Annotated in this window: 63 protein-coding genes (2 of these 63 only partly in view); 62 read left to right on the top strand and 1 reads right to left on the bottom strand. The window is 51.3% G+C overall.

Annotated features, from left to right (window positions below; genetic code table 11):
• The 8 genes from SIC45_RS05510 to rnc form a co-directional block, all read left to right on the top strand.
• Window positions 1-1,018 carry the 3' portion of a DAK2 domain-containing protein gene (locus SIC45_RS05510; protein WP_319631351.1) on the top strand. 632 nt of this gene lie to the left of the window's left edge, so 1,018 of the gene's 1,650 nt are visible here — the last part of the coding sequence; its start codon lies off the left edge, out of view; the stop codon is at window positions 1,016-1,018.
• A gap of 132 nt (window positions 1,019-1,150) precedes the next feature.
• Complete coding sequence (recG, locus tag SIC45_RS05515) at window positions 1,151-3,196, top strand: ATP-dependent DNA helicase RecG (protein WP_319631352.1); 2,046 nt, start codon at window positions 1,151-1,153, stop codon at window positions 3,194-3,196.
• A 68-nt stretch (window positions 3,197-3,264) separates the two neighbouring features.
• Window positions 3,265-3,837, top strand: coding sequence for a transcription factor FapR (gene fapR / locus SIC45_RS05520; protein ID WP_319631353.1), 573 nt, complete (start codon window positions 3,265-3,267; stop codon window positions 3,835-3,837).
• A gap of 12 nt (window positions 3,838-3,849) precedes the next feature.
• Window positions 3,850-4,830 (top strand): phosphate acyltransferase PlsX, encoded by a 981-nt coding sequence (gene plsX, locus SIC45_RS05525; RefSeq protein ID WP_298784269.1) that lies wholly within the window; start codon window positions 3,850-3,852, stop codon window positions 4,828-4,830.
• Between the two features lie 11 nt (window positions 4,831-4,841).
• On the top strand, window positions 4,842-5,789 hold the full coding sequence (fabD, locus tag SIC45_RS05530; RefSeq protein WP_298784270.1) for an ACP S-malonyltransferase: 948 nt from the start codon (window positions 4,842-4,844) through the stop codon (window positions 5,787-5,789).
• Window positions 5,786-6,532 carry a 3-oxoacyl-[acyl-carrier-protein] reductase gene (gene fabG, locus SIC45_RS05535; protein WP_298784272.1) on the top strand — a complete coding sequence of 249 codons (747 nt, stop codon included), beginning with the start codon at window positions 5,786-5,788 and terminating at the stop codon, window positions 6,530-6,532. The genes fabD and fabG overlap by 4 nt, the downstream gene beginning before the upstream one ends.
• Before the next feature lie 88 nt (window positions 6,533-6,620).
• Window positions 6,621-6,851 carry an acyl carrier protein gene (gene acpP / locus SIC45_RS05540; protein ID WP_027847178.1) on the top strand — a complete coding sequence of 77 codons (231 nt, stop codon included), beginning with the start codon at window positions 6,621-6,623 and terminating at the stop codon, window positions 6,849-6,851.
• A 154-nt stretch (window positions 6,852-7,005) separates the two neighbouring features.
• Window positions 7,006-7,689 (top strand): ribonuclease III, encoded by a 684-nt coding sequence (gene rnc, locus SIC45_RS05545; RefSeq protein ID WP_319632933.1) that lies wholly within the window; start codon window positions 7,006-7,008, stop codon window positions 7,687-7,689.
• A gap of 52 nt (window positions 7,690-7,741) precedes the next feature.
• Here the strand turns inward: rnc and SIC45_RS05550 are convergent, their stop codons facing one another.
• Window positions 7,742-7,966: a DUF1128 domain-containing protein gene (locus tag SIC45_RS05550; protein WP_298784279.1), complete on the bottom strand. Its 225-nt coding sequence runs from the start codon at window positions 7,964-7,966 to the stop codon at window positions 7,742-7,744.
• A 234-nt stretch (window positions 7,967-8,200) separates the two neighbouring features.
• On the opposite strand from SIC45_RS05550, the gene smc reads away from it, so the two are divergent.
• From smc to SIC45_RS05820, 54 genes are all read left to right on the top strand, one after another.
• A complete protein-coding gene (smc, locus tag SIC45_RS05555; protein ID WP_319631354.1) occupies window positions 8,201-11,764 on the top strand; it encodes a chromosome segregation protein SMC in 3,564 nt (1,187 codons plus the stop codon).
• 12 nt (window positions 11,765-11,776) lie between these two features.
• On the top strand, window positions 11,777-12,853 hold the full coding sequence (gene ftsY, locus SIC45_RS05560) for a signal recognition particle-docking protein FtsY (protein WP_319631355.1): 1,077 nt from the start codon (window positions 11,777-11,779) through the stop codon (window positions 12,851-12,853).
• An 89-nt stretch (window positions 12,854-12,942) separates the two neighbouring features.
• The gene (locus SIC45_RS05565; RefSeq protein WP_319631356.1) at window positions 12,943-13,290 is read left to right on the top strand and encodes a putative DNA-binding protein; all 348 of its coding nucleotides are present in this window, start codon (window positions 12,943-12,945) and stop codon (window positions 13,288-13,290) included.
• A complete protein-coding gene (ffh, locus tag SIC45_RS05570; protein ID WP_298784287.1) occupies window positions 13,290-14,633 on the top strand; it encodes a signal recognition particle protein in 1,344 nt (447 codons plus the stop codon). Before SIC45_RS05565 ends, ffh begins: the two co-directional genes overlap by 1 nt.
• A gap of 90 nt (window positions 14,634-14,723) precedes the next feature.
• The gene (gene rpsP / locus SIC45_RS05575) at window positions 14,724-14,996 is read left to right on the top strand and encodes a 30S ribosomal protein S16 (RefSeq protein ID WP_298784289.1); all 273 of its coding nucleotides are present in this window, start codon (window positions 14,724-14,726) and stop codon (window positions 14,994-14,996) included.
• A 164-nt stretch (window positions 14,997-15,160) separates the two neighbouring features.
• Window positions 15,161-15,400 carry a KH domain-containing protein gene (locus SIC45_RS05580; RefSeq protein ID WP_319631357.1) on the top strand — a complete coding sequence of 80 codons (240 nt, stop codon included), beginning with the start codon at window positions 15,161-15,163 and terminating at the stop codon, window positions 15,398-15,400.
• A gap of 54 nt (window positions 15,401-15,454) precedes the next feature.
• Entirely contained in the window at window positions 15,455-15,874 is a 420-nt protein-coding gene (locus SIC45_RS05585) for a YlqD family protein (protein WP_298784512.1), read from the top strand.
• Complete coding sequence (gene rimM / locus SIC45_RS05590; protein ID WP_319631358.1) at window positions 15,861-16,385, top strand: ribosome maturation factor RimM; 525 nt, start codon at window positions 15,861-15,863, stop codon at window positions 16,383-16,385. Before SIC45_RS05585 ends, rimM begins: the two co-directional genes overlap by 14 nt.
• Window positions 16,382-17,080, top strand: a complete 699-nt coding sequence (gene trmD, locus SIC45_RS05595) for a tRNA (guanosine(37)-N1)-methyltransferase TrmD (protein WP_319631359.1) — start codon at window positions 16,382-16,384, stop codon at window positions 17,078-17,080. The genes rimM and trmD overlap by 4 nt, the downstream gene beginning before the upstream one ends.
• Window positions 17,081-17,205: 125 nt before the next feature.
• The gene (gene rplS, locus SIC45_RS05600) at window positions 17,206-17,550 is read left to right on the top strand and encodes a 50S ribosomal protein L19 (protein WP_022792749.1); all 345 of its coding nucleotides are present in this window, start codon (window positions 17,206-17,208) and stop codon (window positions 17,548-17,550) included.
• An 85-nt stretch (window positions 17,551-17,635) separates the two neighbouring features.
• The gene (lepB, locus tag SIC45_RS05605; RefSeq protein ID WP_319631360.1) at window positions 17,636-18,196 is read left to right on the top strand and encodes a signal peptidase I; all 561 of its coding nucleotides are present in this window, start codon (window positions 17,636-17,638) and stop codon (window positions 18,194-18,196) included.
• 19 nt (window positions 18,197-18,215) lie between these two features.
• Window positions 18,216-19,079 carry a ribosome biogenesis GTPase YlqF gene (gene ylqF, locus SIC45_RS05610; protein WP_298784298.1) on the top strand — a complete coding sequence of 288 codons (864 nt, stop codon included), beginning with the start codon at window positions 18,216-18,218 and terminating at the stop codon, window positions 19,077-19,079.
• Window positions 19,080-19,092: 13 nt separating this feature from the next.
• Complete coding sequence (locus tag SIC45_RS05615; protein ID WP_413645500.1) at window positions 19,093-19,875, top strand: ribonuclease HII; 783 nt, start codon at window positions 19,093-19,095, stop codon at window positions 19,873-19,875.
• Between the two features lie 15 nt (window positions 19,876-19,890).
• Window positions 19,891-21,435 (top strand): hypothetical protein, encoded by a 1,545-nt coding sequence (locus SIC45_RS05620; RefSeq protein WP_319631362.1) that lies wholly within the window; start codon window positions 19,891-19,893, stop codon window positions 21,433-21,435.
• Complete coding sequence (locus tag SIC45_RS05625; protein WP_298784304.1) at window positions 21,432-21,725, top strand: EscU/YscU/HrcU family type III secretion system export apparatus switch protein; 294 nt, start codon at window positions 21,432-21,434, stop codon at window positions 21,723-21,725. The genes SIC45_RS05620 and SIC45_RS05625 overlap by 4 nt, the downstream gene beginning before the upstream one ends.
• Before the next feature lie 178 nt (window positions 21,726-21,903).
• A complete protein-coding gene (gene sucC, locus SIC45_RS05630; RefSeq protein WP_079476151.1) occupies window positions 21,904-23,064 on the top strand; it encodes an ADP-forming succinate--CoA ligase subunit beta in 1,161 nt (386 codons plus the stop codon).
• 21 nt (window positions 23,065-23,085) lie between these two features.
• Window positions 23,086-24,000: a succinate--CoA ligase subunit alpha gene (gene sucD / locus SIC45_RS05635; protein WP_319631363.1), complete on the top strand. Its 915-nt coding sequence runs from the start codon at window positions 23,086-23,088 to the stop codon at window positions 23,998-24,000.
• Between the two features lie 103 nt (window positions 24,001-24,103).
• On the top strand, window positions 24,104-24,973 hold the full coding sequence (dprA, locus tag SIC45_RS05640; protein WP_319631364.1) for a DNA-processing protein DprA: 870 nt from the start codon (window positions 24,104-24,106) through the stop codon (window positions 24,971-24,973).
• A 200-nt stretch (window positions 24,974-25,173) separates the two neighbouring features.
• Window positions 25,174-27,249 (top strand): type I DNA topoisomerase, encoded by a 2,076-nt coding sequence (gene topA, locus SIC45_RS05645; RefSeq protein ID WP_298784313.1) that lies wholly within the window; start codon window positions 25,174-25,176, stop codon window positions 27,247-27,249.
• Window positions 27,250-27,332: 83 nt separating this feature from the next.
• On the top strand, window positions 27,333-28,646 hold the full coding sequence (trmFO, locus tag SIC45_RS05650) for an FADH(2)-oxidizing methylenetetrahydrofolate--tRNA-(uracil(54)-C(5))-methyltransferase TrmFO (RefSeq protein WP_319631365.1): 1,314 nt from the start codon (window positions 27,333-27,335) through the stop codon (window positions 28,644-28,646).
• 103 nt (window positions 28,647-28,749) lie between these two features.
• On the top strand, window positions 28,750-29,667 hold the full coding sequence (gene xerC / locus SIC45_RS05655) for a tyrosine recombinase XerC (protein ID WP_319631366.1): 918 nt from the start codon (window positions 28,750-28,752) through the stop codon (window positions 29,665-29,667).
• A 3-nt stretch (window positions 29,668-29,670) separates the two neighbouring features.
• Entirely contained in the window at window positions 29,671-30,219 is a 549-nt protein-coding gene (gene hslV / locus SIC45_RS05660) for an ATP-dependent protease subunit HslV (RefSeq protein ID WP_298784317.1), read from the top strand.
• Window positions 30,220-30,246: 27 nt separating this feature from the next.
• The gene (gene hslU / locus SIC45_RS05665) at window positions 30,247-31,659 is read left to right on the top strand and encodes an ATP-dependent protease ATPase subunit HslU (RefSeq protein ID WP_319631367.1); all 1,413 of its coding nucleotides are present in this window, start codon (window positions 30,247-30,249) and stop codon (window positions 31,657-31,659) included.
• Window positions 31,660-31,682: 23 nt separating this feature from the next.
• On the top strand, window positions 31,683-32,465 hold the full coding sequence (codY, locus tag SIC45_RS05670) for a GTP-sensing pleiotropic transcriptional regulator CodY (RefSeq protein WP_298784321.1): 783 nt from the start codon (window positions 31,683-31,685) through the stop codon (window positions 32,463-32,465).
• 297 nt (window positions 32,466-32,762) lie between these two features.
• Window positions 32,763-33,158, top strand: a complete 396-nt coding sequence (gene flgB / locus SIC45_RS05675) for a flagellar basal body rod protein FlgB (RefSeq protein WP_319631368.1) — start codon at window positions 32,763-32,765, stop codon at window positions 33,156-33,158.
• A 2-nt stretch (window positions 33,159-33,160) separates the two neighbouring features.
• Window positions 33,161-33,607 carry a flagellar basal body rod protein FlgC gene (gene flgC / locus SIC45_RS05680; RefSeq protein WP_319631369.1) on the top strand — a complete coding sequence of 149 codons (447 nt, stop codon included), beginning with the start codon at window positions 33,161-33,163 and terminating at the stop codon, window positions 33,605-33,607.
• A gap of 20 nt (window positions 33,608-33,627) precedes the next feature.
• Window positions 33,628-33,924 carry a flagellar hook-basal body complex protein FliE gene (fliE, locus tag SIC45_RS05685; protein WP_319631370.1) on the top strand — a complete coding sequence of 99 codons (297 nt, stop codon included), beginning with the start codon at window positions 33,628-33,630 and terminating at the stop codon, window positions 33,922-33,924.
• Between the two features lie 29 nt (window positions 33,925-33,953).
• Entirely contained in the window at window positions 33,954-35,546 is a 1,593-nt protein-coding gene (gene fliF, locus SIC45_RS05690; protein WP_319631371.1) for a flagellar basal-body MS-ring/collar protein FliF, read from the top strand.
• A gap of 15 nt (window positions 35,547-35,561) precedes the next feature.
• Window positions 35,562-36,575 (top strand): flagellar motor switch protein FliG, encoded by a 1,014-nt coding sequence (fliG, locus tag SIC45_RS05695; protein ID WP_022792768.1) that lies wholly within the window; start codon window positions 35,562-35,564, stop codon window positions 36,573-36,575.
• Window positions 36,568-37,311 (top strand): flagellar assembly protein FliH, encoded by a 744-nt coding sequence (gene fliH / locus SIC45_RS05700; protein ID WP_319631372.1) that lies wholly within the window; start codon window positions 36,568-36,570, stop codon window positions 37,309-37,311. The genes fliG and fliH overlap by 8 nt, the downstream gene beginning before the upstream one ends.
• On the top strand, window positions 37,308-38,624 hold the full coding sequence (fliI, locus tag SIC45_RS05705; RefSeq protein ID WP_319631373.1) for a flagellar protein export ATPase FliI: 1,317 nt from the start codon (window positions 37,308-37,310) through the stop codon (window positions 38,622-38,624). The genes fliH and fliI overlap by 4 nt, the downstream gene beginning before the upstream one ends.
• The gene (fliJ, locus tag SIC45_RS05710) at window positions 38,624-39,082 is read left to right on the top strand and encodes a flagellar export protein FliJ (RefSeq protein WP_319631374.1); all 459 of its coding nucleotides are present in this window, start codon (window positions 38,624-38,626) and stop codon (window positions 39,080-39,082) included. Before fliI ends, fliJ begins: the two co-directional genes overlap by 1 nt.
• On the top strand, window positions 39,075-39,629 hold the full coding sequence (locus tag SIC45_RS05715; RefSeq protein ID WP_298784339.1) for a hypothetical protein: 555 nt from the start codon (window positions 39,075-39,077) through the stop codon (window positions 39,627-39,629). Before fliJ ends, SIC45_RS05715 begins: the two co-directional genes overlap by 8 nt.
• Before the next feature lie 16 nt (window positions 39,630-39,645).
• Window positions 39,646-41,439, top strand: a complete 1,794-nt coding sequence (locus SIC45_RS05720; RefSeq protein WP_319631375.1) for a flagellar hook-length control protein FliK — start codon at window positions 39,646-39,648, stop codon at window positions 41,437-41,439.
• A 16-nt stretch (window positions 41,440-41,455) separates the two neighbouring features.
• On the top strand, window positions 41,456-41,938 hold the full coding sequence (locus SIC45_RS05725) for a flagellar hook capping FlgD N-terminal domain-containing protein (protein ID WP_298784343.1): 483 nt from the start codon (window positions 41,456-41,458) through the stop codon (window positions 41,936-41,938).
• A gap of 18 nt (window positions 41,939-41,956) precedes the next feature.
• Window positions 41,957-42,337: a TIGR02530 family flagellar biosynthesis protein gene (locus SIC45_RS05730; RefSeq protein ID WP_319631376.1), complete on the top strand. Its 381-nt coding sequence runs from the start codon at window positions 41,957-41,959 to the stop codon at window positions 42,335-42,337.
• 72 nt (window positions 42,338-42,409) lie between these two features.
• Window positions 42,410-43,207, top strand: a complete 798-nt coding sequence (flgG, locus tag SIC45_RS05735) for a flagellar basal body rod protein FlgG (RefSeq protein WP_319631377.1) — start codon at window positions 42,410-42,412, stop codon at window positions 43,205-43,207.
• A 56-nt stretch (window positions 43,208-43,263) separates the two neighbouring features.
• The gene (locus SIC45_RS05740) at window positions 43,264-43,470 is read left to right on the top strand and encodes a flagellar FlbD family protein (RefSeq protein WP_413645501.1); all 207 of its coding nucleotides are present in this window, start codon (window positions 43,264-43,266) and stop codon (window positions 43,468-43,470) included.
• A gap of 3 nt (window positions 43,471-43,473) precedes the next feature.
• The gene (locus SIC45_RS05745; protein WP_319631378.1) at window positions 43,474-43,929 is read left to right on the top strand and encodes a flagellar basal body-associated FliL family protein; all 456 of its coding nucleotides are present in this window, start codon (window positions 43,474-43,476) and stop codon (window positions 43,927-43,929) included.
• A 43-nt stretch (window positions 43,930-43,972) separates the two neighbouring features.
• Window positions 43,973-44,971, top strand: coding sequence for a flagellar motor switch protein FliM (gene fliM, locus SIC45_RS05750; protein ID WP_298784353.1), 999 nt, complete (start codon window positions 43,973-43,975; stop codon window positions 44,969-44,971).
• On the top strand, window positions 44,961-46,124 hold the full coding sequence (gene fliY, locus SIC45_RS05755; RefSeq protein WP_319631379.1) for a flagellar motor switch phosphatase FliY: 1,164 nt from the start codon (window positions 44,961-44,963) through the stop codon (window positions 46,122-46,124). The genes fliM and fliY overlap by 11 nt, the downstream gene beginning before the upstream one ends.
• Before the next feature lie 22 nt (window positions 46,125-46,146).
• Window positions 46,147-46,509 carry a response regulator gene (locus SIC45_RS05760; RefSeq protein ID WP_298784357.1) on the top strand — a complete coding sequence of 121 codons (363 nt, stop codon included), beginning with the start codon at window positions 46,147-46,149 and terminating at the stop codon, window positions 46,507-46,509.
• 22 nt (window positions 46,510-46,531) lie between these two features.
• Window positions 46,532-47,176: a flagellar biosynthetic protein FliO gene (locus tag SIC45_RS05765; RefSeq protein WP_298784359.1), complete on the top strand. Its 645-nt coding sequence runs from the start codon at window positions 46,532-46,534 to the stop codon at window positions 47,174-47,176.
• On the top strand, window positions 47,173-47,859 hold the full coding sequence (gene fliP / locus SIC45_RS05770; protein WP_298784361.1) for a flagellar type III secretion system pore protein FliP: 687 nt from the start codon (window positions 47,173-47,175) through the stop codon (window positions 47,857-47,859). Before SIC45_RS05765 ends, fliP begins: the two co-directional genes overlap by 4 nt.
• A 25-nt stretch (window positions 47,860-47,884) precedes the next feature.
• Window positions 47,885-48,154, top strand: coding sequence for a flagellar biosynthesis protein FliQ (gene fliQ / locus SIC45_RS05775; protein ID WP_022792784.1), 270 nt, complete (start codon window positions 47,885-47,887; stop codon window positions 48,152-48,154).
• Window positions 48,155-48,161: 7 nt separating this feature from the next.
• Window positions 48,162-48,944, top strand: a complete 783-nt coding sequence (gene fliR, locus SIC45_RS05780) for a flagellar biosynthetic protein FliR (RefSeq protein WP_298784364.1) — start codon at window positions 48,162-48,164, stop codon at window positions 48,942-48,944.
• Window positions 48,941-50,023 (top strand): flagellar biosynthesis protein FlhB, encoded by a 1,083-nt coding sequence (flhB, locus tag SIC45_RS05785; protein ID WP_319631380.1) that lies wholly within the window; start codon window positions 48,941-48,943, stop codon window positions 50,021-50,023. Before fliR ends, flhB begins: the two co-directional genes overlap by 4 nt.
• 15 nt (window positions 50,024-50,038) lie before the next feature.
• Window positions 50,039-52,072, top strand: a complete 2,034-nt coding sequence (flhA, locus tag SIC45_RS05790) for a flagellar biosynthesis protein FlhA (RefSeq protein WP_319631381.1) — start codon at window positions 50,039-50,041, stop codon at window positions 52,070-52,072.
• Window positions 52,069-53,145, top strand: coding sequence for a hypothetical protein (locus SIC45_RS05795; protein ID WP_319631382.1), 1,077 nt, complete (start codon window positions 52,069-52,071; stop codon window positions 53,143-53,145). Before flhA ends, SIC45_RS05795 begins: the two co-directional genes overlap by 4 nt.
• On the top strand, window positions 53,135-54,013 hold the full coding sequence (locus SIC45_RS05800) for a MinD/ParA family protein (RefSeq protein ID WP_319631383.1): 879 nt from the start codon (window positions 53,135-53,137) through the stop codon (window positions 54,011-54,013). The genes SIC45_RS05795 and SIC45_RS05800 overlap by 11 nt, the downstream gene beginning before the upstream one ends.
• 16 nt (window positions 54,014-54,029) lie before the next feature.
• Window positions 54,030-54,659 carry a CheB methylesterase domain-containing protein gene (locus SIC45_RS05805; RefSeq protein ID WP_319631384.1) on the top strand — a complete coding sequence of 210 codons (630 nt, stop codon included), beginning with the start codon at window positions 54,030-54,032 and terminating at the stop codon, window positions 54,657-54,659.
• Complete coding sequence (locus tag SIC45_RS05810; protein WP_319631385.1) at window positions 54,656-55,285, top strand: chemotaxis protein CheC; 630 nt, start codon at window positions 54,656-54,658, stop codon at window positions 55,283-55,285. The genes SIC45_RS05805 and SIC45_RS05810 overlap by 4 nt, the downstream gene beginning before the upstream one ends.
• A complete protein-coding gene (locus SIC45_RS05815; protein ID WP_319631386.1) occupies window positions 55,282-55,785 on the top strand; it encodes a chemotaxis protein CheD in 504 nt (167 codons plus the stop codon). The genes SIC45_RS05810 and SIC45_RS05815 overlap by 4 nt, the downstream gene beginning before the upstream one ends.
• Before the next feature lie 16 nt (window positions 55,786-55,801).
• Window positions 55,802-56,299, top strand: partial view of a FliA/WhiG family RNA polymerase sigma factor gene (locus tag SIC45_RS05820; RefSeq protein WP_319631387.1) — the 5' portion only. 276 nt of this gene lie beyond the right edge of the window; the window shows 498 of its 774 coding nt (coding positions 1-498); the start codon lies at window positions 55,802-55,804; its stop codon lies beyond the right edge, outside the window.

Below are 56,299 nucleotides of genomic sequence, written 5' to 3' on the forward strand. Positions count from 1 at the left end.
CGCGCCTTCGCTCGACCAGCTTGTAAAGCTTGAGCACCATAAAGATCCGGCCGCCCATGGCGGAGCCGAAGCTATTACGTACGGCTACTGTACCGAAGTGATGGTCCGCTTTGCAGGCAGTGAACCCTCCTTTCAGGAAGAAGCCTTCCGGGAGGAGCTTTCGGCCCACGGGGATTCCCTTTTGGTGGTCTGCGATGAAGAGCTGCTGAAGGTTCATATTCACGCCGAAGAACCAGGGAAAATTCTGGAAAAATCCCAGCGTTACGGGGAACTGATTCATATAAAAATCGAAAATATGCGCGAACAGAACCGTGCCCTGCAGCAGCAGGGCCCCTCGGCCGGGGAAGAGGCCGTGTCCTTAGTGCCATACGGCTTTGTGACTGTGACAACCGGCGACGGGATAGCTGCGCTTTTTGAAAGCCTCGGAGTGCAGGAGGTCGTCCACGGCGGGCAGTCGATGAACCCGAGCACCGAAGACCTTCTCGAGGCAGTCAGCCGGGTTCAGGCGGAGCATGTGTTTTTACTGCCGAATAACGGCAACATTGTGATGGCTGCCGAGCAGGCAGCAGACATCAGCGACAAGCAGGTAACGGTTATTCCAACCAAAACGGTTCCACAGGGGCTTGCCGGGATGCTTGCATTTGATGACACAAAAGACGCTGAGGCAAATAAAGAAGCAATGAAAGAAGCCACCCGGTACGTTAAATCCGGCCAGATCACCCACGCCGTCAGGGAAACAAGTATTGACGGAAAGAAGATTCAGGAAGGCGATTTTATGGGCATCTGGGAAAAGGACATTGTTACTGTCCACCAGGAGATGAAACAGGCCTTTCAGGAGCTGCTTGCACAGATGGTGGACAGCGATAGTGAAATTATTACGCTGATCAGTGGAGAAGATGTGAGCGAAAAGCAGGCGGATGAACTTGCCGCAGAGATTGAGCAGGCGTACCCTGATGTGGAAATAGAAACACATACAGGCGGACAGCCGCTGTACCAGTATATTGTTTCCGTAGAATAAGCTGCCCCGGGCGGCTTATTTTTTTGTATAACGCGCAGCAGTACCTCTTTCGCGCGAAAAAGGAAACGTATATAATGAAAGGTGAACAACCGTTCGTATAATACAGCAAAAGCAGGAAGGAAGGGACGGTTTATGACTTCGACGCTTCAATCACCGGTCTCTGACTTAAAAGGTGTAGGAGAAGAAAAACAGCGGGAGCTCGAACAGCTTGGTATTACAACGATTGACCACCTGCTGCATCATTTCCCTTATCGGTATGAAAACCACGAAGTGGTTCCTATAGAAGAATTGAAGCATCAGGAAAAAGTAACGATTACCGGCGAAGTGCAGTCGGAGCCGTCCGTGCGGTATTTCGGCAAAAAAAAGTCCCGGATGACCGTAAGGATATTAATTGATCATTTACTGGTGACGGCCGTGTTTTTTAACCGGGCGTTTTTAAAAAAGCAGATAGAAGTCGGCAGACAGGTGACTATCACCGGGAAATGGGACAAGCACCGCCTCACCATCTCGGTGCAGGATTTTCGGGCCGGCGCCCCCGACCCGGCAAAGCAGCTCGAGCCAATCTACAGCGTGGCCGGGAGCCTGACGGTGAAACAGATGCAGCGCATTCAGGCAGAGGCCGTGAAACACGTCTTGCAGGTAGTCCCTGAAAACCTGCCCGAAGAAATCCGCGAACGATACCGTCTGCCGGGCAAGCCCGAAACATTTCAGGCGCTTCACCAGCCGGAGAGCCGGGAACAGCTGAAGCATGCAAGAAGGCGCTACGTCTATGAAGAACTGCTGTTTTTTCAGCTTAAAATGCAGATGTTTAAACGGATGGAACGGCAGTCAGCCTCGGCGCAGCCGTTTGTGTATGAGAAGGAAGCAACAGCGGATTTTGAAAAGCAGCTGCCGTTTCCGCTCACGAATGCACAAAAAAGAGTGGTGCAGGAAATCCTTGAGGATATTGAGGCCCCCATCCGGATGAACCGGCTTTTGCAGGGGGATGTGGGCTCCGGAAAAACAGTGGTGGCCTCTATTGCCATGCACGCCGTATTTACCGGAAAGGCCCAGTCGGCGCTGATGGTGCCTACAGAAATTCTTGCCGAGCAGCACTATGACTCTCTTCAGGAGCTGTTTGCCGGGACGGATGTGACCGTGGGGTTGCTGACTGGTTCCATGCGGCAGAAGGAAAAGCGGAACGCCTATGAGCGCATCTCCGACGGCACCATCGATATTATCATCGGCACCCATGCCCTCATCCAGGAGCCGGTGCAGTTTCACAACCTGAAGCTTGTTATTACCGATGAGCAGCACCGGTTCGGGGTCGGCCAGCGCCGGATCCTGAAAGAAAAGGGGGAGGACCCCGATGTATTGTTTATGACCGCCACCCCGATTCCCCGGACGCTTGCTATCAGCGTCTACGGGGATATGGACGTGTCGGTGATTGACGAAATGCCCCCGGGCCGGAAGCCGATTGAAACTTACTGGGCAAAGCCGCAGATGCTTGAGCGGGTACTTCGTTTTGTGCAGAAAGAAATCGACCAGGGGCGGCAGGCCTATGTCATCTGCCCGCTCATTGAAGAGTCAGAGGCACTCGACGTACAGAACGCGATAGATGTACATGCCCAGCTGATGCAATTTTTCCCGCAGTACCGTGTCGGCCTGATGCACGGGCGGCTCCCGGCGGAGGAAAAGGAGGACGTCATGCAGCGGTTTGCCAGCCATGAACTTGATATTCTCGTTTCGACGACGGTCGTGGAGGTCGGCGTGAACGTGCAGAACGCCACGATGATGGTTATTTACGATGCAGAGCGCTTCGGGCTCTCCCAGCTGCATCAGCTGCGGGGCCGGGTTGGCCGTGGAGAGCACCAGTCCTACTGCGTTCTGTTAGCCGACCCAAAATCAGAAACCGGCCAGGAGCGGATGAATATCATGCAGGAGACAGAGGATGGATTTGTTCTTTCGGAAAAAGACTTGGAGCTGCGCGGACCGGGAGACTTTTTCGGGAAAAAGCAGAGTGGACTGCCTGAATTTAAAATTGCGGACGTGGTGCATGACTTTAAAGCGCTCGAAACCGCCCGGGACGACGCGGCGAAGCTGATCCGCAGCGAGGTGTTCTGGAAGGATGAAAAATACCGGGCTCTCCGGGAATATCTTGAAGAGGCCGGAGCCTTTCAAAAAGATAAACTGGATTAGTGGTTGAAATGAAGGAAATCGGTCTATATACTACTATTAGTACCTACTCATAGAAGTGGATGATTATTATGGCCCGAAAAAACAAAAAGGCAAGACAGGAAGAGCTTCAGAGTGTCATTGCCTCTAATCCCTTTATTACCGATGAAGCACTTGCCCGGTCGTTTCAGGTGAGCGTTCAGACAGTCCGTCTGGACCGTCTGGAGCTCTCGATCCCGGAGCACCGGGAGAGGATCAAGCACGTAGCCAAGGAAAGGCTTGACGAAGTCAAGGCGCTGCCGATCGAAGAAGTGATCGGAGAGGTTATCGATCTCCATCTGGACCACGAGGCGATCAGCATGCTTGAAATTACGGAGGACCACGTATTCTCAAGGAACGGCATTGCCCGTGGGCATTACCTGTTTGCGCAGGCGAATTCCCTGGCTGTAGCCGTGATCAACGATGAACTGGCGCTTACGATGCGCTCGTCCCTTGAATTTAACCGGCAGGTGCTTCTGGGAGAACGAATTATTGCCAAAGCGGTCGTTACAAAAAAGACCGAAAGAAAAACATATGTTACGGTAACAAGCCGCGTGCAGGGGGAAGAAGTGTTTCAGGGCGAATTTGTCATGTACCGTTCCCACGCTGCTTCGGTGAGCGAATAAGGAGACTAAAAAATGAGAATTGTAGTCGATGCAATGGGCGGCGATCATTCTCCAAAAGCCCAGGTGGCTGGAGCGATGGCTGCTGTCCAAGCTTTTAAAGATATTGAGATTACACTGGTGGGCTCTGAGCCTCAAATAAAAAAACATTTATCCAAAACAGAACGTATTGATATTTTGCATACTGATGAAGTGATTGACGGAGACGAGTCCCCGACTAAAGCCATTCGTCGCAAAAAGCAGTCCTCGATGGTTCTTTCCGTACAGGAAGTGAAAGAAGGACGGGCAGCGGCAGGTATTTCGTGCGGCAACACCGGAGCTTTTATGACAGCGGGTCTTCTGCATATTGGCAGAATACAAGGCGTGGAGCGGCCGGCGCTTGCTCCGACGCTCCCGACGGTCGACGGCACGGGCTTTCTGCTGCTTGATGCGGGCGCCAATATGGATGCAAAAGCAACTCATCTGTACCAGCACGCGATTTTAGGCAGTACATATATGCAGCTGGTACGGGGGATTGAAAACCCTCGGGTGGGTCTTGTTAATATTGGCACGGAAAAGGGCAAGGGCAATAATTTAATGAAGGAAACGTACGAGATGCTCGAGCATGCTCCGGTTAATTTCGTCGGAAATGTGGAATCGAGGGATCTGCTGGACGGCGTCTGTGACGTAGCGGTCTGCGACGGTTTTTCCGGGAACCTCGTGCTGAAATCCATCGAAGGCACCGCGTCCACACTGTTTTCCCTGTTGAAAAAAGAATTTATGGCAAGCCTGCGGACAAAGCTTGCTGCTGCCATGATGAAAACAGGGCTGATGCATTTGCGCGAGAAAATGAATTACTCCCATCACGGCGGCGCTACGCTCGTGGGACTTCAGGCACCGCTGATTAAGTGCCACGGCTCGTCCGACCATGTATCCGTCTATCACTCGATCCGCCAGGCCCGGCAGATGGCCGAGGAAAACGTGACACACCTCATGCAGCAGCATTTAGAAGAGTAGGAGGCATCGCAATGGGAAAAACGGCTTTTATCTTTCCCGGACAGGGATCCCAGTTTGTTGGAATGGGAAAAGAGTTATATGACAACGCTCCAACGGCCCGTACGGTATTTCAGCAAGCGGATGAAGCGCTTGGATACAGTTTGACCGACATTATGTTTAACGGCCCGGAAGAAACATTAACCCAGACGGAGTACACCCAGCCGGCGCTGCTCACGATGAGCTCCGCCCTTCATGCGCTTGTGGAGGAACGCGGCGTGCAGGCTGATTATACCGCCGGCCACAGCCTCGGGGAATATTCGGCGCTTGTGGCTAATGGCGCACTCAAATTCGCAGACGCTGCTTCAATTGTGGCCAAACGCGGAAAATGGATGGCTGAGGCAGACCCCGACGGTAAAGGGACCATGGCTGCCGTCATGGGCATGGAGCGTGAAGATCTGCAGGAGCTTGCGGATGAAGCGACAGAAGCAGCGGATAAAGTACAGCTGGCCAACCTGAATGCTCCCGGGCAGATTGTTATCTCCGGGAGCCGGGAAGGCGTGCGTTATGTGGAGGAGCACGCCCCGGACCGCGGAGCGAAAAAAGTAGTGCCGCTGCAGGTTAGCGGTCCGTTTCACTCATCATTTATGAAGCCGGCGGAGGAAAAGCTGGCAGAGGCGCTGCAAAACGTTGAGATCCGCGGACCGCGCCGCCCGCTCATAGCGAATGTGGATGCCAAGGAAACCTCGGACCCATCCGCCATCCGTCAGCAGCTGATTGCCCAGGTCACCTCTCCGGTTCACTGGGAAGACTCGGTGCGCCGCCTGATTGACCTTGGAGTAACAGAATTTGTGGAAATTGGTCCTGGCAACGTCCTGAGCGGAATGATCCGGAGAATTCAGCGCCGCGGCCTGGATGTACATGCCGTACAGGACGAAGCATCGCTGGATAAATGGCTTGAAAAAAGGAGTGCATCGTCATGAATTTCGAAGGACAAAGCGTGCTTGTAACCGGAGCATCAAGAGGAATCGGCAAAGCCATTGCCCTCGGCTTTGCCGCTCAGGGAGCAAACGTTGCGATCAACTACGCCGGCAGCCGGGAGAAAGCGGAGGAAACGGCTTCGCAGTGCGGGGAACATGGCGTAAAGACGCTTGTGATTCAGGCTGACGTTTCAAGTGAATCGGATGTCAAAGAGATGCTCAAGCAGGTAACAGAGGAATTCGGCGGTATTGACGTGCTTATAAATAATGCCGGTATCACGAAGGATAATCTGTTAATGCGCATGAAAGAAGACGAGTGGGATGACGTCATTGATACGAATTTAAAAAGTGTGTTCTTAACATCCCGGGCAGCCGCCCGTCCGATGATGAAGAAACGGGGCGGAACGATCATCAATATGGCTTCTGTCGTCGGCACAACTGGCAACCCCGGGCAGGCGAACTACACGGCATCAAAAGCCGGAGTTGTCGGGCTGACAAAAACACTCGCCCGCGAGCTTGCTTCGAGAAATATCCGGGTAAATGCTGTCGCACCAGGATTTATCTCCACGGAAATGACCGACGAACTCGAGGAAGGCACCAAGGAACAGATGATGCAGCAGATTCCTCTGCAAAAGCTCGGGGAGACGGAGGATGTGGCCAATACGGTGTTATTTCTCGCTTCAGACAGCGCCAAATATATGACCGGACAGACGCTTCATGTTGACGGCGGCATGGTAATGCCATAAAATATCGGTGACACAGCGGTTTCATTCGAACTCAGAAGTGGAATGAGCGAAGTGAAGCCGAAACGATTCTTTAAAGGAGGTGAAAGGAATGGCAGACACGTTGGAACGTGTGAAAAAAATCGTTGCAGACCACCTCGGAGTGGATGAGGCGAACGTCAATAAAGACGCGACCTTTAAGGAAGATCTCGGCGCGGATTCTCTGGATGTAGTAGAATTAGTCATGGAGCTGGAAGATGAATTTGATCTGGAAATTTCTGATGAAGAAGCAGAAAAAATTCAGACAGTCGGTGATGTAATCAATTACATAGAGAAGCAGTAATAGAAAGCAAGCCCACGTCCTGTGCAAGCGGGCTGGGCTTTTCTATGTAATACCCCGAAATTATTTTAAGGGAGGTTCATTTGTGCCAAAATCCACATCATCCAAAAGCCAGTCCAGGGAGAAAGCAGTATTTACGACCAGACAGCATGAACTTATGCAGTCGATACTCGGGGAGCTGCAGGTTTCATTTGCAGACGAGCAGCTGCTGCGGCAGGCTTTTACCCACTCTTCCTATGTAAACGAGCATCGTATGAAGCACGTAAGGGATAACGAACGCTTGGAATTTCTCGGCGATGCTGTATTGGAGCTGGCGGTTTCCAATCATTTGTTTCGCGAATTCCCTTCCATGACGGAAGGCGATATGACAAAGCTCCGCGCTGCAATGGTATGTGAAGCATCGCTAGCTAGCTTGGCCGAGGAATTGCAATTTGGAGACGTTGTCCTGATGGGCAAGGGCGAAGAAATGACTGGCGGACGCACCCGGCCGGCCCTGCTCGCAGATGTATTCGAATCATTCGTCGGAGCAATGTATCTTGATCAGGGGCTTTCAAACGTCGAACAGTTTCTGGAGCGCTTCGTCTTTCCTAAGCTCGACGAAGGGGCATTTTCCGTAACAGCTGATTATAAAAGCCAGCTGCAGGAATTCGTCCAAAAGGAAAATCTGGGCGTTATTTCCTATGAAATCACCGATGAGCAGGGGCCGGCCCACAACAGGGAATTTCATTCTGCGGTCTCTTTAAACGAGGAGCGCGCCGGTACCGGACGTGGACGCTCAAAAAAAGAAGCGGAGCAGCGGGCAGCCCAGGCTACCCTCGAACAGCTGCAGCGCCGCGAATAAAAGAAATCAAAAAAACAACCGCCAGTCGCTGGCGGTTGTTTAAATGTGCGGATCAGCCTTTGCGCAGATGACCAAGCTCGGAAACGATGGCCTGCATCTCGCTGACGCTGATATTATTTTTGGAGTCCACCATGTCGTAGATTTCTTTAATTTCATGGTATTGATCGACATCATAATGCTCCGGCTGCATAACCGAAACATTGACGATCTGTAATTTTTTCTGCAGTTCGGTAATCATGTAATCCAGGTTATCACGACTTGCTTGTTCTAAACTCATGCGAATTTCTTCTCCTCCACTCCGTCCAGTTTAAAAACCCATGGGCCATCTGTTTATAAGGACCATACGGTGTTTTATGACAACGTTAATATTATTGTAGTGGTTTTTCCTGCGTTTGACAAAGGGGGATTTAGGTCGAGTTCTGCCGGCGTGCTTGTTGTGATAAAATATAAACAGCGGAGGACAGCGCTTGGAGCTGTCAGCACATACTATAAAATAAGAGGGGGCATACCTTTGTTCCTGAAACGAATAGAAATTAAGGGGTTTAAATCGTTTGCCGATCGTTTACATATTGATTTTAACCCCGGCATTACGACCGTCGTCGGCCCGAACGGCAGTGGCAAAAGCAATATTTCCGACAGCATCCGCTGGGTGCTCGGAGAACAGTCGGCCCGGTCGCTGCGCGGTTCCCGCATGGAAGATGTGATATTTTCCGGAAGTGACACCCGCCGGGGGCTGAATATTGCAGAAGTAACGCTTGTGCTCGATAATGAAGACGAAAGCCTTCCGTATGAATACAGTGAGATAAGCGTGACACGCCGCCTTTACCGCTCCGGGGAAAGCGAGTATCTGCTCAACCGGACCAAATGCCGCCGCCGGGATATTATTGATCTGTTTATGGATTCCGGCATGGGAAAAGAATCTTTTTCGATTATTGGCCAGGGCCGGGTCGAAGAGGTGTTAAACAGCCGCCCGGAAGAACGGAGGGCGATGTTTGAAGAAGCCGCCGGGGTATTGAAATACAAGCAGCGCAAGCAGGAGGCGGAAAGAAAATTTGAGTCAACTGAGGCGAATCTGCATCGCGTGAAAGACATTCTGCATGAATTGAACGGGCAGATGGAGCCGCTGCAGATGCAGGCTTCGGCCGCGAAGGATTACCTGGCCAAGCGCGAGGAGCTTGAAGCACTGGAATCGGCTCTGCTCGTGCATGAAATTGAAGAGCTGCATTCCGATTGGAAAGCAGCCCAGAATCAGGAGAAAAAAGAAGAGCAGTACAACAGGCGCTGGAAGCAGAAAAAAGAACAGACGGAAGCGGGGGCCCGCAAAGCCCGGGCTTTCGAAGCACTGCTTGCCCGGTTCCACCAGCAGATGCAAAGCGGTTACGTGGAAGCGGCCAGAAATCTCGAAAAACGTGAAGGGGACCGTAACCTTTCAAATGAACAGGGAAAACACGCAGCCGAAAAGCTTGAAGCAGAAAAAAAGGCTCTCGAAAAAGACGAGGCAAAGCTGAGCGAAATAACAAATGCTTACCGGGAGCAAAAAGAGCGGTATGAAAAAGAAAACGAAGCGCTCACGAATGGAATGAATGAGCTGCGCTCGGTTCAAAAGCAGCTGCGCTCCTACCAGGAAATGAACGGAAAAGACATTGAAAATGAAAAAAGCGAATACATTGAAAGACTCAATGAAGAGGCGTCTGTAGGAAACGAGACCCGTTACGTAACAGATCAGAAGGCTTCTCTCGAACGGCGAATGCAAGCACTGAAAAAGGATAATCAATCGTTTCTTGAAGAGCGCAAGAGCTCCTCGAAGCTCGTTGAGAAGCAGAAAAAAGAAGAAGAAGTGCTTTCCCGTCAAACAGATAGCGCACACGCAGAGGCAGAAGCAGCCGGGAGAGAAGAAGAGCGCCTGAAGGAAAAATTAAAGGAGCAGGAAGATAAGCTGTATAAAGCGTACAGGTACGTCGACGAAAAAAAATCAAAAATCCGTATGCTTGAGGAAATGCAGGAGGAATATGCCGGCTATTACCAGGGGGCCAAGGAAATTTTAAAAGCCCGGGAACAGAAGCTTTCGGGAATTATCGGCTCGGTGGCGGAGCTGATGGATGTGCCGGGAGAATATGTGGAGGCGATGGAAACGGCACTCGGTGCTTCGCTGCAGCATATTGTGACCCGTACCGAAAAAGATGCACGCGAGGCGATTGCGTATTTGCGCAAGCATCAGAAGGGCAGGGCGACACTGCTGCCTTCCGAAACGGTGCGGCCGAGACAGGCCGACCGGACGAGCTATGAAAAAGCCCGGACGTTTACCGGTTTTATCGGAACGGCTGGAGAGCTTGTGCATATCCGCCCGGGATATGAGCATGTCCGCGATCAGCTGCTCGGCCATATTTTTGTAGTGGACCAGCTGGAAACGGCGAACCGCCTGGCAGCAGCATGCAGCTATAAAATCCGTATCGTCACCCTTGAAGGAGACGTCGTAAACCCCGGGGGTTCGATGAGCGGTGGAAAAATGCAGAACCAGAAGGGCACGCTTCTCGAAAAACAGCGTGAGCTTCGGGAGCTAAAAAACAATTTATCGGAAATGGAAGAAAAAACCACAGCGTGGGAGAAGACCGTGGAGAATACGAAAGAGGCTGTAAGGAAGCAGAAAGTGGCTGCCGGCGACAAACAGCAGAAGGCCCGGGAGTGCTCCAGCCAGCTCGAGGAGAAAAAAGAAGCGCGCCGTAAAAGTGAGCAGGAGCATGACCGTCTTGATTCCCGTCTTGGTATGTTTGACCGGGAATATTCCTCACTTGAGGAAGAGAAAAAACGTCTTGATGAACGCCTTCAGGTGCTTGAAGACAACCGGATAAGAGTGGAAAAAACGATTACAGAGCTGAAAGCATCGATTGACGAGCTCGAGCAGGAACATTCCAGGCGCGGTGAGGAAGAAGCGGTGCTCCGGGAGCAGGAGACAGAAGGAAAAGTACAGACGGCAGCGCTCCGGGAAAACGTTTCTGCCCAGAATAAAGAAAAAGAGCGGCTGCACAGGGAAAAAGAGGAGCTTGAACAGGCGGTGGCCGGGCGTAAAGAGCGGGCGGCTGCCTGGGAGGAGCATTTAAATAACGACCACAGCGGCCAGAATTGGGATCAGCTAGTCGGGGAGGCGGAGGCAGCCAAGAAGGAAATTGAACGGCTGCAGGCACAGCTGAATGAACAAAAGGCTCGTGCAGCCCACGCTGCAGAACAGATCGAAGCAACAGCATCGGTTCAAAATGACCGCTTCCAGGAGAGCCGGGACCGTCTTCATGAAACAACGGTGCGCATAAACCGTCTCGATGTGGCGCTTGAAAATAAAATCACCTACCTGCAGTCGGAATATGAACTGTCGTTTGAACGGGCGAAGGAGAAGCATACGCTGCCGGTAAGTCCGGAGCAGGCAAAGGATGACGTGCATCTGCTTCAGATGGGCATCGAAGAGCTCGGTCCAGTGAACCTCGGGGCAATTGAAGAGTGCGAGCGGGTTACGGAGCGTTACCGCTTTTTAAGCAGCCAGCAGGAGGATCTGATGGAGGCGAGACAGTCGCTGCAGGATGTGATCGATGAAATGGACAAAGAGGTCACGGAGCGTTTTGCTGCTGCGTACCATGCCATACGCGAAGAATTTCAGCACGTTTTTGCGAAGCTGTTTGGAGGCGGGGAAGCGGATCTGGTGCTTACAGAACCGGAGAATCTGCTTCATACGGGAGTGGATATATCCGCCCGGCCGCCCGGTAAAAAAAGACAGCACCTGTCTCTGCTCTCCGGCGGGGAGAAGGCTTTAACAGCCATTGCGCTGCTGTTTGCCATTATTAAAGTAAAGCCGGCTCCGTTCTGCGTGCTGGACGAAGTGGAGGCCGCTCTTGATGAAGCGAACCTTGTACGCTTTGCGAAATACCTGCGCTCGTTCAGTGAAACGACCCAGTTTATTGTGATCAGCCACCGCAAGGCGACCATGGAGGAAGCCGACGTGCTATACGGAATCACGATGGAGGAATCAGGCGTATCAAAAATGGTATCTGTCCGCCTGGAAGAAGCGGATGAACTATTGGAAGTCTAAGGAGTGAAAAGTATGAGTCTTTTTCAGCGACTGAAAAAACGAATGGCCGGAGAAGCGGCAGAAGAAGAAGCCAGGGAAGAAGCGAAGCAGGAAGCGCAGGAAGCAGGCAAACAAGAGCCGGAAGAAGGGCGCGTCTCGCTTTCCAGCCGTTTCCGTGAAGGACTGGCAAAAACAAGATCGTCGTTTTCCGAAGCGATGAATGAACTGTTCGCCCAGTACCGTGAAGTAAATGAAGACTTTTTTGAGGAACTTGAAGAAATCCTGATCAGCTCAGACGTCGGAGTCGAGACCGTAATGGAAATCATCGACGAGCTGCGAAACGAATCGCTCCTGAAAAATATTCGGACGACGGAAAAGCTCACCCCGCTGATTACAGAAAAAATGGCAGAAAAGCTGGACCGTACCGGAGAAGATTCCAAGCTGAACATAAATCCGGATGGAATGACTGTCATGCTTTTTGTCGGCGTAAACGGCGTCGGGAAAACGACAACGATTGGGAAAATGGCCCACCAGATGAAAGCAGAAGGAAAAAAGGTAGTTCTCGCAGCCGGGGACACGTTCCGGGCCGGGGCGATTGAGCAGCTTGAAGGCTGGGGAGAGCGTGCCGGAGTGGATGTTATCAAGCAGCAGGCCGGCAGTGATCCGGCGGCGGTCATTTACGATGCGATCAAGTCAGCCAAATCGAGACAGGCAGATGTGCTTCTCTGCGATACGGCGGGCCGTCTGCAGAATAAAGTCAATTTAATGAATGAGCTTGCGAAAGTAAAGCGTGTAATCACGCGCGAAATTCCTGAAGCGCCTCACGAAGTGCTCCTCGTCCTTGATGCCACCACCGGCCAGAATGCTATGAGTCAGGCAAAAACCTTCCGGGAGGCAACGGAGGTTTCCGGCATCATATTAACGAAGCTTGACGGGACCGCGAAGGGCGGTATCGTAATGGCGATCCGTAACGAATTGAACATTCCGGTAAAAATGGTCGGACTCGGGGAAAAGCTGGATGATCTTCAGCCTTTTGAAGCGGAGGATTTCGTCTACGGGCTGTTTAAGGATATGATTGAACAGACACCGGCCGATGCAGAGGAGCGCTAGCAACCGGCCATGCAATTTCTTGACAAGAGCCGCTGTGGTTCGTAAGATGAACTGTAAAGTAATTGCACTTAACGCCAGAGGTGGTCTGCATGCTCGAAAAAACAGTTCGTATGAATTCACTGTTTGATTTTTACCAGCCGCTGCTGACAAACAAGCAGCGGCTCTATTTGGAAAGGTATTATTTAGACGACTTTTCGCTGGGTGAAATTTCGGAGGAATTTAACGTCAGCCGCCAGGCTGTCTACGACAATATCCGCCGCACGGAAACGATGCTTGAGGAATATGAGGAAAAGCTTGGCTTATATAAAAAATACCAGGAGCGCCTGGCGCTGTATGAGCAGTTAAAAGCGCTGGCTCCGGGCGATTTCGCGGGGAAGGCGCAGCTGCTTGAAGCGGTAGAAACGCTGGAAAAATTAGAAGAGGAAGGGGTTTCGTAATGGCATTTGAAGGATTAGGCGAACGTCTGCAGTCCACGTTTGACCATATGAAGAGCCGTGGGAAAGTCACGGATGAAGACGTTAAAGCAATGATGCGCGAAGTACGGCTTGCGCTGCTTGAAGCAGACGTTAACTACAAGGTCGTAAAGCAGTTCGTCAACAGCGTGAAAGACCGTGCCACCGGCCAGGAAGTGATGAAAAGCTTAACGCCCGGCCAGCAGGTGGTCAAGGTGGTCAGCGAAGAGCTGACACAGCTTATGGGCGGCGAACAGGCTGAAATCGCAAAAGCGACTAAAGGGCCGACGGTAGTAATGATGGTCGGTCTGCAGGGTGCCGGGAAAACGACGACATCTGCGAAAATTGCGAATTATTTACGGAAAAATAAAAACCGCCAGCCACTGATGGCTGCAGCCGACGTCTACCGGCCGGCAGCGATTGATCAGCTCGAGACGCTCGGCCGGCAGCTGAACATGCCTGTCTTCTCTCTTGGAACCGAAGCTGATCCGGTTGATATCGCCAGACAGTCGCTTGCCAAAGCAAAAGAAGAGCATTACGACTATCTATTTATTGATACGGCCGGCCGTCTGCACGTGGATGATTCTTTGATGGATGAGCTGCAGCGCATGAAAGAAGCAGTCAATCCCGATGAAATCATGCTCGTGGTTGACTCAATGACCGGACAGGACGCAGTTAACGTGGCAGAAAGCTTTAACGAACAGCTCGGCATCACGGGTGTAACGCTGACGAAGCTTGACGGCGATACCCGGGGCGGGGCGGCGCTGTCGGTAAAATCGGTGACAGATAAACCGATCAAATTTGCCGGTACCGGAGAAAAGATTGACGCAATTGAACCGTTTCACCCGGAACGGATGGCTTCAAGAATTCTCGGCATGGGCGATATGCTCTCCCTGATTGAAAAAGCACAAACCAATGTGGATGAAGACAAAGCCAAAGAGCTTGAAAAGAAAATGCGGTCGCAGGAGCTGACATTTGACGACTTTCTGGAACAGCTCGGACAGGTGCGCAACATGGGATCGATGGAAGACATTATGAGCATGATCCCGGGCGCCGGTAAAATGAAAGGCCTCAAAAATGTGCAGATGGACGACAACCAGATTACGCGGGTCGAAGCAATCGTTCGTTCCATGACCAAACAGGAGCGTCAGCATCCGTCGTTGATGAACGCCAGCCGCAAGCGCCGGATTGCCAAAGGAAGCGGCACGACGATCCAGGATGTAAACCGTCTGCTGAAGCAGTTTGAAGACATGAAAAAAATGATGAAGCAGATGACTTCGCAGCAAAAAGGTAAGAAAAAAGGCAATTTCTCGATGCCATTCATGTAAAATTTTTATATGGCAAGGAAAAACACTTTACAGCATGCAAAGAAGCTATTATAATAAGCAAATGTGAGAAAAAAATGGAGGTGTTTGCATATGGCAACGCGCATTAGATTGAAGCGCATGGGCTCGAACAAGCGTCCTTTCTACCGTTTGGTAGTAGCGGATTCCCGGGCTCCACGTGATGGACGTTTTATCGAAGAAATCGGTACGTACAATCCGTTGACGAATCCTGCCGAGTTCCACGTGAACGAAGAGAAAGCTCTTAAGTGGATGCTCGACGGTGCTAAACCATCGGATACTGTTCGTAACCTGTTTTCGAAGGAAGGTCTTATGACCCGTCTTCACAACGAAAAGAACGCGAAGTAATAAGGTGAAAGATCGTCTGTGCCCCTCATTTCCTTTCGGAATGAGCAGGGAGAGGCGGTCTTTTTTTATGCATCCGTCAGGCCCGTATGCCTTCTGCCTGCAGAGAAAGCCCCGGGGAGCACTTGTTTGTGATAAAATAATACATATCAGGAAAGGATGAGTGGATGAAGTCTTTTGCCTACATAATACTCGAACGGATTGTGGATTATCCGGATGATATAGACATGACAGAATCGGAGGAAAACGGCCGGGTGCTGATTGAAGTGAGGGTTCATCCGGAGGATGCAGGCAAAGTGATCGGCAGGCAGGGCAAAACAATTCAGGCGGTAAGGACGCTCCTGCAGGCGAAAGCTTCGGCGGAAGGGAAAAACGTTCGTCTTAGGCTGTTGAACGATCAAAAATAGCTCCCTGTTTAGCTGCCGCTTCGGGGCCCTTGAAGAGGTGATATAGTGCGTGTAATGAAAAAAATGAACGTTCACCATATTCTGACGGAAACATTAAAAGAGGAGCTGCAGGAAAAGTACGAGCAGCAGAAGTCCCGGCTGCTGGAGGAGACAGAACAGCTTCGTTTTCAAAAACAAAAGCAGAACAAGGAACGCGAAACCGAGAACGGCCGCTGGTCTGCCATGGATAAATTCAACAAAGAAATTGAAAAACGAAAAGAGGAGCTGCAGCAGCTCTATTTTCTGCAGAATCAGCTCGAGCATCTCCCGGTCGGCTCAGAGCTTTCATTTGGCACGACGGAAGTGATGTTTGATATCGAGGTGGGAAGCCCGTGGCATGAAGGCGAGCACTGGGGCACCATTGTTGTGGAAGAGGGCATTGTAAAAGAAATCAGATCAAAACACAAAGCGAGTGACGAAGATGGAATGGTTTAATGTAGGCACGATTGTAAACACGCATGGCGTACGCGGGGAAGTCAGGGTAAAATCCGTCAGCGACTTTGAGGAGGACCGTTTTCAGCCGGGGCAGCAGGTCTACGTGGAGAAGCCGGAGACAGAAACCGGCTTTGAACCGCTGGTCATTAAAAGCTCCCGGCCGCATAAGCAGTTTATTCTGCTCACGTTCGAAGGGTTTCACTCGATTGATGACGTGGACTGGATGAAAAATGCGGTGCTTTCCGTGCCGGAAACGGCGCTTGCGCCGCTTGAGGAAACGGAATATTATTTTCACGAAATCATTGATGCAGACGTCTACACGGAAGAAGGCACCCGCCTCGGTTACGTAAAGGAGATCCTGACCCCAGGGGCCAACGATGTGTGGGTGGTGGAGCCGGCAGAAGGGCGGCAGGACATTCTGCTTCCTTATATCGAAGAAGTCGTCCAGCATGTGGATGTGGTTGAAAAGCGTATTACTGTAAGGATAATGAAGGGAATGCTGCCGGAATGAGAATGGATTTTTTAACCCTTTTTCCAGGGATGTTTGAAAGTGTGTTCAGCCACTCCATTCTTGCCCGGGCCGCTGAAAGAGGACAAGTCTCCTTTCATACCCATGACATCAGGGACTACACAGAAGACAAGCATAACAAGGTGGATGACTACCCGTACGGCGGGGGTGCTGGTCTGGTATTGAAGCCGCAGCCGGTGTTTGACGCCGCCGCACAGGTGAAAAGTGCAGCCGATACTCCGCCGGACCGCGTCATTCTTCTCTGCCCGCAGGGAAAGCCTTTTAAGCAGGAGGACGCCCGTGAGCTCGCCGGCGAGGAGAGGCTGATGTTCATCTGTGGACATTACGAGGGCTATGATGAACGTATCCGCGAGCATTTAATTACGGATGAATACTCGATCGGCGATTTTGTACTGACCGGCGGGGAACTCGGCGCCATGGTCATGGCAGACAGCATTACACGCCTTTTGCCCGGAGTTCTCGGCAATGAACAGTCTGCCCATACGGACTCGTTTGAAGACGGGCTGCTGGAGTACCCGCAGTACACCCGTCCGGCGGACTTCCGCGGCATGACGGTGCCAGACATTCTGCTGTCCGGCGATCACGGAAAAATCGCTGAATGGCGGCAAAATCAGGCAATCAAAAGAACAAAAGAACGCCGGCCGGATCTTTGGGAAAAATACACCGATCAGACGTAAATCCGGCGGTTGATTCCGCCAGTGGAATATGCTATGATTCATTTTGTGACTAAATAGTCATCAATTACGGTGCTCCGCTGTTTTCATCGTGGACAAGAGCATGCGAGAGAAGGAGGCGAATACAAATGCAACAACTTATTCGCGACATAACGAAGGAACAGTTAAAATCGGATCTCCCGGACTTTCGTCCAGGTGACACTGTAGCAGTGCACTTGAAAGTTGTCGAGGGCTCCCGTGAACGTGTACAGGTCTTTCAGGGCGTCGTTATTAAACGTCGCGGCGGTGGCATCAGCGAGTCTTTCACCGTGCGTAAAGTTTCCTACGGAATTGGTGTGGAGAGAACTCTTCCGCTTCATTCCCCAAGAATCGACAAGATTGAAGTGAAACGCCGCGGTAAAGTACGTCAAGCTAGATTGTACTATCTCCGTAACCTGCGTGGAAAAGCTGCGCGTATCAAAGAACTTCGATAAGACACAGGAAAAAAAGCTGCAGCGGAGTATTCCGTCTGCAGCTTTTTTCATACGAATAAATTATGTAAAGAAAGGAATCGACCACATGAATGAACGCCGCTTTCCCATCAATTGGCTGCATCTTCTGAGAGTAATTATGATTGCATTACTTATTGCGCTGGCAGCACGCTGGCTGTTTATAGCTCCAGTCGTTGTGAAAGGCGAATCGATGGAGCCGACCATTCATGATGAGGACCGGATGCTGTTGAATAAAACAAGCAAATGGCTGCACGAATGGGACCGTTTTGATGTGGTCGTTTTCCACGCCAACGATAAAGATGATTATATTAAACGAATCATTGGACTGCCGGGTGATACGCTTGAATACAGAAATGATAAGCTTTTTATTAACGGGGAGCAGGTGGATGAACCGTTTCTCGATAAACAGACCCTGGCAGCGGGGCCGCTCCCGGCGACCACCGATTTTACGCTGGAGGAGAAAACAGGCCGCAGCCGTATTCCCGAAGGAGAAGTGTTTGTCATGGGGGATAACCGGCCGAACAGCTATGACTCCCGGGCTATCGGACTCGTAGAGGAAGAGGAGATTGTCGGGGAGGCGGTCATAACATTCTGGCCGCTCAATCACATGTGGCCATCGCCATTTTAATTTGAAAGGAGGCAGAGGTATGGACATTCAATGGTATCCGGGGCATATGGATAAAGCCCAAAAAGAAGTGCAGAGCAAGCTAAAGCAGGTGGACGTGGTCATCGAGCTCGCAGATGCAAGAATCCCCCGGTCCTCGCGGAATCCGCTGCTTGAGACGATCATTCAGGATAAGCCCTCGGTCATCGTACTTACCAAGGCCGATCTGGCCGATCCGAAGGTAACCGAGGAATGGAAGCAGTATTACCGTGATCAGGGAATCGAGGCAGTCGATGTGGATTCCAAGCATAAGAAGGGTCTGCATGTGATCAAGGAAGCGGCGCTTAAGCAGACGGAACGTCTCCAGGCCAGATGGAAAAGAAAAGGCATTAAGCCGCGGGCTATACGGGCGATGATTATCGGTATCCCGAACGTCGGCAAATCGACGCTCATCAATCAGTGGATCGGCAAAAAAACGGCTAAAATCGGTGACCGTCCTGGAATTACAAAAAATCAGCAGTGGCTGAAAATGGGTAAAGAAATGGACCTGCTCGACACCCCGGGCATTCTCTGGCCGAAGTTTGAAGACCCTTACGTTGGTGAACGTCTCGCAGCGACTGGCGCTATCAAGGATGAGCTTTTGGATCTGCAGGATATTGCTTATTTTATTATCGGTATCTGCCAGGAGTATTATCCAGAAAAGCTGCTTCAGCGCTTTGGGCTTGAGGATAAGCCGAGGGAAACTTCGCTGGAATGGTTTGAAGACATTGGACGTAAGCGGGGGGCACTGCTTGCGGGAGCGGAAATCGATTATGAAAAAGCAGGTGAAATGGTGGTACGCGAGTTCCGTGGAGGGCTGCTCGGCCGCATCAGTCTCGAACGGCCGGACGACGAAGCGGGCGAATAATTGAGCAGCAGAGGTGAAAATATTGGAGAAATGGACGATAACAGCTGTAAAGGAGTATTTAAAGACCCATGAGGAGCCGGATGCGGGACTTCTAAATGCCTGGGCAGAGGACTCCCGGACCGGCGTCCAGAAGGAGCTGCAGCGGTATGCCAAACGACAGAAGCAGAAGCAGGAAAAGTATGAAGACTTTTGCCGGCGGCTTTCATTTGAACAGGACTATTGGAGCCGCGGCTTCCAGGCGGTGGCTGGAGTGGATGAGGTCGGGCGCGGGCCGCTTGCCGGGCCGGTGACTACCGCTGCTGTGGTGCTGCCAAAGGACATCAGTCTGGTGGAAGTAAATGACTCCAAAATGCTTTCCGCTAAAAAACGTGAAGAGCTCGAAGCAAAAATCAAAGAGGCGGCGGTCGCCTGGAGCGTCGTTCATATCGAGGCGGACGAAATCGACCGCCTGAATATATATCAGGCAACTAAAAAAGCTATGCGGATGGCAGTTGCGAACCTTGAGCCTGCTCCGGACGCTCTTCTCGTAGATGCGATGACCCTTCCATTACATATTGAGCAGCAGTCGCTGGTGCAGGGAGACAGCCGGAGCGTATCGATTGCGGCTGCTTCTATTCTGGCGAAGGTGGAGCGGGACCGTTACATGCAGTATTATCATACGCTCTACCCGGATTACGATTTTGCCAGCAACAAGGGATACGGTACCCAGAATCATCTGGACGGCTTAAAGCGTCTCGGCGGGTGTGCCATCCACCGGTATTCGTTTCAGCCGGTAGCCGGGTACCGGCTTTCGTAAAAGGAGAGAAAACTTATGAAGCTGTCACTGCCGTCCACGTACACCGGAAACCGTACAGGACAAACCGGAAATGAAGAAATTAAAGCCGGCCAGATTATTAAAGGCACCGTCAGGCAGCTGTATCCTGGCCAGCAGGCGGCGGTTACTGTGCACGGGAGTGTGTATCATGCTTCCCTCGAAGCACCGGTGGAAACCGGCAAATCATATTATTTTCAGGTGAAAAATGAGAACGGGCGGCAGGTATGGCAGGTGACAGCAAACGGAGCTGCTGCAGACAAAAGCCAGGAGCTCCTGAAGCAGCTCGGATTGCTGCCGGGAAAGCAGGAGCAGTACATAGTCCGCATGTTCGAACAGATGCAGCTGCCGGTAACGAGGGAGACGCTCCAGAAAAGCGTGCAGCTGCTTAAAGGAGAAGGCGCCGTCAACAAGCAGGGAATGCAGACAATTCAGTGGATGCTTGCCGCAGGCGCTCCCTTAAAAACATCTATCTTTCAAAGCGTTCATCAGGTGCTGCACGGTCCGTCGATGGCGCAGGATTTAACAGCGCTGCTTGCTCAGCATAAAACGTCTGACCCCGTTCATCAGTCTATAAGCAGTGCAGTGCTCACCCCGGGGAGCTTTAAAGAAAACATCGAGGCTCCGACAAAGCCGATGCAGCTGTACGCTGCGGTGGCAGCAGCGGCTGCGAGTGATAACCACGGACAGGCCGCCCAGCTGATCCATCGGTTATTTTCCAGCCTGCAGCCTCCGTTGAACGCTGAAGCATTTCTACAGCATATCGGCCAGGCTGCCATAAGCAGCGGTTCCGTGGAAAAATGGCTTCAGTCCCAGGTTGGGGACGCCCAGACGCTGCATCAAACGGTCCAGCAGCCGCTTGGCAGTGCGCCCCAGCGGAGCACGGCGGCTCTGATGAAGGCCTGGCACGCGATGATCCCGGAAGCAGTAACGGTGCTTGCGAATACGCCGCAGATGGTGGAATGGCTGAAGAGGCACGCCGGAAGTGCCAGCTGGTCCTCCTGGGCAGAAAGCGGGAGCAAAGAGGCGATGCAGACGTCTTACAGGCATTTAGAGCAGGCACAGGCGCATATTATGTCGAGAAATGAATTTTCACCCCAGCACGAACGGACCGTCGCTCATGTGGCCGGTCAGCAGCTTATGCAGCAGGCCGATCAGGAGGCCTGGCTGCAGCAGCTCTCCCATCTTCCGGCGAAGTGGGGGGAAATGCTTTCGGATGCTGTCGTTCACTGGGAGGGAAAACGGACGGCGGACGGGAAGCTCGACCCGGACACTTGCCATATTTTATTTCAGCTTGAAATGGACCGGCTCGGCGTTTTAATCGCCGACGTGCAGATTTATAAACGAAACGTGACGGTAAACATCAGCAGTGAAAATCCGCGCCCGGAGCAGCCGCTGCATCTTTTTCAGCCCATGCTGAAAACGGCGATGGCTTCGTTAAATTACCAGCTGGTGTCGCTTCAGTGGCATGAGGAAGAAGCGCCTGCGGAAAGGCCGAAGAGCCGGGAAGCCGGACTGAAAGGAGCATTTGATATTCGAATATGACCTCCAACCAGAACTGGACAACGAAAAAAGCAGTGGCACTGAATTACAGGCAGAATATTTCGCAGGCGCCGGCAGTCAAAGCGAAGGGGCGGGGATGGACCGCAGAACGAATTATCGAAGCGGCTGCTGAACATAATGTTCCGGTGCATAAGGATGCCGGTCTTGTACATATGCTTCATGAGCTGGAATGGAACGAAGAAATTCCGGAAGAGCTGTACGAAGTGGTGGCAGAAATCTTCGCCTTTATCTACCGGATGGATAAAAAAACAGCCGGGCAAAATGAAAACTAAACCGCGCGACAGAAACTTTCACGGAAATGTTGAATTTTTTTCTGAATTTCTATACGATAAAGGATGTGTGGGAAGCAGCGAGGCCGCTTGCAGGCTTTCGCTCTGCCCAGATTCGATTTTGTAATCACTTACACAGTCGATAGAAGGATTCGTATTGTAACGGTGAGGGGGAAAAAGCATGAATATTCATGAGTACCAGGGAAAAGAGCTCCTTCGTAAATATGGAGTAGCAGTCCCTAACGGAAAAGTTGCATTTACGGTAGATGAAGCAGAAGCAGCCGCAAAAGAACTGGGTTCTGACGTAACAGTGGTAAAAGCCCAGATTCACGCAGGTGGAAGAGGGAAAGCCGGCGGGGTGAAGCTCGCTAAAAACCTCGATGACGTCCGCAAATATGCTGACGAAATCCTCGGCAAAACACTGGTTACTCACCAGACCGGCCCGGAAGGTAAAGAAGTGAAGCGTCTTTACATCGAAGAGGGGAGCGACATCAAGAAGGAATACTACTTAGGTGTTGTGCTCGACCGGGTATCGTCCCGTATTGTGATGATGGGATCTGAAGAAGGCGGAACAGAAATCGAAGAAGTAGCTGAAGAAAATCCGGAAAAGATCTTCCGTGAATACATTGATCCAGCTATCGGTATGCAGCCTTACCAGGCCCGTCGTATGGCATTTAACATGAATATACCGACAGACCTTCTAAAGGAAGCAGTGAAATTTATGCTTGGCCTGTCCAAAGTATTTATCGACAATGACTGCTCAATCGCGGAAATTAACCCGCTTGTAACGACCGGGGACGGGAAAGTAATGGCGCTCGATGCGAAATTCAATTTCGATTCCAACGCACTTTACCGTCAAAAAGAAGTGCTCGATTACCGTGACCTTGATGAAGAGGATCCAAAAGAGATCGAAGCTTCCAAATACGACTTAAGCTACATTGCCCTCGACGGCAATATCGGCTGCATGGTCAATGGTGCCGGTCTTGCGATGGCTACGATGGACATCATCAAGCACTACAGCGGCGACCCGGCGAACTTCCTGGATGTCGGCGGCGGTGCGACGGCTGAGAAAGTAACGGAAGCATTTAAAATTATCCTTGAAGATGATGCGGTTAAAGGCATTTACGTGAACATCTTCGGTGGAATCATGAAATGCGACGTCATCGCTGACGGGGTAGTGGAAGCTACGAAGCAGACTGGATTAGAGATTCCGCTTGTTGTACGTTTGGAAGGCACAAACGTAGAAAAAGGCAAAGAAATTCTGGAAAAATCCGGATTGAATATTACAGCAGCGGACTCTATGGCAGACGGTGCGCAAAAAATTGTTTCGTTAGTTCAATAGAAAGGCAGGGACCATCGACCTATGAGCATTTATATTAATCAGGACACAAAAGTAGTTGTTCAAGGAATTACAGGATCTACCGGCCTCTTTCACACTCAGCAGGCGTTAGAGTACGGTACGAAAATCGTCGGCGGCGTGACGCCGGGTAAAGGCGGCACGGAAGTTGAAGGCGTACCGGTCTTCAACACGCTTGATGATGCAGTGGAAGCAACCGGTGCTACGGTTTCGGTTATTTACGTTCCGCCTGCTTTTGCAGCGGACGCGATCATTGAAGCAGTGGACGCAGATCTAGATCTTGCCATCTGCATCACTGAAGGCATCCCGGTTCTTGATATGATTAAAGTGAAACGCTTTATGGAAGGCAAGCGCACCCGCCTTGTCGGTCCAAACTGCCCGGGCGTTATTACCCCGGACGAATGCAAAATCGGCATTATGCCGGGCTACATTCATAAAAAAGGACACGTAGGTGTTGTTTCCCGTTCGGGTACCCTGACGTATGAAGCCGTAGACCAGCTTACTAAAGCAGGCATCGGCCAGTCGACAGCTGTCGGTATCGGCGGCGACCCTGTAAACGGCACAAGCTTTACCGACGTGCTTCAGGCCTTTAATGACGATCCGGACACAGAAGCCGTGATCATGATCGGTGAAATCGGCGGTACAGCCGAGGAAGAAGCAGCCGAATGGGTCAAGCAGAACATGACCAAGCCAGTAGTCGGCTTTATCGGCGGTGCCACAGCGCCTCCAGGAAAACGGATGGGTCACGCCGGCGCGATTATTTCCGGCGGTAAAGGTACCGCAGAGGAAAAAATCAAAACGTTAAACGAAAGCGGCGTGCAGGTAGCAGCGACACCGGCAGAAATCGGTGATACGATGATCAACGTTCTGAAAGAACGCGGCCTGTACGAAAAATGCCTCACCCACGAACCACAAGTATAAATCAACCGCCCTCCGCTGCCTCTTTCGGGCATGCGGAGGTTTTCTTTTACTCCCCGTATTTCCCCGAGGAACCATCACCCCCCCCAGGAAAGGACTATCCCTCATGCAAAATCTCTCCTTTAATGAACGACTTCTGGCTGTCCACGAATTTCCCCATTTTCAATGGAAGCACGTCACAGAGCTGCTCCGCCGCGACCGCGAATTGCTTCTCCCTTTTACGCACCCTCATCTTCTGCCCGTAAGCAGCGCCCATCGGACTGCCTGGCGGAAATATATGTCCCAGCTTAACTTCCAGCAGCGGCTCACGTGGTACCGTGAGCAGGGCACCGGGTGGATTACATATTTTGACGACTGCTATCCGTCGTCCTTAAAATCAATTTACGATGCGCCGTGGGTGTTATACACGAAGGGAAACACAGAGCTGCTGCAGGACAATCCCCGGCTTGCGGTAGTCGGCTCCCGGAGCATGACTTCTTACGGCAGAGCAGCGGTGGAAGCATTTCTTCCCCACAGCCAGGTGCAGATTGTCAGCGGGCTCGCGAGAGGCGTAGACGGACATGCCCACCGTCAGGCATTAAAAACAGGAGCGCCGGCTATTGCGGTGCTTGGCTCCGGGTTTGGCCGTATTTATCCAAAGGAGCATCTCGCTCTGGCGAAAAATATTGCTGCCGCGGGGCTGCTTTTGAGCGAATATCCCCCGGACAGATCGCCGAGAAAGTGGCACTTTCCGGCCAGAAACCGTATTATCAGTGGTCTGTCTGATAAAATATTTGTGGTGGAAGCAGATGTGAACAGCGGTTCCCTTATCACAGCATCGCTTGCACTTGAGCAGGGCAGGGAGGTCTGCGCGCTGCCGGGTCCGGTGTTTTCCAGGCAGAGCGCGGGCACGAATAAGCTGATTTACGATGGCGCCCTCCCGGTCCTTCAGCCGGAGGATTTACATATCAGCCGCCGGCCGCACAGTGCTTCATAACAGTTGACCGAATTGAAACGTAATTTTAAATTTTCCGTATGTTATGCTAGACACGTCCGGGAAACTGTGAAAGAATAATTGTGATTTCAAGCACAAAACGCACTGAAACAAGTCAGATCATAAAAGCATCACTATTTGACAGAGCAATTTATTCACGTTAATAATGGTAATATTTCATTGAGACAAAGGGGAGAAGAGGAATGGCCGACTATTTAGTCATCGTGGAGTCTCCCGCAAAAGCAAAAACAATCGAAAAGTATTTAGGGAAAAAATATGCAGTGAAAGCTTCAATGGGGCACGTAAGAGACCTGCCAAAAAGCCAGATGGGAGTCGACACTGAAAACAATTATGACCCGAAATATATAACGATACGCGGGAAAGGTCCAGTTTTAAAAGAATTAAAAACGGCTGCAAAGAAAGCGAAAAAAGTATATCTCGCAGCCGACCCTGACAGAGAGGGTGAAGCTATCGCCTGGCATCTGGCGCATAGCTTAAACATTGATGAGGATTCGGAATGCCGCGTCGTTTTTAACGAAATTACAAAAACGGCGGTGAAGGATGCGTTTAAGCATCCCCGCTCCATCAATATGGACCTGGTGGACGCCCAGCAGGCCCGCCGGATACTTGACCGGCTCGTTGGCTATAACATCAGCCCATTACTATGGAAGAAAGTGAAAAAAGGGCTGAGTGCCGGACGGGTACAGTCGATTGCCGTGAAGATGATCATTGACCGGGAAAAAGAGATTAAGGCGTTTATACCGGAAGAATACTGGAGTATTAATGGAACGTTTTCGGACGGGGACGCGGAATTTGAAGCGAAATTTCACGGCACAGCCAAAGAAAAGCAGGCGCTTGCCTCCCGGGAGGACGTCGATGGCGTGCTTCAAAAGATGAAGGGCGACCAGTTTGAAGTAACAAAGGTTACGAGAAAAGAACGCAAACGAAACCCGGTACAGCCGTTCACCACCTCGTCCCTGCAGCAGGAAGCTGCGAGAAAGCTTAATTTCCGGGCGAAAAAGACGATGATGGTCGCCCAGCAGCTGTATGAAGGTATTGATTTAGGCAAACCGGCTGGCACCGTCGGTTTGATCACGTACATGCGTACCGACTCCACCAGGGTTTCCCAGACCGCCAAGGAAGAAGCCCGGACGTTTATTACAGAGAAATACGGCGAGGAATACGTCCGCCAGGGAGAGCGCAAGAATGCCAAAAGCACCAACAGCCAGGACGCCCACGAGGCGATCCGGCCGACGTCCATCATGTATGAACCAAAACAGGTAAAAAGCTCGCTTTCAAGAGACCAGTACCGGCTGTATAAGCTTGTCTGGGAACGTCTGGTGGCAAGTGAAATGGCTCCGGCCGTGATGGACACAATGTCGGTGGACCTTGATAATGAAGGCGTGCTTTTCCGGGCGACCGGCTCGAAAGTGAAATTCCCCGGCTTTATGAAGGTGTACGTGGAAGGTCAGGATGACGGGAAAAAAGAAGAGGATAAAATGCTTCCGGACCTCCAGGAGGGCCAGATGGTCACCCGGACGGATATGGAAGAAAATCAGCACTTTACCCAGCCGCCGCCGCGTTATACAGAAGCACGGCTCGTGCGGACGATGGAGGAAATGGGGATCGGCCGGCCGTCAACGTACGCTCCGACACTCGATACAGTGCAGCGCCGGAACTACGTAGCGCTTGAAGAAAAGCGTTTCGTGCCGACCGAGCTCGGCGAAATTGTCATGGATCTGGTCGTAGAATTCTTCCCGGAAATTCTCGATGTGGAATTCACCGCAAAGATGGAAAACGATCTTGACTATATTGAAGAAGGAAAACAAAATTGGATTGAAATCATCGACGAATTTTACCAGGGATTTGAGCCGAGGCTGAAAAAAGCTGAGGAAGAAATGGAAGAAGTCGAAATCAAAGATGAGCCGGCAGGCGAAGACTGTGAACAGTGCGGCCATCCCATGGTTTATAAAATGGGCCGGTACGGAAAGTTTATGGCCTGCTCCAATTTCCCGGAATGCCGTAATACAAAAGCGATTGTTAAAGATATCGGCGTGAAATGCCCGAAATGTAAAGAGGGAAATGTCGTTGAACGCCGAAGTAAGAAAAAGCGGATCTTTTACGGGTGTGACCGGTATCCGGACTGCGAATTCGTGTCCTGGGATAAACCGATTGCCCGGCCGTGTCCGAAATGTGAAAATATGCTCGTAGAGAAAAAGACGAAAAAAGGCGTACACGTCCAGTGCTCTGAATGTGATTATAAGGAAGAACCAAATTAAAAAATGACTGGTTACAGCGCAGGTCTGACTCCTTCCGAAAGGAATAGTTGCCTGCGCTTTCAAAAGGGAAAGGAGTTTTTATCATGAAAAGTACATCTGTTCATATCGTCGGTGCAGGACTTGCTGGAAGCGAAGCGGCATGGCAGCTTGCTAAACAGGGCGTGCCGGTCGTACTTCACGAGATGCGTCCGAACAAACAGACGGCCGCCCATCATACTGATAAATTTGCGGAGCTGGTCTGCAGCAATTCGCTGCGCGCCAATAATCTTACAAATGCCGTCGGCGTATTAAAGGAAGAAATGAGACATCTCGACAGCGTGATTATCGAGGCAGCAGACGCGGCTTCGGTACCGGCAGGCGGCGCCCTTGCCGTTGACCGGCATGAATTTGCCGCTAACGTCACGGAAAAAGTCAAAAATCATCCGCTCGTGGAAGTCGTATCGGAAGAAGTGACCCATATCCCGGATGAACCGGCGATTATTGCCACGGGACCGCTGACCGCCGAGTCGCTATCCGAGGATATTTTTAAGCTGACCGGCGAAGAGCATTTGTACTTTTACGACGCAGCCGCGCCCATTGTGGAAACAGACAGCATCGATATGGATAAAGCGTACGTGAAATCCCGGTATGATAAAGGGGAGGCTGCGTACATCAACTGTCCGATGACCGAAGAAGAATTTGACCGCTTTTACGATGCGCTGGTGGAAGCAGAGGTTGTGCCGCTGCGCGAATTTGAGAAAAACATCTTCTTTGAAGGCTGCATGCCGGTTGAGGAAATTGCCCGCAGAGGCAAAAAGACCCTCCTGTTCGGCCCGATGAAGCCGGTCGGACTGGAGCATCCGGAAACAGGGGAGCTCCCGCACGCTGTTGTGCAGCTGCGCCAGGACAACCAGGAAGGCACGCTTTTTAATATTGTCGGCTTCCAGACTCACCTTAAATGGGGACCGCAGAAAGAAGTAATCCGCTTAATTCCGGGACTTGAAAATGCCGACATCGTCCGCTACGGCGTGATGCACCGTAATACGTTTTTAAATTCCCCGAATTTCCTGAATCCGACCTACCAGACGAAGGCCCGCAGTGATTTGTTCTTTGCCGGACAGATTACCGGGGTGGAAGGCTATGTGGAATCAGCTGCTTCCGGTCTGGTCGCCGGATGGAACGCGGCTAAACAATATTTGCAGGAGGACACGGATACCTTCCCGACGGAAACGGTGATTGGTGCCATGAGCCACTATATTACGTCAGCCGGCGCCAAAAACTTCCAGCCGATGAACGCGAACTTCGGCCTGCTGCCGGCCCCGGAGCAAAAAATCAAAAACAAGCGGGAGCGCAACGAATACTACGCAGAACGGGCTCTGGATGCCATTCAGAATTTTAAGAAAAAAGTCCAAATATGATTGCTAGGCTCCATGGTTTATGATACGATTTACTAGCTTTTGTCTTCATAAGGCGTAACAGACGCGCAGAAGGAAGCAGAAAGCGTAAAGGAGCAAAAAGCTGATGAACCCGTTATTAACCTGGAGGGAGGAATTTTTCCGCTACCTGGAACTGGAAAAAAACATTTCCTCCTATACGAAAACAGCTTATGAACAGGATTTGATGGAATTTGAAGCATTTATGCAGCAGGAAGGCTGGAAGCACGTGGAGGAGGTAGATCCAACCCTCGTCCGTCTCTACTACAGCAGCATGTACGACCGCTCGTATGCAAGAGCGACGGTAGCGCGGAAAATCTCCGCGCTGCGTGCGTATTTCCGCTATCTGCAGCGCGAGGATTATATTGAACAAAATCCGTTTATCGGTGCGAGCCACCCTAAAAAAGAGCGGCCGCTGCCTCATTTTTTATATGAAGAAGAAATCGAATCGCTGTTTGCATCATTTGATATGAGCAAGCCGCTGGATATCAGGGATAAAGCCATTATGGAGCTGCTCTATGCGACAGGGATGCGTATCAGTGAATGCCAGCAGCTGCAGGCAGGTGACCTCGATGATTACCTTGGCACCATTCTGGTAAAGGGTAAAGGCCGGAAGGAGAGGTACGTGCCGGTAGGCAGCTTTGCCCAGGAAGCCGTCGAGTTGTACAAAACGAACGTGCGGCCGGAGCTGGCAGCCAAAAGCAAAGTGCCGGCCGGCCAGCTGTTTTTAAACGCCCGTGGCGGCCCGCTGACCGACCGCGGGTTCCGCCATGTTATTAACGAACGGGTGAAAAAGGTTTCGAGCACGCTTCGTATTTCTCCTCATGACCTGAGGCACACGTTTGCGACACATCTGCTCAATCACGGGGCGGACCTCCGGGTCGTGCAGGATCTGCTTGGCCATGCCAATTTATCCACGACCCAGATTTACACCCACGTAACTAAAGAACGGCTCCAGGATGTGTACCGACAATCACATCCAAGAGCAGAAAGGAAGCGTGAATAACTAATGGAACCATCCTTTCACGCCACAACGATATACGCTGTTCACCACGACGGCAAAGGAGCAATGGCCGGCGACGGCCAGGTAACGCTCGGCCAGCAGGTGGTCATGAAGCATACCGCACGAAAAGTGAGAAGGCTGTACAACGGGAAGGTACTCGCCGGATTTGCCGGCTCGGTGGCTGATGCGTTCACCCTGTTTGACTTGTTTGAAGAAAAACTGGAGCAGTGGAGCGGTAATCTGCAGCGGGCGGCCGTCGAGCTTGCCAAGGACTGGCGCAGCGATAAAACGCTGCGGCGGCTTGAAGCGATGCTCATTGTCATGGATAAATCCACGATGCTTTTGGTCGCGGGCACAGGAGAAGTGATCGAGCCTGATGATAACATGCTTGCGATCGGCTCCGGAGGCAATTATGCGCTCAGCGCCGGACGTGCACTCAAAAAGCATGCCACGCATCTGAGCGCCCGGGAAATGGCCGAAGCTTCGCTTGAGACAGCAGCAGACATCTGTGTTTTCACCAACCATGAAATCATTATTGAAGATTTGGAATCTTAAAACATAGTCCGCTAAGGGGGCTTATTAATGGAAATTTCGATGACACCCAAACAGATTGTAGAACGGCTCGACCAATATATTATTGGCCAGAATGAAGCGAAGCGTTCAGTCGCGGTCGCTCTTCGCAACCGGTACCGAAGGAGCAAGCTGCCAGAACAGCTCCAGGAGGAAGTAACACCGAAAAATATTCTGATGATCGGGCCGACGGGCGTAGGGAAAACAGAAATCGCCCGCCGGATTGCAAAGCTTGTCGGCGCCCCGTTTTCGAAGGTCGAAGCCACTAAGTTCACGGAAGTCGGCTATGTCGGCCGCGACGTGGAATCGATGATCCGGGATCTGGTGGAGGTTGCCGTACGTATTGTAAAGGAAGAAAAAACAGCCTCCGTGCAGGAGAAGGCGGAAAAAGCTGCGAATAAAAAAATCGTCCGGCTGCTCGCACCGAGAAAACGCAAAAATCGTCAGGCGGACAGCAGCTCCGGCAACCCGTTCGGCATGCTTTTTCAGCAGAATGATGACAATGAGGAAGAAGAAGAAACGGACACGCCGGACAACAGTGATCTTCGTGAGCAGCGCCGCCAACTGCAGAATCAGCTGGAAATGGGCGAGCTTGAAGACCGCAAAGTAACCATTGAGGTCGAGCAGCAGTCCGGCTCGATGGGCGACATGTTTCAGGGCGGCGGCATGGAGCAGATGGGCATGAACATGCAGGAGATGCTCGGAAACATGATGCCAAAGAAAACGAGCAGCCGCACGCTCCCCGTGCGCGAAGCACGCAAGGTGCTGACCGAGCAGGAAGCCCAGAAAATGATCGATATGGACGAAGTGAGCACGGAAGCTGTTTACCGCGCGGAGCAGCTGGGAATTGTGTTCCTGGACGAGATTGATAAAGTGACCGGCAAAAAGGAAAGCAGCAGTGCGGATGTGTCGCGTGAAGGCGTACAGCGGGACATTCTGCCGATTGTGGAAGGCTCCACGGTCAATACCAAATACGGCCCGGTGCGTACCGATCATATGCTGTTTATCGCCGCCGGTGCTTTTCATACAGCCAAGCCTTCCGATTTAATTCCTGAGCTGCAAGGAAGATTTCCGGTGCGTGTCGAATTAGATAACTTAGGAGCAGCAGATTTTGCCCGGATTCTGCGGGAGCCGGATCAGGCTCTGACCAAGCAGTACCAGGCACTCATCCGCACCGAAGGCATTGAAGTAACATTTACAGACGAAGCTGTCGAAACCATTGCAGAATTAGCGGAAGCAGTCAATCAGCAGACAGAGAACATCGGCGCGAGACGGCTGCATACACTGCTTGAAAGACTGCTCGAAGATCTGTCCTTTGAGGCTCCGGAAATTACTATGGACGCTATCACCATCACGCCGGAGTACGTCAATGACAAACTGGCAACGATCGCCAGGGACCGGGACGTCAGCCGGTACATTTTGTAGCATAAATCAGGAGGAGAATCAGCATGGATTTGTTAACGAGAAGCAGAAGAATTAATGAAATGTTACAGAAAACACAGGGGGACCACGTCAATTTTAAGGACATGGCCGAAACTCTTCAGGAAATTATCGGGGCCAATGTGTTTGTGGTCAGCCGCCGCGGAAAGCTGCTCGGATACTCGATCGAGCAGGAAATCGAGCACGAAAAAATGCAGCGGATTTTAGAGGAGCGTCAGTTTCCGCAGGAATACACCTCCGGCCTGTTCGGCATCAATGAAACCTCGCCGAACCTGGATGTACAGAGCGAATATACGGCATTTCCGCAGGAAAGCGCCGAATTATTTGCCTCCGGACTGACTACGATTGTACCGATAGTTGGTGGCGGCCAGCGTCTTGGCACACTCGTACTGGCCCGGTTGAGCGAAACATTTGATGATGATGACCTGATCCTTGCCGAGTACGGGGCGACTGTGGTCGGAATGGAAATTCTTCATGAAAAGACACAGGAGATTGAAGAGGAAGCAAGAAGCAAAGCGGTCGTTCAGATGGCCATCAGCTCCCTGTCCTACAGCGAACTTGAAGCCGTTGAGCATATTTTCGAAGAACTCGACGGCAAGGAAGGGCTGCTTGTAGCGAGTAAAATCGCCGATCGTGTCGGCATCACCCGTTCTGTGATCGTCAACGCTCTGCGCAAGCTTGAAAGCGCGGGTGTCATCGAATCGAGATCCCTCGGCATGAAAGGGACCTATATTAAAGTATTAAACAACAAGTTTTTATATGAACTCGAGAAAATTAAAAGTAACGATTAACGGCTTAAGAGCGATCCTTTCATGGGTCGCTTTTTTTATGTCTCTGAAAAAGAAAAAATTCGTGCTGTAACATTTTCTGCAGGGAAAAACTGAATATTATACAAGCAAATAAGCACGATAAGGATAAAAGAACTACAAAAAAGTAGTTTAACCACTTAGACGGAAGTTACTGAAATGCAAAAACGGCAATATTGGTTAGACAAATGTACATTTTTTCTATACAATTTAGGAAGTAATGCTCATATAAAAATATTTAAATGAACCTTTAGTATTAATAAAAAAGCCAGAGGTGAGAAAATGGAACTGTTCCAGTCCGGGACTTGGCAGAAATTGCAGGCAGGTGTCGAAGGGGCTTCGCTCAGACAAAAAGCAATTACGGATAATATTGCTAATATTGACACACCGAACTACAAAGCAAAGGAAGTCTCCTTTCAGGATGTGTTAAAGGAGGAAAGCAGCAGTCAAATGGAAGCCATGCGAACAAATGAAAAACATTTCCCTTTTCAGAATAATCATAATACTCCGAGCGTATACGAGCAGCGGGGCAATACATACAACAATAACGGAAACAACGTAGACATTGATAAAGAAATGACTGAGCTTTCGGAGAATCAGCTGCATTATAACGCCATTATCGATCGTATTAACGGAAAATTCGGCGGTATTAAATCAGCTATCCGGGGAGGGTCATAAGCATGTCTATTTTTAATGGAATTCAGGCTTCCGGTTCAGCCTTGACGGCCCAGCGCCTGCGGATGGATGTTGTAAGCTCCAACCTTGCAAATGCGGATTCCACGAGGGGTCGTCTCGTCGATGGGGAATGGCAGCCATACCAGCGCAAAACCGTCTCTATGAGTCCGAAGCAGGACAATTCTTTTCAGTCAAATTTAACGAAGGCATTGAATGATCAGGGCGGCGTGCGCGTGTCGGAAATAGGAGTGGATGATGCCCCCTTCGATGAGGTCTATCAGCCTGAGCATCCCGATGCCAATGAAGATGGCTACGTACAGATGCCGAACGTGGACCCCTTAAAAGAAATGACGGACCTGACCTCGGCCTCGCGTTCGTACGAAGCAAACGTCACGGCGCTCAATGCCAATAAAAACATGATGATGAAAGCACTCGAGATCGGTAAAAACTAACGACGGAAGGAGGAGTACGGATGGAAATCAATAATATTCAGGCTCCCGCCATGAAAACAGCGAATGAGGCGGGCGGGGCCACCGTAAAGGAAACCGGCGACTCGTTTCAAAAAGCGATGAGCGAGGCGATGAGTAAAGTCAATGAGGCCCAGCTGGAGTCGGACCGGATGACAGAAAAACTGGTAACCGGGGAAGCGGACAATCTGCATGACGTAATGATTGCTGCGGAAAAAGGAAGTATCTACATGCAGACGGCCACCGAGGTGAGAAACAAGGCAGTGGAAGCTTACAAAGAAATGATGCGGATGCAGGTGTAATCGTAAAGAGGAAGGTATGAAGCGGAGTTATGAAAGAAAAATGGAAAGAGTACAGCCAAAAGGCAAAAACGTATTGGGGCAGCCGCAGTAAAAAACAAAAAAGAATATATATTTTTGGCACGACGGCGATCTTTCTTTTTCTCCTCATCAGCATACTGCTGTTTTCACGGACAAACTTTGAGCCTCTTTACACCGACCTGGCACCGGAAACAGCAGGAAGCATCAAAGAGACACTGGACACCCGCGGGGTGAAATATGAAATATCAAATGAAGGGACCACCATCAGTGTGCCAAAGGAGCAGGTGGACGCATTAAAGGTGGATCTGGCGGCTGAGGGACTTCCGCAGGACGGGGCGATTGACTACAGCTTTATTGAAGATCAGACCGGCTTCGGAATGACGGACAACGAATTTTCTGTCATGGAGCGGGCGGCGCTCCAGACCGAGCTTGAGGCGCTGATTTCCAACATGGACGCGGTGGAAAGCACTGATGTAATGATCAATATGCCGGAGGAAGCCACATGGGTGGCCGAGGAGGCCGAAGCAGCTACTGCATCGGTGACCGTTGATTTGAGCGGTACCGGGGAGCTGGATCAGGAGCAGGTGAAAACACTGTACAACCTGGTATCCAAAAGCGTACCTGATCTGCCGGTGGAAAACATTGATATCAGTGATACGAGCATGAACTATTATACATATGAAGAAAACGGGGCGTCCGGCTCAGCGATGGATCAATATGAAGACCAGCGTGCGGTTCAGCAGGACATCGAAAAGGATATCCGCCGGGAAGTCCAGCAAATGCTTGGTACCGTGGCCGGGCAAAATAAAGTGATGGTATCGGTAACGACAGATATCGACTTTACGAAGGAAAACCGGGAAGAAGACCTGGTGGAACCGGTGGATGAAGAGACAATGGAAGGCATTGCCGTTAGTGCCGAAGAAGTGGCTGAAGCCTATGAGGGCGTGGATCCAGTCGAAGAAGGTGAAGCAGGAGCCGGGGAGGAGGACGTAGCCAACTACCCGGCCGGTACTGAAGCAGCCGGTGACTCCGAGCGGACCGAGGAGCGAATCAACTACGAAGTGAATCGTATACATAAAGAGATTCAGGAAAGTCCGTACAAGCTGCGCGACCTCGGTATTCAGGTGATGGTGGAGCCACCGGATCCGGAAGATCCAAATTCTTTAGAACCGGAAACGATGGATAATATGCAGGCGATGCTTGAGACAGTCATCAGTACGAGCATTGATAAGGAATATCTTGAAGTGGAAGGCGAAGAAATGGATGTGGAAGAAAAAGTCTCTATTTCCTCCCAGACCTTCCTCGGCGCAGAAGAGATCGATCAGGAAGCGGGCGGTCTGCCGTGGTGGGCGTATGCGTTAATGGCGGTCGGAGCTGTTGGCCTTATCCTGTTAGTGGTATGGCTCGTCCGGCGGAAAAAGCCGGCAGAAGCCAAGGAAGAAGCCTTTCAGGCTGCAGAATTTGAACAGCGTGATATCCCGGACCTGGAAAGCAGCCGGGAAATGACCGAGGAAGAAATGAAACGAAACCAGCTCGAGAAGCTAGCAAAAGAAAAGCCGGAGGAATTTTCAAAGCTGCTTCGTTCCTGGCTGTCCGATGATTAAAAGGGGGAGCAGCAATTGCAGAAAAGAAAAGAAACGCTGACTGGTAAACAAAAAGCAGCTGTACTGCTGATTTCATTGGGCCCGGACGTTTCAGCCGAAGTATATAAACATCTCCGGGAAGAAGAAATTGAAAAGCTGACGCTTGAAATTGCCAACGTCCGAAAAGTAGAAAGCTCAAAAAAAGAAGAAGTGATGAATGAATTTCATCAAATAGCGATTGCCCAGGATTACATTTCCCAGGGAGGCATCGGATACGCTAAAAGCGTGCTTGAAAAAGCGCTTGGAGAAGAGGAAGCGATGCATATGATCAATCGTCTTACGTCATCTCTGCAGGTAAAGCCGTTTGATTTTGCCCGTAAAGCTGAGCCTTCCCAGGTGCTGAACTTCATTCAAAATGAGCATCCACAGACCATCGCTCTTGTGCTTTCCTACTTAGAGCCGGGGCAGGCCGGTCAGATTTTATCGGAGCTGCCTGAGACCCAGCAGACCGATGTGGCCCGGCGTATTGCGAAAATGGACCGGACCTCGCCCGAGATCGTAAGCGAGGTGGAGGCAGTGCTCGAGCAAAAGCTTTCCACCTCCGTCACCCAGGACTACACCGAAGCAGGGGGTATTGAATCCGTCGTGGAGGTGCTGAACGGCGTGGACCGGAGCACGGAAAAAATTATCCTTGAATCTCTGGAACAGGAGGACCCGGAGCTGGCCGAGGAAATCAAAAAGCGCATGTTTGTATTTGAAGACGTTGTGGCGCTTGATAACCGCTCGATTCAGCGGGTGGTGCGCGATGTCAATAACGATGACCTTCAGCTTGCGCTGAAGGTGGCCAGTGAGCAGGTGAAAGAAGTCGTTTTCCAGAACATGTCCCAGCGGATGGCCGAAACATTCCAGGAAGAAATGGAATTCATGGGCCCGGTACGGCTGCGTGATGTCGAAGAAGCCCAGTCGAGAATTGTCGGTATTATCCGCAGACTCGAAGAAACGGGGGAAATTGTAATTGCCCGCGGCGGAGGAGATGATGTCATTGTCTAACGTATTTCGCACGCACCTCAGCGCAGAGCATCGAACCATAGCGCCGAGAAAAATCGTTTATGAAGAAACCCCCCCTCAGGCAGACGAGCATTTTCTCAAGCAGCGCCGGGCCGAACAGTTAAAGGAACAGGCCGCTCGGCTGAACGAGCAGGCCGAACAGGCCTGGAAGGAAACCCAGGAAAAAATCAGACAGGAAGAAATTGAGGCTCAAAACCGTATCGCTGCATGGGCTGAGGAAGCCAAACAACAAGGATACGAAGAAGGTTTTAAGAGCGGGGAGGAGAAAGGATTCGAAGCGTGGCAGGAACAGATTGGCCACGCCGGGCGGATCATAGAGTCTGCGGAACAGGCTTTTCACGAACGCCTGAATGAAGCCGAACCGATGGTGGTCGATATCGCGGTGCAGGCACTTGAAAAAATGCTTGGCCCGGAATGGCTGCCGGACGAACACTGGCGGATGCAGCTCTCGACTGCAGTCAGCTCCCTGCGCGAGCAGGGCAATATCCGTGTGCTCGTCAGCGCCGGTGACTATGAAGATGTGCGAATGTACAAAGAAGAGCTGCAGAGTGCGGCGGGAAGCGACCAGAAGGTGACCATTTATCCGGATACACAGATGAAAGAGCGGCAGTGCGTGCTCGAAACGGATTTTGGAAAACTCGACGTTTCCCTGGATACCCAGCTCCAGGAATTGAAAAAACAGCTGCAGGCTGTCGTGAAAGAAGGCATGCCGGTATGAGAGCAGAGCATGCAGCAAAACAAATGAAACAGATGTCTCTGTATCGTTCTTACGGAAGTGTGGAGCGGGTGATTGGATTAATGGTGGAGTCGCGCGGCCCGAAAACAAACGTCGGTGATATCTGCTACATATACGGTGTCGGAACCGACGCCTCCACGGCCGCTGAAGTAGTTGGTTTCCGACAGGAATACGTGCTGCTTATGCCGCTTGAGTCATTAAAAAATATCAGCCCGGGGTGCACAGTCGAAGCCACCGGAAAACCACTGAAAATCAAGGCAGGGGCTGGCCTTATCGGACGTGTGTTAAACGGTATGGGAGAACCGATTGATCATCAAAAGCTTCCGGAAGGGCTGGTCAGCGTTTCTTCGGATGCAGCCCCGCCGGCGCCGCTTGATCGGCCGAGAATTACAAACGTTATGCCAACGGGTGTGAGAGTGATTGATAGTCTGCTCACAATGGGCGAGGGCCAGCGTATAGGTATCTTTGCCGGAAGCGGTGTCGGAAAAAGCACCCTGCTTTCGATGATCACACGCTACACAGAAGCCGATATTAACATTATCGCTCTTATCGGGGAGCGAGGGCGTGAGGTGCGTGACTTTATCGAACGCGACCTCGGGGAAGAAGGCATGGCCAAGTCGGTGCTTGTGGTAGCAACCTCGGATCAGCCGGCCTCGATGCGGATCCAGGGTGCCTACACGGCGACTGCCATTGCCGAATATTTTCGCTCCAAAGGAAAAAAGGTCAATTTCATGATGGATTCCATCACCCGGTTTGCGATGGCTAGAAGAGAAATTGGCCTTGCGATCGGCGAACCCCCGACAACCAAGGGCTATCCGCCCTCAGTTTTTGCCATACTGCCGGGACTGCTTGAGCGGACGGGGACAAGTAAAGAAGGTTCAATTACTGCTTTTTATACCGTGCTTGTTGACGGGGATGACATGAATGAGCCGATTGCCGATGCCGTACGCGGTATTCTTGACGGCCACTTTGTTCTTGAACGGTCACTTGCCAATAAAAATCATTTTCCGGCCATTGACGTGCTTCAAAGCGTCAGCCGGGTAATGTCAGAAATTACGAATGAAGCCCATCAGGAGGCGGCTTCAAAGGTGAAGGGCTGGCTTGCAGCTTACCGGGAAGCGGAGGACCTTATACGAATCGGTGCCTACCGCAAAGGCAGCTCCCGGGAAACCGATGAGGCACTGGAAAAATTAGCTGCTGTTGAAGCGCTTATCCAGCAGCGGCCGATGGAAGCATCCACGATGGAACAGACGCTGCAAAAGCTGCAAAACGTTATGGAGAAAGGAGCATCCTGATGTCCTACCAATTTTCTTTAGAACAGCTGCTGCAGCTGAGGGACCGCGAAAAAGACCAAAAAGTAAAATCCTATAATGAAGCAGTGGACCAGTTTGAACAGAAAGCCGGCGCCCTGTATGAAATGCTTCGTTCCAAAGAGCACGCAGAGGATATAAACCGGGAGAAAATGACCCGGGGAGTGACAGTCCGGGAGCTTCGCCAGCAGGAAAAAATGCTGCATATGTATGAGCGGGAAGCAGTCGTTCTCGAAGAAGCGGTGAGTAAGGCCAGATGGATGATGCAGCGTGAAGAGAAAGCGATGCAGGAAGCATGGCGCGAAAACCGGAAGCTTGAACTGATGAAGGAAAAAGAAGAAGCAAAACATGTGGAAAAAATAAAGCGGAGCGAGCGTATGGCCATGGATGACACGGCCGTACAGATGTATCTTCAGAAGCAGACGGTGCAGCATTATGGCTAAAAAAGAAAAGAAAAAAGGCGGTTTTTTTCAATGGTTTTTCATGCTGTTTCTTATTCCGCTTCTTTTCGCCGTCGTGCTTTCGGTGGCTGTTATGTCCTTTATGGGCATAAACGTCACTCAGCTCGGCCAGGACGTAGTGAAGTCGGTCATTGGCAGCGAGGAAAGTGCAGATGACGCCGGGGCCTCCGGTGAAGAGCTTGAAGCCAAGGAAGAAGAAATCGTCGAACTGCAGCAGCGGCTTGATGAACGGGAGCAGGAGCTGCGCAGCGTGGAAGAAGAGCTTGAGGAGCTGACGCTTGAAACAGAATCAGAAGAGAATAGTGAAGAAGAAGAAAGTAGCGGGAATACCGGTTCAGTCCAGAAAATATACGGGGAAATGAAACCGGCGACTGCGGCAGCGGTGCTCGGACAGCAGGAAACAGAAGTCATTGTTCAGCAGCTGTATTCACTGCAGCCGGAGGAACAGGCCGCCATACTCGAAGAAATGGATGAGGAGCTTGCTGCTTCCGTTGTTTCGGGAATTGAAGGTCTTGACCTGGAGCAGTAGAAGAGAGGAGGAGGCTATGGAAACAGTAATCACCGGCCGGTCACCGGCCCAGTTGACCGGCGCGCCTTTGTCCGGGCAGGCAGGAAGCAGTTCATCAGCTTTTGCAGCGTTATTCGCAGGAGCAGCTGCGCTTGCGGAAAGACAGCCGGCAGAGGAAAAAGGGCCGGGAAACGCCCTGCCTTCAGCTGAACAAATAATGGAAGCGATCGACTCGCATCCCGAAGCAATCAACGCCCTGATGAAGCAGTATCCGGAGCTTGAAGAAGCAGTGATGTATATTGCAGAGCTCATACTTGAGGAGAAGGGCGGCAGGACAGCAGTACCGGGAGATACGCTCGAAGAAATGCCCAAGGAAAAGGATAATGTGTTCACGAAGCTTGCCGCTGCCCTGCATCCCCCAAATGCAGAAGTATCGGCAGACATACATGCCGGACCGGGTGAAGTGAAGCCTGAATCCCTGGGGAGCATCAATGAAGAGCGGGAAGTGAAATCAGAACTGCCTGTGCCTGAGCAGCTGGCGGCCCGGTTTAATGACCTTGCTCCCAGCGAACAGCAGGCGATACAGATGGCAGCAGTAAAGCTGCAGAAGGCCGCTGGGCCGCTGCTTTCTAAAGCTCTGGCGGGAGAGGAGAAGGAAAAGGCGGCAGAACTTTTTACGAACCAATTGAGTGAGCTGACTGAACTGCTTTCAAAAGTTTTACCAGAAAGCTCAGGAAAAGCACGCCCGGAAGCTGCTCTTATCGCTGCAGCTGTAGCTGCCGAAGCTGTGGTGCAGGGAAATGGAATGAAGGAAAAAACGGGAGATGTTCAGCCGGAGCGGAACGCATCTCAAAAAGCAATATCCCGAATTGAAAAGCTGGAGATTTTGTTTCCAGAAAAACCTCCGCAAGTGCGGCAGCTTATTTCATACCTGAAGCAGCATCAAGAAGCCGAACGCAGTGCAGATCCGCGTCCCCAGTGGCAGCCGCAGATGCCTGCCGGGTGGATGACCCCTGCAGTCGGGAAGGAACCGTCTGCAGATGACGCCGCCCAGGCGGTAAAACACGACCTGCAGCAGTGGCAGAAATACCTCAGTGGACGGGAACAGGCAGGCAACTGGGTACCTAAAGCGCTTCAGTCGTCCGCTGGAGAACAGCCGGAAAAGCAGCTGACGGCGTTTATCCAAAACCTTTCAGCTCTGGTGAAAAAGCAGCTGCCATTGTCTTTAACAGCAAAGGACAGTAAGAGCGAAGCTTTTGCTGAGCAGCTTGAGCAGATTCTTCAGAGCATCCGCGGCGAAGGAGGGAATGCTTCAGCTTCCCCAGCGCCAGCAGCTGGCTCGGGAGAGGCGAGAACGCTTCAGCCGGACACGCCGCTTGTGATCCGGATCCCGCCGGCATCTGAAGGAAATCAGCGACAGGCCGAATTTTTAAAGCAGTTTCAGCAGACGCTTGGCACGATGAACGCCGCCCAGCTGAAAAACGGGGCCTCCTATACGATTCGTCTTCACCCTGAACATCTGGGCAGGCTCGATGTGAAGCTTACGAAAATCGAAGGACAATGGACCGCCCAGCTGATTACAACCTCCAAAGGGGCGCAGGAGCTTGTGGAAGGCAGCATTCATCAGCTGAGACATTCCTTCCTGCAGCAGAACCTTCAGGTGGAACGCATCGAGGTAGCCGAGCACCCGGACTTCTATAAAGAAGAGGAACAGAAAGAAGATCCTGAAGAACAGCGGGAAACGTTAAATGTCCAGGAGGATTCTTCAGAAGAGGAAGAACGCTCGTTTGAAGATATTTTACAGCAGCTTTCGGTCAACGAACGAATTTAAAGGAGGTGAACATACGGTGAGTACGATCACAGATAATATGCAGCTGAACAGCGCTTCGAACACCAAAACGCCCTTTGCCGCTGAAAATAGTAACGGCAATATGGATAAAGATGATTTTTTAAAGCTGCTCATTACCCAGCTGCAAAACCAGAATCCGCTTGAGCCGATGAATGATACCGAATACGTCTCACAGATTGCCAACTTCAGTACGCTTGAACAGATGAACAATATGAATAAATCGATGGAGCAGTCGACACAATTTATGGCGCAGGACGCCCTGATGCAGCTGAGCGGTTTGATCGGCCAGGATGTAACATGGCAGACGCTCGTAAACGCGAATACTCCAAATGAAGATGTGCAGACAGGCCGCAACGAAATTATGTCGGTGAAAAAAGACACGCAGGGAAACATAATGGTTGAGCTTGACTCCGGCCGCTGGATTGATGGCAGGCAGGTGGTGAACATCGGGGAGGACGAGGCGACATCAGAGGAAAGCTGATACGGAGGAAGGAACAGCATGGATTATTCAAAGGTGCACAACTATGCCAGAATGCCGGTTCCGTCTAGTACAGCCAACACCCCGCGACTGGAAAAACAGCAGGACGGCTCATTTGCCACGCTGCTGCAGAACGAGCTGAAAGTCCCGGATGTCAAAATCAGCAAGCACGCTGCCAAACGAATGGAAGAAAGAAATGTTCATATTAAAAGCGCGGACTGGGAGCAGATGCAGGTGAAGCTAGGTGAGGCAGCGGAAAAAGGCGTCAAAGAATCCGTCGTGGTATTCCCGGAAGCGGCACTGGTGGTAAACGCAGAGAACCGGACTATTATTACAGCAATGTCAAAGCAGGAAGCAGCAAACCATACATTCACTAATATTGACGGCGTTATATTTATGTAAAAGGCTTGACCGCAAGGAGGCCTGGGCCCCCGACAGACAGACGGGACCCGCTTAAACCAAAGGAGGAATACGATGCTACGCTCTATGTATTCAGGAATCGCAGGAATGAAGAACTTTCAGCAGAAACTGGACGTTATCAGCAATAATATCGCAAACGTCAATACCCAGGGGTTCAAAAAAGGACGCCCGACATTTCAGGATATGATGAGCCAGCAGACCGGATCAGCTGCAGCAGCTGAAGGTGGACGTGGCGGCGTGAACGCAAAACAAGTGGGAATCGGAAGCGAAATGGGCAGTATTGATACGGTTGATACGCAGGGCAGTCTGCAAAATACCGGCCGTGAACTCGATCTGGCTATTTCCGGATCCGGGTATTTCCGCCTGCAGAATCCTACCGAAGAGGGAGAGAGCTACACAAGAGCTGGTAACTTCTATCTTGATGATAATGGAGACATGGTGAACGCTGAAGGGCTATATGTGTTAAACACAGATGGAGGCATTATTAATATTGATCAGGAAGCGCGAAGCTTCAGTATCGATGATGTGGGCAACGTTAATATTGTCGATGAGAACAATGTAACAGAAACAGTGGCTCAAATCGGTATGGCTACATTTGCAAACCCGGGAGGACTTGAAAAATCAGGCGGCAACGTTTACCGGCCGTCATTAAATTCGGGCGATGCTAATAATATCGTTCCAGGTGAAAACGGAGCTGGGGAAATTGTAGCTGGTGCCCTTGAAATGTCCAACGTTGACCTTTCCGAGGAGTTTACGGAAATGATCACCGCCCAGCGCGGGTTCCAGGCGAATACGCGTGGTATTACGACAGCAGATGAAGTGCTGCAGGAGCTGCTCAACATCAAACGGTAACTAATGAATGAAATCGGGGGAGACAGGGGCGCAGCGCTGCCCCTCAATTAATTATGATGGAATTAACAAAATTAAACGGACGCCCGTTCGTGCTGAACACTACACTGATCGAGCAGGTCGAAGCAGCGCCAGACACTACGATTACGCTGTTAAACGGCAATAAGATTGTGGTGAGGGAAAACATCAGTGAAGTGATGGAGCTTGCCGAACGGTTTTACCGTCGGTCTTGGATGCCGGCCGGTCGAAAGGGGGAGGACGCTTAAGCTATGTTAAAAAGCAAAGCAGGAAAAGTGATGATGGTTATGCTTTTGACCCTTGTACTTATTGCCGGTGCGGCGGCGGCTGTGTATCAGTTTCTCGGCTCCTCATCTGAACAGGCAGAAGGCAGTGAAGAAAAGGCAGAGGAATTAAGCGCCGAAGAACTGCGGGAGCTTACGTGGGATATGGATGAAATGACGACCAACCTTAAAGGCAACGATCGCTATATTAAAACGATGTTCAGTCTGCAGGCCGATAATGAAAAAGCCCGGGAAGAACTGGAGCAGCGGGACTATCAGATCAACAATATTATCATCCATGAGCTGGCCCAGCTCGAACCCGGAGACATTGAAGGCTCGGAAGGCACTACCAGAATGGAAGAACGAATCAAGGAAAAAGTGAATGAGGTTATGACTGAAGGGAAAGTCCAGCGGGTCTACACGACCGAACGCGTCATTCAATAATCCAGGAGCCGCCAGAGAGAAGAGAAAGGGAGGTGAAAACCTCTTGTCAGATGTACTATCCCAGCATGAAATAGATGCCCTTTTGTCCGGTTTGTCTACCGGAGAAATGGACGGTGAGCAGTTAAAAAAGGAAGAAAATGAACGCAAGGTCCGGTCGTACGATTTTAAACGCGCACTGCGTTTTTCCAAAGAACAGATCCGGGGCCTGTCGAGAATTCATGAAAATTTTGCCAGGATTCTTACCACGGCACTTTCAGGACAGCTGCGCTCCTTTGTGGATATCAGCGTAGCCTCCGTGGATCAGGTGCCCTACGATGAATTTATACGCTCGATTCCTAAAATGACACTGCTGAATGTATTCGAAGCGCCGCCGCTTGAAGGGCGGATGCTTATGGAGGTTAATCCGCACGTCGGATACGCCATGCTTGACCGGCTGCTCGGAGGCCAGGGCCAGAGCATGAACAAGGTGGAAAAGCTGACGGAAATTGAAACAAAGCTTTTAAGCTCATTTATGCAGATGATTCTCGAATCCTTTCAGAGCGCCTGGGAATCGGTGCTCAGCATTGAAACGATAGGCTCCGAAATTGAAGTCAATCCGCAGTTTCTCCAGATGGTTTCTCCAAACGAAACTGTAGTGGTTATTTCTTTGACCACAACAATTGGAGAGACGTCCGGGATGATTAATCTGTGCCTGCCGCATATGGTGCTTGAAGAGATACTGCCCAAGCTTACCACCCACTACTGGATGCAGACGAAAGTAAAAGAGCGGGATCAGCAGGAAGTCAAGCATTTGAACGAGTGGCTGCTGCAGGGGAACATTTCCCTGCAGGCGATTCTCGGCACTTCTTCTATCACTATCGAAGAACTTTTACATATGGAGCGTGGCGATGTTTTAACGCTCAAGCAGCACATCCATGACCCACTCGAGGTGCATGTAGGAAGCAGAAAGAAATTCACGGCTCAGCCCGGGAAAAAGCGCAGCCATATGGCTGTACAGATTCTAGAAAAAATAGAGGAGGGAGAAGAACAGCATGAGCAATGACGATATGCTTTCACAGGACGAAATTAACGAGCTGCTGAAAAACGTCGGCGCCGACGACGATGATGACAGCAGCGGCGATTCCTCCGGTGAGGCGGCGGCTAAAGAAACTGCCTCTAACGCGGAAGAGACAGGACTTGATCATCTGCTTTCCACTGAAGAAAAAGACACGCTCGGCGAAATCGGCAACATCAGCTTCAGCAGCGCAGCAACCGCCCTGTCGAGCCTGCTGAACCAAAAAGTAAGCATTACTATTCCGGGCGTAAAAGCAGTATCGACCGAGATGGTGGAAAAGTCCTTTCCACGTCCGCACGTAGCTGTAAATGTAGAATATACGCGAGGGTTTGAAGGCACCAATTTGTTTGTGATCAGTATGACGGACGCAAGCATTATCGCGAATCTGATGATGGGCGGTGACGGTGAAGTCGATGAAGCTGACAATATTGACGAAATGCAGCAAAGCGCGGTCCAGGAAGCCATGAACCAGATGATGGGTTCAGCATCAACATCGATGAGTACAATTTTTAACAAACGGGTGGATATTTCTCCTCCGGGCGTCAATATTATGAATCTCGAAGAAGAAGAATCGGCCCGCTACATCCCTGATGAAGACACAGTTGTTCAGGTAGCGTTTCGAATCCAGATAGGAGAACTGATGGACTCCTACATTATGCAGCTCATACCGCTTAGGTTTGCGAAAAAAATGGTGGAGGAGCTGCTTGGGGCAAATGCTGAAGCAGCGCAGCCTGAACAAAAGCAGCCTGTCCCGGGGCCTTCCGCACGGAAGGAAACGAGGGCCGAGAGAGCATACGCTCCGGAGCCGCAAGCAGCTCCAACAGTAAGCGGAGCCGCCTTTTCCGAGCTTGAGGAGCCTGCACACAGGTACAGTGACGGCGGCGGGAACCTGGATATGCTGATGGATATATCGCTTGATGTAACGGTGGAGCTGGGCAGGTCCCGGCAGTCGATCAAGGATATTTTATCGCTGTCCCAGGGCTCTGTGGTCGAGCTTGATAAGCTTGCCGGCGAGCCCGTTGATGTACTGGTGAACCAAAAGCCTGTGGCTAAAGGAGAAGTAGTCGTCATCGATGAAAATTTTGGTGTTCGTATTACGGAAATTCTAAGTCCGAGAGAACGGGTGGCACAATTAAAATAATGACAAACAGGGAGTGGAACACATGGCATATTCAGTTTTAGTAGTAGACGACGCCGCGTTCATGCGGATGATGATTAAAGATATTCTGGAAAAGAACGGATTTAACGTAGTAGGGGAGGCAAAGGACGGAAACGAAGCAGTGCAAAAATTTCAGGAAACGTCGCCGGATCTAGTCACACTTGATATTACGATGCCTGATAAAGACGGAATTGAAGCACTGAAGGAAATTAAGGCGGCGGATCCGAATGCCAAGGTAATCATGTGTTCAGCCATGGGCCAGCAGTCGATGGTGATCGATGCGATTCAGGCGGGGGCAAAAGATTTCATCGTTAAACCATTTCAGGCAGACCGTGTACTTGAAGCAATCAATAAAACGCTGGGCTGATGGCCTGCCGCGGGGGAAGAAAATGAATTGGAAATATGCAGTATTCATAGGTGTAATGATGGCAGCAATTCTTTTGGCGGGCGCTGACACAGCGTTTGCCAGCACTACTGTCAACGAGTCCCTGAATCCGCAGGAAAACCAGGAGGAGCCGGCAGCCGGAAATGAAGAAGCTCCGGCAGGCGACGAGACCGCGCCGGCAGCAATGGATAATGGAAACCTGTGGCTGAACTTTGTAAAGATGATAGGAGCGCTTGCAGTCGTTCTCGGTCTGCTGTTCTGGCTGCTGAAATTCATCAACAAAAAAACAAGCAGGTACCAGTCAACCCGCTCGATTCAAAGCATTGGCGGTATCGGGCTTGGACAGAATAAATCGATTCAGGTGGTTAAAGTAGGGGATAAAATGCTTGTTGTCGGAGTGGGGGATACGATTTCGCTGCTTCAGGAGATTGAGGATAAAGAGGAGCAGGAGCGGATTACTGCCCGGGAACAGAATACATATACAGGCGTTCCGTCGTTGCTGGAAAAATGGAAAACACGGGGAAACACGGAGGAAGGAAGCAGCCAGTCCTTTCAATCGGTGCTCGAAGAACGACTGAAAACAGCACGCGGAGCGAAGCATCCGGAAGCATCCGATAAGCGGATGGAAGCGAAGGAGGAACAGCGATGATTATTAGTGCTCTTCCGGCGCTTGATTTCAGCGGCCTGTTCGAGGGTGGCGGGGAAGGAGCGGCAACGTCGGTGCAGCTTGTGCTGCTGCTTACTGTATTGTCGCTTGCTCCCGGTATTTTAGTGCTGATGACCTGCTTTACCAGAATCGTGGTCGTGCTGAGCTTTGTGCGGATGGGTCTTGCAACGCAGCAGACTCCTCCCAACCAGGTGCTTATCGGCCTTGCCTTATTTTTAACCTTCTTCATCATGGCGCCGACGCTCTCGGAAGTAAACGAGCAGGCATTCAGTCCTCTGATGGCAGGAGAAATCGACCAGAACGAAGCACTGACAGAAGCGGTCGGACCGATGAAGGAATTTATGTCCCGGTACACCCGGGAAAAAGACCTGGCACTGTTTATGGATTACGCGGGGGAAGAGCGGCCGGAGTCGGTCGAGGATATTCCGCTCACATCGCTCGTGCCGGCGTTTGCCATCAGTGAGCTGAAAACAGCCTTTCAGATGGGGTTTCTCATTTTTGTGCCTTTTCTTGTTATTGACATGATTGTGGCAAGTGTACTGATGAGTATGGGCATGATGATGCTTCCGCCTGTCATGATCAGTCTGCCGTTTAAAATTTTACTGTTTGTCCTCGTGGACGGATGGTACCTGATTGTGGAGTCGCTGCTCCTCAGCTACACCTAGCCGGGACGAAGAAAGGAAGAAATGTATGTCAGCAGAACAGGTAATGCAGATCGCACAACAGGGAATATGGATGGTTTTTTTAATTGCAGGGCCGCTGCTTGTCATTGCGCTCGTACTCGGCTTTGGTGTTGCCATATTTCAGGCGACTACCCAGATCCAGGAGCAGACACTCGCGTTTATACCAAAGATTCTTGGCGTCTTGGCCGCCATGCTCGTGCTCGGCCCATGGATGCTGACGCAGCTGGTGGAGTATACGAGAAACCTCTGGTACCACGCGCAGCAGTTCATCGGATGAACAGACGATGGAAGCAATAATAGAGCAGCTCCCGGCTTTTTCCCTGGTGCTTGTGCGAGTGCTCGCTTTCTTTACAACGATGCCTCTTTTCTCTTATCGGACTATTCCGAATCAATTTAAAGTAGGTTTGGCATTTTTTCTTGCTCTGGCTATTTTTCCGGCGCTGGATGCCCCGCTGATGACGGTGGACGGCGAGTATATCCTGCTTTTGCTAAAGGAGGTTATGCTCGGGCTTGCGATTGGGCTTATTGCGACGATTATGCTGTATGCGGTACAGACAGCCGGAATGTTTCTTGATATCTCCTTCGGCTTTTTGGTGGCAAACGTAGTGGACCCGCAGACGGGTGCCCAAAGCCCACTGTTCGGCGGCTATTTTTACGCTTTTGCACTCTTAATGCTTCTGGCGGTAAATGGCCACCATCTGCTGCTCGACGGAATTTATTACAGCTACAGCTTTGTGCCGATCGACCAGACGGGACTCGCATTCGGTGATGAAGCGGTCGTTACGCACGTGGCGGAGGCTTTTAACCAGATGTTTATTCTCGCTTTTCAACTGGCGTTTCCGCTCGTCGGCTCGCTCTTTCTGGTCGATCTCGCTTTAGGGATTATGGCGAGGGCGGTTCCGCAGATGAACGTGTTCGTCGTCGGACTGCCGCTGAAAATTGCAGCGGGACTGCCGCTGCTTGTGGTGGCAATCCCGGGTATGTTTCTGGCCATTCAGTATCTGTACGAGGATATGTTTCACGTCTCGCGCGGACTGCTTGAGCTTTTGGGGGAGGGACAGGAATGAAGTGGAAGCTGGATCTGCAGTTTTTTTCACAGGAAAAAACAGAGGAGGCCACTCCCAAAAAGCGCCGGGACACGAGGCAGAAAGGCCAGGTCCCCAAAAGCAACGATGTGAATACGGCAATTATCCTGTTTTTAGTATTCGCACTCTTCTACATGTACGGAGGCACCATATTTAATCACCTGCAGGCATTAATGACGCATACATACATAGAATACATGCAGTGGGAAATAACGAAAGCCAGTGTCCCGGCGATGCTGCAGGAAATTACGATTCAGTCCGTTATCATTATTCTGCCGGTGATGCTTGTGGCCATGGTGGCGGGCGTGGCAGCCTCGCTTACGCAGGTAGGTTTTTTGTTCACGGGCGAACCGATCAAAATGAAGCTTGAAAAGATTAACCCGCTCAGCGGCATCAAGCGGATATTTTCGGCCCGGGCGCTTGTGGAGCTGGCGAAGGCACTCTTGAAAATTACGCTCGTTGGCGGGGTCGTTTTTACGATTCTCTGGCTGTCGCTCGACCGGCTGCTGTTTTTATCGCAAAAGGATGTCGGTGACGGCTTTATGGAAATTGCCCGCCTGACTGGGCTGATGGGGCTGATTGGCAGCCTGCTGCTGCTCGTGCTTTCGCTTCCGGACTATATTTATCAAAAGCACGACCATGAAAAGCAGATCCGCATGTCCAAGCACGATGTAAAGCAGGAAATGAAAAACATGGAGGGCGATCCGCTCATCCGTGGCAAGCGAAAGCAGAAGCAGCAGGAAATGGCGATGGGGAGGATGATGGAGGAAGTACCGAAAGCAGACGTCGTCATTACGAACCCGACGCACTTTGCGGTGGCCCTCCGTTATGAAGAAGGCGCGATGGGTGCGCCGAAGGTGATTGCCAAGGGAGCCGACCATCTGGCCCGGAAAATTAAAGAAAAAGCAGGTGAGCATTCCATCCCAATGGTGGAAAACAAACCGCTCGCCCGTGCGCTGTATGCCCAGTCCGAAATTGATGATGAAATACCTGAAGATTTATTTAAAGCCGTAGCTGAGGTGCTTGCATACGTGTACCGCATCAAAAGGAAAAACGGCTAGAAAAGGAGCAACCCTATGGGATTTAGAGAACTATCAGTGCTGCTGGGCGTTATATTGATTGTCATTATGCTGATCATCCCGCTGCCGACATTTATTTTAGATATCCTGATCATGGCCAATATTTCACTGGCGCTTCTGGTTATTCTCGTGGCAATGAACACAAAGGAGCCGCTTGAATTCAGTATCTTTCCCACGCTGCTTCTGCTTGTGACGTTGTTCCGGCTCGGGCTGAACGTTTCGACGACCCGTTCCATCTTAAGCAACGCCGAAGCAGGTAACGTTATTGAAACGTTCGGAAGCTTTGTGGTACAGGGCAGTGCCTTTGTCGGCCTGGTGGTTTTTGTGATTCTTGTAGTGATTCAATTTGTCGTTATCGTTAAAGGGGCGGAACGGGTGTCAGAAGTCGGGGCCCGCTTTACCCTCGATGCGATGCCGGGAAAACAGATGAGCATCGATGCCGACCTGAATGCGGGTGTTATATCCGAACAGCAGGCGAAGGCGCGCCGGGAGAAAATCGAACGGGAAGCGGACTTCTACGGTTCGATGGACGGGGCGAGTAAGTTTGTGAAAGGGGACGCCATCGCAGGGATTGTTATCGTAATTATTAACGTTATTTTCGGTCTTGTGATTGGCATGACTGAGCACGGAATGGATATCGGCACTGCTGCGAACACCTTTACGCTCCTTACCGTCGGGGACGGTCTGGTCAGTCAGATCCCTGCACTGCTTATTTCTACAGCAACCGGTATTGTCGTTACGCGGGCGGCCTCGGAAGGCAACCTCGGTCACGATATTACAAAGCAGCTGTTTGCCTTTCCCCCGATGCTGTTTGTGGCAGCGGGCGCCATCTTTTTACTGGGCGTGTTTACGCCGATTAACTTCTTTTTAACCACCTGCATTGCCGGAGCGATGGCTGCCATTGGCTTTACCATCAGGCAGACGGTGCTGCAGGAGGAGCAGGCCGCAGTGCATGAAACCGAAGAAGCGCAGGAGGAGGATCTGCGTTCGCAGGACAGCGTGATGCAGCTGCTGGACGTAGACCCGATCGAGTTTGAATTCGGCTACAACCTCATTCCTCTTGCGGATGCGAAGCAGGGAGGCGACCTGCTTGACCGGGTTGTGATGATCCGGCGCCAGCTGGCACTCGAGCTCGGGATGGTCGTGCCGGTGATACGCATTCGTGACAATATCCAGCTGCAGCCGGGAGAGTACGTTGTGCGCATGCGGGGCAGCGAAATCGCCCGGGGTGAGCTTTACATGGATCATTACATGGCGATGGGCACCGGTACTGAAGAGCCGATCGAGGGTATCGAAACGATAGAGCCGGCCTTTGGACTGCCTGCTCTCTGGATTCCGGAGGAAGAGCGCGACATTGCCGAAGATGCCGGCTACACCGTTGTGGACCCGCCGTCGGTTGTGAGTACGCATCTAACCGAGGTTATTAAAACGCACGCGCACGAGCTGCTCGGCCGCGAAGAAACGAAGCAGCTGATCGATCATCTCAAGGAAACGTACCCGACGCTGGTCGAAGAAGTGACTCCTTCAACGCTTACGATCGGGGATGTTCAGAAGGTACTGGCCAAGCTGCTCCGGGAAGGGGTATCCATCCGGAACATGCCAACCATTTTTGAAGCGCTGGCCGAATACGGCACGATGACCAAGGACATGGAGATTGTGACAGAGTATGTACGGCAGGCCCTGTCGAGACAGATTTCCAAGCAGTACGCTGACGGGGAAGAGCTGCTTCAGGTCGTCACGCTCAGCGGCGGCATTGAAAAGAAAATTGCCGACGCCCTGCAGCAGACCGAAAGCGGTAATTATTTAGCGATGGATCCAAACGAGTCCCAGCGGATGGTGCAGCGGATCGGGGCAGAAGCCGAACAGCTGATGAACATCGGAAAGACACCGGTCATTCTTTGTTCGCCGGCTGTGCGCATGCACGTGCGCCATCTGATTGAGCGGTTCTTTCCGCAGATGCCGGTATTATCCTATAACGAACTGGAGCCTTCCATCGAAATTCAAAGCGTCGGGGTGGTGAATAATGAATGAGAATGAAAAAAATTACAGTGGATTCGATGCCGGAAGCGGTAGCGAAGGTGCGGCAGGAGTTCGGAGATGAAGCGGTCATTCTGCATTCCCGGCCGGTGAAGGTCAGGAGATGGTTCGGGCTTAAGTCCGTGGACAGGCTCGAAGTTTATGCAGGGATCGATGACGCCCCTCCCCGAAAAAAAGAGCGCACGCCTCCGGCAGAACCCGTAAAGCCGGCTCAGCCAAAAGAGGTGAAGACTTTCGAGGTACCGGATAAAAAGCCAAACGTGCTTCCTGCTTCAGTTCCAGCTCCTTTTCAGTCCGTTTCCGCTGCCTTAAAGACACAGGAAGTAAACGAACGGGTGGAAGAAGAGCTGATGAACCGGTTTATGGAAAAATGGTACGCCGAAAAGGGCAGCCGGCCGGAAGTGTCCATACTCGAAGCCTGCATAGGAGAATGGCTGGAGGACCGGCATCCCCGGGCCGAAGCAGCAACGTCCCGGATGGTTCAGCTGGTCGGCCAGACTGGCGTCGGCAAAACGACGACACTTGCCAAGCTCGGTGCCAGGGAAATGCTCCGAAGAAAAAAATCGATTGCCTTTTTTACGACAGACACCTTCCGCATGGGAGCAGTCGACCAGCTGAATACGTACGCCTCCATTATGGAAGCACCGGTTCATGTTATATACGACCAGGCTGATTACAGGGAAGCAGTGGCTCAGTCCCGGGCTCATGATTATGTGCTCATTGATTCGGCAGGAAGAAATTTTCTGCATGAACAGACCGTGGAAGAAGCGCAGCGGCTGCTTCCGGCGGGCGAACCGATTAAAACCGTGCTCGTACTCTCGCTGACAGCTAAATACAAAGATATGAAGGAAGTCGCTGAAAAATTTCTTCCTTATATATCAAACGAGGTTATTATCACTAAAACAGATGAAACCACTTCGTTTGGGGCACTTCTGAATATTATTGATGAATTTTCACTACGGGTGTCCTTTGTTACCACCGGCCAGGAAGTGCCGGAGGACATTGAGCCCGCGGACAACAAATGGCTTGCAGCAAAAATAGCAGGGGGGGCACTTGGTGAAAAATGATCAGGCTGAAAGCCTGCGTACTCAGATGCAGAAACGGCGTCACAGGCAGACGAGAGTGCTGTCGGTCGTAAGCGGAAAAGGGGGCGTCGGCAAGTCCAATGTGTCCCTGAATGTAGCTATCTCCCTGGCGGAAGCCGGCGCGGAGGTATTGCTGATTGACATGGACACCGGCATGGCCAACCTGGATATCCTGCTTGGATATACGCCTCTTCTGCCATTTCAGGAGATGTTTACGGAAAATAAAAGCATTTTTGAATTGATTCAATCCGGCCCGTCCGGAGTGCAGTGGATTGCGGGAGGTTCGGGTCTTTCCGGTATTTTTCATATGGAGGAGGAGCATAAGCTGAGGTTTTACGAACAGCTGCAGCTGCTTGAAGGTGAATTTGATTTTATTATTTTTGACATGGGAGCAGGGCTGAACGAAAACCATATGCACCTGATTACGACGACCGAGCGCGGAATTCTTGTAACAACCCCGGAGCCGACGGCGCTGATGGATGGCTACGCCATGATGAAATACATCCGCTCCCACAAAAGTGATTTTCCATTTGCGGCCGTCATTAATCGGGTGGATCAGAAAAAAGACGGCCGGGCGGCCGCGCAGAAATTAATCACAGTCAGTGAACAGTTTCTCGGCATGCAGCTGACCGTGCTGCCGATGGTGCCGAATGATCCTAAAGTAAGCAGGGCAGTCATGGAGCAGACACCGTTTGTCATTGCCTATCCTGACAGCCGGGCGGCCCAGAGCATGAAGCAGATTGCCGCAGGGCTGTGGGTGAAAGAACAGTCAGCAAAAACGGACGGCAAGCCGTTCCGGCATTTTATTACAGGGATGAAGCAGCGGTTATTCGCTTCTGCCCGCACATAGAACGGAGCCTAAATATATGAACATTCAACCTTCCGGGAAACCGGGCCGCTGGGACCTGCTGGTGATCGGAGCGTCCACAGGCGGACCTGCAGCTTTGCAGAAGCTTTTCCATTCGATGCCGGAGGAGGTGGAGCTGCCGATTGTGATTGTGCAGCATATGCCGTCTGGATTCACAAGATCACTTGCGGACAGGCTGAACCGGGATTACAGGTGGAGCGTTAAGGAAGCCGAAGACGGTGGAACGTTGCAGAAAGGTACCGTTTATATTGCTCCCGGAGGAAGGCAGCTTGAAATCCGTCGAAAAGGAAACCGGCTGATAACAGCAGTGAATGAAAGTGAAACCGGTGACCGTTATCACCCGTCGATGGACCTGCTGCTGGCTTCTCTTTGTAAATTAGAAGACCTGCGGGTACTCGCTGTTATTTTAACGGGCATGGGCAGCGATGGTACATGCGGATTAAAAAAGCTGCAGACAGTGACGGCACTTTATGCTGTCGCTGAATCAGAAGAAACGGCTGTAGTCTACGGGATGCCCCGGGCAGCGGTACAGGCCGGTGTCATCGACGAAGTCCTCCCGCTCCATGCGATTGGAGAGCGGATCGGCCAGCTGGTGCAAACTACTGTATATGAAGGAGAGGTAAAATGATGGATAAACGTGACGTAGAGCTCGATATATTAAAAGAAATCGGAACCATCGGGGGCGGCAATGCCGCCACGGCACTGTCCTCCCTTCTGAAAACGCCGGTCCAGATCAGCGTGCCGTCGGTACAGATGGTGCCGTTTCCGGAGCTGCTTGAAGCAGCCGGAGGAGAAGAAAAAGTAGCGGCGGTCACCTTTCTGCGCATCGCGGGCCACATCAGCGGCAGCATATTTTTTGTGCTTGAGCCACAGGAGATGCAGGCAGTGGGAAGAGCACTGGTACAAAGCTGGAATCTTCCATACACGCCGGAAAATGAACAGGAGCTGCTTGAGTCGGCAGTGTGTGAATTAACGAATATTCTGGCTGGGTCTTATTTATCGGCGCTTTCAGATTTTACAGGTCTTTACATGATGCCGACGGTTCCGTCGTCTGCCGTTGACATGATCGGAGCGCTTTTGAGCGAAGGGCTTATCGAAGCTGGTCTTGAAGGAGATGAAGCGATCATGATCGACACGAACATGACAAAAGGGGAGGATCACTCGCAGATGGCAGGCCGGTTTTTTATGCTGCCGGATGCCCACTCGCTTCCGAAAATTTTTGCCTCCCTCGGAGTACAGGAGGATGAGGAGTGAAAAACGTGGACATTAAACAAACGAAGATAAAAGTGGCGATGGCGGATATGAAGTGGGGCACGGACGGCGATATACTCTCAACGAGCGGCCTGGGTTCGTGTGTAGGCATTGTCATTTATTCGCTCCGCCACCAATATGCCTGCCTGATTCATGCGATGCTCCCGTTCTCTGAGATGGCACGGAAAGGGCAGCATGTGAACGAGGCGAAATATGCTGATACGGCCCTGCAAAAGGCGTTTGCCGGCTTTGAAGAACGTGGTATTCCAATTGCTTCGCTCGAAGCAAAGCTTGCCGGGGGAGCAAGAATGTTTCAGTTTCAGACGGATCATCTGCATATTGGAAAACGAAATGTCGAAGCAGCAAAGGAAATACTTGCCGGGCGGTCCGTACCGGTCAGAGCAGAGGAAACAGGGGGTCACACTGGCAGAACGATAGAGTTCGATGTGGTCACAGGAGTTCTGCGGATTAAGCTGACCGGAGGAGAAACAACGATAATATGAACAGGGGGAAGAAGACATGAGTAGATCGACAGCGCATGCTCATCAGGAAATTTGGGAGAAATGGCTGGATAATTATGACGATACGGCGGCCGACCAACTAGTCGACATTTATATGCCCCTTGTTCATTATCACGTTCAGCGCATCGCAGCGACGCTGCCTAAAAATGTAAACCGGGACGATCTTGTGAGTCACGGGCTGATGGGCCTGTACGATGCGATGAAAAAATTCGACCTGTCCCGGGATTTGAAATTTGATACATATGCCTCATTCCGGATCCGCGGAGCGATTATTGACGGTCTCCGGCAGGAAGACTGGATGCCGCGCTCTCTTCGCGAGAAAACAAAGAAAATTGAAGAAACAGCTGAATGGCTCGAACAAAAAAAGGGACGTTTTGTCTCGGACCGGGAGATAGGCGAAGAGCTGGACATGAAGTCCTCGGAAGTATCGAAGGTGATCGCCGAAAACTATTTCGTGCATATGCTGTCTATGGATGAGGCGACGCCGGACGGTGAA

It is taken from the genome of Marinococcus sp. PL1-022, from assembly GCF_033845285.1.
Taxonomy (GTDB): domain Bacteria; phylum Bacillota; class Bacilli; order Bacillales; family Marinococcaceae; genus Marinococcus.

Bases quoted from the DNA above. Each gene is read 5' to 3' on its own strand.
- recG (WP_319631352.1), top strand. From the start codon at position 1,151: ATGACTTCGACGCTTCAATCACCGGTCTCTGACTTAAAAGGTGTAGGA.
- fapR (WP_319631353.1), top strand. From the start codon at position 3,265: ATGGCCCGAAAAAACAAAAAGGCAAGACAGGAAGAGCTTCAGAGTGTC.
- plsX (WP_298784269.1), top strand. From the start codon at position 3,850: ATGAGAATTGTAGTCGATGCAATGGGCGGCGATCATTCTCCAAAAGCC.
- fabD (WP_298784270.1), top strand. From the start codon at position 4,842: ATGGGAAAAACGGCTTTTATCTTTCCCGGACAGGGATCCCAGTTTGTT.
- fabG (WP_298784272.1), top strand. From the start codon at position 5,786: ATGAATTTCGAAGGACAAAGCGTGCTTGTAACCGGAGCATCAAGAGGA.
- acpP (WP_027847178.1), top strand. From the start codon at position 6,621: ATGGCAGACACGTTGGAACGTGTGAAAAAAATCGTTGCAGACCACCTC.
- rnc (WP_319632933.1), top strand. From the start codon at position 7,006: ATGCAGTCGATACTCGGGGAGCTGCAGGTTTCATTTGCAGACGAGCAG.
- SIC45_RS05550 (WP_298784279.1), bottom strand. From the start codon at position 7,966: ATGAGTTTAGAACAAGCAAGTCGTGATAACCTGGATTACATGATTACC.
- ftsY (WP_319631355.1), top strand. From the start codon at position 11,777: ATGAGTCTTTTTCAGCGACTGAAAAAACGAATGGCCGGAGAAGCGGCA.
- SIC45_RS05565 (WP_319631356.1), top strand. From the start codon at position 12,943: ATGCTCGAAAAAACAGTTCGTATGAATTCACTGTTTGATTTTTACCAG.
- ffh (WP_298784287.1), top strand. From the start codon at position 13,290: ATGGCATTTGAAGGATTAGGCGAACGTCTGCAGTCCACGTTTGACCAT.
- rpsP (WP_298784289.1), top strand. From the start codon at position 14,724: ATGGCAACGCGCATTAGATTGAAGCGCATGGGCTCGAACAAGCGTCCT.
- SIC45_RS05580 (WP_319631357.1), top strand. From the start codon at position 15,161: ATGAAGTCTTTTGCCTACATAATACTCGAACGGATTGTGGATTATCCG.
- SIC45_RS05585 (WP_298784512.1), top strand. From the start codon at position 15,455: ATGAAAAAAATGAACGTTCACCATATTCTGACGGAAACATTAAAAGAG.
- rimM (WP_319631358.1), top strand. From the start codon at position 15,861: ATGGAATGGTTTAATGTAGGCACGATTGTAAACACGCATGGCGTACGC.
- trmD (WP_319631359.1), top strand. From the start codon at position 16,382: ATGAGAATGGATTTTTTAACCCTTTTTCCAGGGATGTTTGAAAGTGTG.
- rplS (WP_022792749.1), top strand. From the start codon at position 17,206: ATGCAACAACTTATTCGCGACATAACGAAGGAACAGTTAAAATCGGAT.
- lepB (WP_319631360.1), top strand. From the start codon at position 17,636: ATGAATGAACGCCGCTTTCCCATCAATTGGCTGCATCTTCTGAGAGTA.
- ylqF (WP_298784298.1), top strand. From the start codon at position 18,216: ATGGACATTCAATGGTATCCGGGGCATATGGATAAAGCCCAAAAAGAA.
- SIC45_RS05620 (WP_319631362.1), top strand. From the start codon at position 19,891: ATGAAGCTGTCACTGCCGTCCACGTACACCGGAAACCGTACAGGACAA.
- SIC45_RS05625 (WP_298784304.1), top strand. From the start codon at position 21,432: ATGACCTCCAACCAGAACTGGACAACGAAAAAAGCAGTGGCACTGAAT.
- sucC (WP_079476151.1), top strand. From the start codon at position 21,904: ATGAATATTCATGAGTACCAGGGAAAAGAGCTCCTTCGTAAATATGGA.
- sucD (WP_319631363.1), top strand. From the start codon at position 23,086: ATGAGCATTTATATTAATCAGGACACAAAAGTAGTTGTTCAAGGAATT.
- dprA (WP_319631364.1), top strand. From the start codon at position 24,104: ATGCAAAATCTCTCCTTTAATGAACGACTTCTGGCTGTCCACGAATTT.
- topA (WP_298784313.1), top strand. From the start codon at position 25,174: ATGGCCGACTATTTAGTCATCGTGGAGTCTCCCGCAAAAGCAAAAACA.
- trmFO (WP_319631365.1), top strand. From the start codon at position 27,333: ATGAAAAGTACATCTGTTCATATCGTCGGTGCAGGACTTGCTGGAAGC.
- xerC (WP_319631366.1), top strand. From the start codon at position 28,750: ATGAACCCGTTATTAACCTGGAGGGAGGAATTTTTCCGCTACCTGGAA.
- hslV (WP_298784317.1), top strand. From the start codon at position 29,671: ATGGAACCATCCTTTCACGCCACAACGATATACGCTGTTCACCACGAC.
- hslU (WP_319631367.1), top strand. From the start codon at position 30,247: ATGGAAATTTCGATGACACCCAAACAGATTGTAGAACGGCTCGACCAA.
- codY (WP_298784321.1), top strand. From the start codon at position 31,683: ATGGATTTGTTAACGAGAAGCAGAAGAATTAATGAAATGTTACAGAAA.
- flgB (WP_319631368.1), top strand. From the start codon at position 32,763: ATGGAACTGTTCCAGTCCGGGACTTGGCAGAAATTGCAGGCAGGTGTC.
- flgC (WP_319631369.1), top strand. From the start codon at position 33,161: ATGTCTATTTTTAATGGAATTCAGGCTTCCGGTTCAGCCTTGACGGCC.
- fliE (WP_319631370.1), top strand. From the start codon at position 33,628: ATGGAAATCAATAATATTCAGGCTCCCGCCATGAAAACAGCGAATGAG.
- fliF (WP_319631371.1), top strand. From the start codon at position 33,954: ATGAAAGAAAAATGGAAAGAGTACAGCCAAAAGGCAAAAACGTATTGG.
- fliI (WP_319631373.1), top strand. From the start codon at position 37,308: ATGAGAGCAGAGCATGCAGCAAAACAAATGAAACAGATGTCTCTGTAT.
- fliJ (WP_319631374.1), top strand. From the start codon at position 38,624: ATGTCCTACCAATTTTCTTTAGAACAGCTGCTGCAGCTGAGGGACCGC.
- SIC45_RS05715 (WP_298784339.1), top strand. From the start codon at position 39,075: ATGGCTAAAAAAGAAAAGAAAAAAGGCGGTTTTTTTCAATGGTTTTTC.
- SIC45_RS05720 (WP_319631375.1), top strand. From the start codon at position 39,646: ATGGAAACAGTAATCACCGGCCGGTCACCGGCCCAGTTGACCGGCGCG.
- SIC45_RS05730 (WP_319631376.1), top strand. From the start codon at position 41,957: ATGGATTATTCAAAGGTGCACAACTATGCCAGAATGCCGGTTCCGTCT.
- flgG (WP_319631377.1), top strand. From the start codon at position 42,410: ATGCTACGCTCTATGTATTCAGGAATCGCAGGAATGAAGAACTTTCAG.
- SIC45_RS05740 (WP_413645501.1), top strand. From the start codon at position 43,264: ATGGAATTAACAAAATTAAACGGACGCCCGTTCGTGCTGAACACTACA.
- SIC45_RS05745 (WP_319631378.1), top strand. From the start codon at position 43,474: ATGTTAAAAAGCAAAGCAGGAAAAGTGATGATGGTTATGCTTTTGACC.
- fliY (WP_319631379.1), top strand. From the start codon at position 44,961: ATGAGCAATGACGATATGCTTTCACAGGACGAAATTAACGAGCTGCTG.
- SIC45_RS05760 (WP_298784357.1), top strand. From the start codon at position 46,147: ATGGCATATTCAGTTTTAGTAGTAGACGACGCCGCGTTCATGCGGATG.
- SIC45_RS05765 (WP_298784359.1), top strand. From the start codon at position 46,532: ATGAATTGGAAATATGCAGTATTCATAGGTGTAATGATGGCAGCAATT.
- fliP (WP_298784361.1), top strand. From the start codon at position 47,173: ATGATTATTAGTGCTCTTCCGGCGCTTGATTTCAGCGGCCTGTTCGAG.
- fliQ (WP_022792784.1), top strand. From the start codon at position 47,885: ATGTCAGCAGAACAGGTAATGCAGATCGCACAACAGGGAATATGGATG.
- fliR (WP_298784364.1), top strand. From the start codon at position 48,162: ATGGAAGCAATAATAGAGCAGCTCCCGGCTTTTTCCCTGGTGCTTGTG.
- flhB (WP_319631380.1), top strand. From the start codon at position 48,941: ATGAAGTGGAAGCTGGATCTGCAGTTTTTTTCACAGGAAAAAACAGAG.
- flhA (WP_319631381.1), top strand. From the start codon at position 50,039: ATGGGATTTAGAGAACTATCAGTGCTGCTGGGCGTTATATTGATTGTC.
- SIC45_RS05795 (WP_319631382.1), top strand. From the start codon at position 52,069: ATGAGAATGAAAAAAATTACAGTGGATTCGATGCCGGAAGCGGTAGCG.
- SIC45_RS05805 (WP_319631384.1), top strand. From the start codon at position 54,030: ATGAACATTCAACCTTCCGGGAAACCGGGCCGCTGGGACCTGCTGGTG.
- SIC45_RS05810 (WP_319631385.1), top strand. From the start codon at position 54,656: ATGATGGATAAACGTGACGTAGAGCTCGATATATTAAAAGAAATCGGA.